The following is a 57,237-nucleotide window of genomic DNA, read 5'->3' as shown; positions in this document are numbered from 1 at the left end:
CGGATTCCGCCGATTCGGGCGGTTCGTCCTGATCGCGGGGTGCCATCGACTCCGGCCGCGCCGGCGGGCGGGTGCGCCCGGCTCGCGCGTATTCGAAGTGGTCCGCGTCGGCGTAGCGCCCGGATCGACCGGGAGAATTCCCAGGACTGGGGGTGTCGTCCCGCTCGGAATCGGCCCACGACGGGTCGGCGTGCTCCTCCTGTGCCCGCAGCTTGACCTCGAACCACCCGGCGGCCAGCGCCGCCGCTCCGAGAGCGGCCGCGATCGCCACCTCCATCCGGACATCGCCGAGCAGAGCGCTCTTGCTGCGCTCACAGGCGTGCAGGAACACCAGGCTGCCGAGTACCAGTCCCGTGACGCGGGCAAGGCGGAACCGCGTGCTTGTCCCTGGTGAGGGGGCAGACATCGTGGTGCGCTCCCGAACGTTCCGCTGGCGAATCAGAGGGATCGTAAGTGCACGGAGGGCGCGGCGTCAGTGCCAGTTCGAGACCGCCCCGATCGGCGGCGAACGCAGCGGACGCCGTGGGCCGGACAGGGGCGTTCGCCCGCGCGGCCGCGGGACGATCCGCCGCACTCGCGGCGACGCACCGAACCCGCGGGGCCGCACGGCGAGATCGGCGGTGCGGGCAAACCTCGGGCACCGGGAAATGCGCGCGAACCGGGGACGAGTCGATAACCTACGGATATCGCCGAACCGCTACTCGGCGGCGTGCGCAGTCGGGCCCGGGCAGGTCCCCGCACGCGACAGATACCATGACTGGTCGCCGGATGCGCTGCCTCGACCACGCAGAACGGGCAGAACACGGAAAGGTCGTCGAACTTGCACCTGAAGAGTCTGACGCTGAAGGGCTTCAAGTCCTTCGCGTCCGCGACGACGTTGCGATTGGAGCCCGGCATCACGTGCGTGGTGGGTCCGAACGGATCGGGCAAATCGAACGTCGTCGACGCGCTCACCTGGGTGATGGGCGAGCAGGGTGCGAAGGCGCTGCGCGGCGGCAAGATGCAGGACGTGATCTTCGCGGGCACGGCGGGCCGCGCCCCGCTCGGCCGCGCCGAAGTCACGCTGACCATCGACAACTCCGACGGCGCGCTGCCGATCGACTACGCCGAGGTGTCCATCACCCGGCGCATGTTCCGCGACGGCGCGGGCGAATACGAGATCAACGGCAATTCCTGCCGCCTGATGGACGTGCAGGAACTGCTCAGCGACTCCGGCATCGGGCGTGAGATGCACGTCATCGTGGGGCAGGGACAGCTGTCGGCCATCCTGGAGTCGCGTCCGGAGGACCGCCGCGCGTTCGTCGAAGAGGCCGCCGGTGTGCTCAAGCACCGCAAGCGCAAGGAAAAAGCGGTCCGCAAGCTGGAGGCCATGCAGGCCAATCTGGCCCGCCTGACCGACCTCACCACCGAACTGCGCCGCCAGCTCAAACCGCTCGGCAGGCAGGCCGAGGTGGCCCGCAGGGCACAGACCGTGCAGGCCGACCTGCGCGACGCCCGGCTGCGCTTGGCCGCCGACGACCTGGTCACCCGTCGCGAGGAATTGGCGAGCCAGCAGAGCAAGGAGGCGTACGCGCGCGAGCGGCAGATCACCGTGCACTCCGAGCTGGACGCCGCCAACGCGGCGCTGGCCCAGCAGGAATTCGAGCTCTCCCGGCTGACCCCGAGCGCAGAGGCCGCCGCCCAGATCTGGTTCCAGCTCTCCGCGCTGGCCGAGCGGGTCAACGCGACTATCCGCATCGCGGGCGACCGGGCGCGGCACCTGGACGCCGCCGCCCCGGTCGGCACCGGCCGCGACCCGGAGCAATTGGAGGCCGAGGCCGACCGCGTGGAGGCCGAGGAGGCCGAGCTGCGCGAGGCGGTCGAGATGGCCGCCGAGACATTGGAGGCCGCCCGGGACCAGCTCGCCGAACGCGAGCACGCCGCCAAGGCCGCCGAACAGGCGCATCTGGCCGCGGTGCGGGCGATCGCGGATCGGCGGGAAGGAGTGGCGCGGCTGTCGGGCAAGGTGGACACCTTGCGGGCCAGGGCGCAATCGGTGGACGCGGAGATCGCGCGCCTGTCCGTCGCCATCGCCGACGCCCGGCACCGCGGCGAGGCCGCGCAGGCCGAATTCGACACGGTGCAGGGCGAACTCGCCGAACTCGACGCGGGCGAGGCGGGGCTGGACGCCCAGCACGAGCACGCGGTGCAGGCTCTCGGACTGGCCGATCAGCGCGTCACCGAACTGCGCGAGCAGGACCGCGACGCGAGCAAGCGGGTGGCGTCGCTGAGTGCGCGGATCGAGGCGCTCGGGATGAACCTGGCCCGCCGCGACGGTGTGGCCTGGCTGGTGGAGCACCGCGAACAGGGATTGCTCGGTCCGCTGTCGGGCCTGCTGCGCGTGCACGGCGGCTACGAGGCGGCGGTCGCGGCCGCGCTCGGCCCACTGGCCGATGCCGTCGCGGCCGACACCGGTGAGTCCGCGCACGCCGCGATCCAGGCGCTCAAGGACGCCGACGGCGGCCGTGCGGCCGTGGTGTTCGGCATCGGAAGCGCCGAACGGCCGCAGCCGGGCGCGTTGCCCGAGGGGGCGCGCTGGCTGGTCGAGGTGGTGGAGTGCCCCGACACGGTCCGCGGCGCGATCACGGCGCTGACCGCGGGCATCGCCGTGGCCGACGATCTGCCCGCCGCCCGGGCGCTGGTCGCGGCGCGGCCCGACCTGCGCGTGGTCACCCGCGACGGTGACCTTGCCGGAAACGGCTGGTTGCTGGGCGGTTCGGATCGCGCGCCCAGTCAACTCGAGATCCAGGCCGACATCGACGCCGCCGCGGCGGAGCTGGTCGCGGCCCAGCGGCGCGCCGAGGAACTCGAGGCCGCGCTGTCCGGCGCGCTGGAGGAGCAGGCCGACCGCAAGGAGGCCGTCGACCAGGCGCTGCTCGCCCTGCACGAATCCGATCAGGCGCTGGTGGCGATCTACGAGCGGCTGGGCAGACTCGGCCAGACCGCCCGCACCGCGCACGCGGACAGCGAGCGGCTGCTCGGCCAGCGCGACGACGCCGAGGCGAGCCGGGAGGAGGCGCTGGCCTCGCTCGCCGAACTGGAGGATCGTCTGCGGCACGCGGAGCTCGAGCAGTCCGAGGTCGACGCCGACGGCGCGGGCGCGGCGGGCACCGAGTCCGCGGGCCGGGCACGGGAGGAGGCCGCGGCCGCGCTGGCCGAGGCGCGGGCGATGGAGGTCGAGGCCCGGCTCGCCGTGCGCACGGCCGAGGAACGGGCGGAATCGGTACGCGGCAAGGCGGATTCGCTGCGTCGCGCGGCGCGCGCCGAGCGGGAGACCCGGGCTCGTGCCGAGCGCGCCCAGGCCGCGCGCAAGAAGGCGGCGGAGGTGGCCGCCGCGGTCGCCGAATCCGGTGCGAGGATCGCCGCCGAGCTGGAGCGAGTCGTCGCGGAGGCGGGTGCCCGCCGGGACGAGTTGGTGCGCAGGCGCTCGGAGTGCGCGGCACAGGTCGAGCAGGTGAAGGAGCGGGTGCGCGCGCTCACCGCGCAGTTGTCCCAGCTCACCGACGCGGTACATCGGGACGAGGTCGCCAAGGCGCAGGCAGCGCTGCGCATCGAGCAGTTGGAGGCGACGATCGCTGAGCAGTTCGGCATCGCGCTGGAGGATCTGATCGCCGAGTACGGTCCGGACGTGCCGCTGCCGCCCTCGGCGCTGGAGTTGCAGGAGTACGAGCAGGCCAAGGAGCGGGGCGAACAGGTCAGCGAGCCGGCCCCGATGCCCTACGACCGGCAGACCCAGGAGCGGCGCGCCAAGCGCGCGGAGAAGGATCTGGCGACCCTGGGCAAGGTGAATCCGCTCGCGCTGGAGGAGTTCGCGGCGCTGGAGGAACGCTACAACTTCCTGGCCACCCAGCTCGAGGACGTCAAGAGCGCGCGCAAGGACCTCCTGGACGTGGTCGCCGAAGTCGACGCCCGCATCCTGCAGGTGTTCACCGAGGCCTACGCCGACGTCGAGCGCGAGTTCGTCGAGGTGTTCGCGAAGCTGTTCCCCGGCGGCGAGGGCAGGTTGCTGCTCACCGACCCCTCGGACATGCTCACCACCGGCATCGAGGTGGAGGCCCGTCCGCCCGGCAAGAAGGTCAAGCGGCTGTCGCTGCTGTCCGGCGGCGAGAAGTCGCTGACCGCGGTCGCGTTGCTGGTGGCCATCTTCCGTGCCCGCCCGTCGCCGTTCTACGTGATGGACGAGGTCGAAGCGGCCTTGGACGACACCAATCTGCGCCGCCTGATCGGCCTGTTCGAACAGCTGCGGGAGAAGAGCCAGCTGATCGTCATCACCCACCAGAAGCCGACGATGGAGATCGCCGACGCGCTCTACGGTGTCAGCATGCGCGGCGACGGCATCACCCAGGTGATCTCCCAGCGGCTGCGTGGGGAGAACCTGGCCCCGGTGGGCGCGGCGGGCTGAGCCCCTCCCGTAAGGCGCGCTTTCGATCCGCGGAAGGGGCCGCCCCGCGGCGGATCACCGATCCGCGGATGCCTTTTCGCTGTCCAGCAGCGCTTTGATCTGAGCCGCACCGGTTTCGGCGAGCCAGGTGTCGAACGTTCGCAGGCCGGGATGGATCGCGCGGATCTCCTCGACATCCGCCCGCCAGCCGCCGGTGTGGCGCAGCAGGCGCCAGGTGTTGCCGATCTCCGAGCCGAGTGCGTCCGCGTCGGCTTCGCTGACCTCGTGGTAGCGGACCGGGTGGCCGGTGGCCGCGCTGATCGCCGCGGCGGCGGCCGACGGGGTGAGCGCGTCGCCCGCGAGCTCGAGGACGCGGCCGTGGAATCGCTCCGGTTCGGCGAAGGCCCGAGCGGCGATATCGCCGATATCCGCGAGGGCGATGACTTTCATCGGCCCTTCGGCCGGGAAGAGATGCCGATGTACGCCGTCGAGGATGCCGTCGACAGGTGACGTGCGCAGCAGGTAGTTCTCCATGAAGCGCACCGGGCGCAGCAGGGTGTAGCGGGCGCCGCTGGCGATGACGGCGTCCTCGATGCGCTTCTTGCCCGTCGTGCCCCACGAGGCGTCCTCGCCCATCGACGCGATGCCGGTGAACACGATCTGCCGGACACCGGCCTCGCGCGCCGCGTCCACGACCGCTTGCCCGCGCGCGGCCTCCAAGTCGACATCCCAGCCTTGTGCGCCATACGCGGCCGGTGGGACCAGGAACAGCCCGGTGACACCGGACAGCGCCGTGGGCAGGCTCGGCGGGGAGTCGAAGTCGCCGACGACGAGTTCCGCGCCCGCCGCGGCCAATTCCTGTGCGGCGGGCGCCTGCGCGTCGCGGACCAGCGCGCGCACCGCCGTGCCGTCCGCCAGCAGCCTGCGGGCGGTCACGCCGCCCTGCTTGCCGGTGGCTCCGGTGACCAGGATGAGGTTGTGCCGAGGGGACATGCGCCGCCTTCTCTGCTCGATAGAATCGGGTCGGACGACCCGGATTCGGACGATACGGGTGGCTCGACCCGATTGACCAGGTCGCTCAGTGGAAGGCCGTAACGAAATGACCCGACCGATCGCCCCCGACGGGCTGTCGCGCGCCGACGCCCGGCGCAATCGCGCCCTCGTGCTGGCCGCCGCGCAGCGCGCCTTCGCCGAGCGGGGCGCCTCGGTCTCCCTCGCCGAGGTCGCTCGCCGGGCGGGCGTCGGCGCCGGCACCGTCTACCGGCATTTCCCGACGAAAGCCGATCTGCTGGAAGCGGTGATGCAGCAGCGCATCGACCGATTGGCGAAACTCGCCGCCGACCATCTCGGCGCCCCGGACCCCGGCGCCGCGTTCTTCGACTTCTGCACCGCGGTGATCGCCACGACGCCGGGCAACAAGGCGCTGTGCGACATGGTGCAGTCCGACGACGGCTGGCCGCGTGCGCTGCTGCGGAGCGCGGGCGCGCGTTTCCATCGCGCGCTGGAGGCCCTGCTGGTCGCGGCTCAGCGCGACGGAGCGGTCCGCGCCGACATCGAACTCGACGACGTGCTGGCGATCTTCACCGGATGCGTTGCGATTCAACAGCTCCGGAAGTCGCAGGGGAGTGTGGACCGCACTGCGGCGATCGTGCTGGACGCGTTGCGCGCGCGGCCGGGTGACCGGAGAGTGACGAAACGGGAGATCGAAGCGGGAAACCGTAACGAATCGGCAGACCGTAACGAAACCGAGGCCGAGCGCTGCCCCGTCTGTCACGCGGCGGTGCACCGGTCGGGGACGGGCCGCCGGGCCAGGTATTGCTCGGCCGCGTGCCGGCAGAAGGCCCATCGCCGGCGTGTCGCGGCGGCCTCCTGACAAAACGGCGCATTTGTGCCAACTCGTTCTCCTTTGCGCCACGAGGCGATCGGAGGAGACCGAGTGGGTCGCGGGCGGGCCGATGGTCCGAACGGCGCGCGCCGCGGGTGGAAGCGGGGCTACCGGTAGCTCAGAGCAGGTCGCTGACGTCGTCGGGCACGTCGACGGCGTACTTGCGCAGGATGTCCATCGAGATCACTTCCAGGGCGTTCTCGTGTGTGGCCGCCAGTACGACGGGTGCGGCGACGCCGTCCTCGTGCGCGTGCAGCCAGCGCACCGCCACCACGCACCAGCGATCGCCCGGCTGCAGGCCGGGGAAGTTGTTCTCCGGGCGCGGCGTGCTCAGATCGTTGCCGATGGACGCTTGATGCTCCAGGAACTCTGCCGTGACGACGGTGCACACGGTGTGGCTGCCCAGATCCTCCGGCCCGGTACTGCAGCAGCCGTCCCGGTAGAAGCCGGTGAGAGGATCGGTGCCGCACTCTTCCAGCGGCCCCCCAAGCACGTTTCGATCGGTCACGTCGCCGATCCTATTGTCCCTTCGCGAGAAGTTCCGCAGGACAAGAAATCTGGAGGGCTGTGTCGGTACCCGCCCGAGCCGGTCCATGGCGCCGCACGCGCGGTGTTCGCCGAGCTCTCGCGGTCGGCGCGGTGGCGCGACGCGCGCGCCGGGTGCGGCTCGGGGCCCATCCCGTGACGGTCGGTCTGCAAGGATGGTTCGCGTGAGTCCCGAAGTCTGGATCCTGATCGCCGCGGTCGCCGCACTGCTGCTCGTCGTGCTCGTCGCCGGTTTCGTCCGGTACAAGCGCGGTCGCGTGTCGCTGACTCCGCCCACGCAGGACAAGGAGGTGACCGACCGGTCCGGCGGCTACACCGCCTCCGGCGGGTTCAGCTTCAGCCGGGGCGGCACGGCGACCGAACCCCAACCGGTCGAGCGCACCGATACCGAAGGACAGCCGCACGTCGGCGACGACGCGGCGATCCCGCGCGACGCCCCCAAGCGCGGCATCACCAACGTTCCGCTGCCGGAGGCGGACATCGCCGAGGCGCCGCCCGCCTCCGGCGCCGCCCAGCCCACCACCGCGCCCGCCGAATCGGAGACGGCCGAGACCGCGCCGCCCGGCGAGGCGGTGCCCCCGGAGGGCCGGGTCGCCGACACCGCGCCGGAGACGGGCGACGAGACCGAAGTCGTGGACGGGACCGAAGTCGTGGACGGGACCGAAGTCGCGGACGGGACCGCCGAGCTGGACACCGCCGAGACCGGTACCGCCGAGACCGGGACTCCCGAGGTCGTCGCTCCCGAGGTCGTCGCTCCCGAGGTCGTCGCTCCCGACACGCCCGCGGGTGTGGAGGCTCCGGCCGCCCTGGAGGAGATCGAACCCACCGAGGGCCGTCTGGTCCGCCTGCGCGGACGGCTGTCCCGCTCGCAGAACGCGGTCGGCAAGAGCCTGCTCGGCCTGCTCGGCGGCGGCGACCTGGACGACGACTCGTGGGAAGAGGTCGAGGACACCCTCGTCCTCGCCGATCTCGGCACCGCGAGCACCACGGCCGTCGTGGCGCGGTTGCGCGCCGAGATGGCGGCGCGCAGCGTGCGCACCACCGACCAGGCTCGCGCCGTGCTGCGCGACGTGCTGATCGAGCAGTTGCGCCCGGAGCTGGACCGCTCGGTGCGCGCGCTGCCGCATCCGGATCACCCGTCGATCCTGCTGGTGGTCGGCGTGAACGGCACCGGGAAGACCACCACCACCGGCAAGCTGGCCCGCGTGCTCGTCGCCGATGGACGCCGCGTGCTGCTCGGGGCGGCGGACACCTTCCGCGCTGCGGCCGCCGACCAGTTGCAGACCTGGGGCGAGCGGGTCGGCGCCGACACCGTCCGTGGCCGCGAGGGCGCCGACCCGGCCGCCGTCGCGTTCGACGCGGTGGCCGCGGGCGTGGAGCGCGGCGTCGACGCGGTGCTCATCGATACGGCCGGTCGCCTGCACACCAAGACCGGTCTGATGGACGAGCTGGGCAAGGTCAAGCGCGTCGTGGAGAAGAAGGCGGCCGTCGACGAGGTCCTGTTGGTGCTGGACGCGACGGTCGGCCAGAACGGGCTGACCCAGGCCAGGGTGTTCGCCGAAGTGGTCGATATCACCGGCGTGGTGCTGACCAAGCTGGACGGCACCGCCAAGGGCGGCATCGTCTTCCAGGTTCAGCACGAGCTGGGCGTGCCGGTGAAGCTGGTCGGGCTCGGGGAGGGCGCCGACGACCTGGCCCCGTTCGAGCCGGCCGCGTTCGTGGACGCCCTTCTGGGCTGACCGTTCGGCTCTCGGCGGCGCTGTCGAAAGCGATTGCCCTCCGAGAGATTCCGCTGTTCGCCGGGCGGGTGGTCGCTGATCGCGCGCCCGTTCGCGGTGCGAGCGGGATCACACCCTGGAAATTTGCCGCCTCCTCCTCAGCGGCCACGGACGTCCGGTTCACCGAAAGTCGTGCTCACAGCGTCGGCAAACACATGGTGCACGTGACGAAACCTGGTGGCAACACAGGTGCGCCATCCGTTCACGTAGGTGAAACACGACAGCTCTACAGATGAAACACCGAGTGAGGACCCTTCTGTTCAGGTCCATTTGCCGGAATCGGCTGGGCCCGAGATGAGGAGGACATTAAGGTGGCTTTTCCACTTACCGGTGCACCGGATACCGGTGACACCGCATGGCTGCTGATGAGTTCGGCGCTGGTGTTGCTGATGACGCCGGGCCTGGCTTTTTTCTACGGTGGCATGGTCCGGTCGAAGAACGTGCTCAACATGATCATGATGAGCGTCAGCGCGATGGGTCTGGTCGGCGTTCTATGGTCGCTGTACGGATACTCGATGGCTTTCGGCGACAACAAATTCGGCCTGATCGGTGACCCGACACAGTTCTTCGGCCTCAAGGGCCTGATCGGGGGCAACTCCGTCGCCGAGGTCAAGGACGCGGCGGGCGTCGTCACCACCGAAGCGGTGAACATCCCGCTCGCGGGCACGATTCCGGCGACCGTCTTCGTCGCCTTCCAGCTGATGTTCGCCATCATCACGGTTGCCCTCATCTCGGGCGCGGTCGCCGACCGCATGAAGTTCGGCGCCTGGCTGCTTTTCGCGGGCATCTGGGCCACGGTGGTCTACTTCCCGGTCGCGCACTGGGTGTTCGACTTCGACGTGAAGGACGCCGACGGCAACGTCGTGCACGAGGGTGGCTGGATCGCCAACAAGCTGCTCGCGGTCGACTTCGCCGGCGGCACGGCGGTGCACATCAACGCCGGTGCGGCCGGTCTGGCCCTGGTGCTGGTGCTCGGCAAGCGCAAGGGTTGGCCGACCACCCCGTTCCGTCCGCACAACCTGCCGTTCGTCATGCTCGGCGCCGGTCTGCTGTGGTTCGGCTGGTTCGGCTTCAACGCCGGTTCCGCGGTGACCTCCGGTGGCCTGGCCGGTTCGACCTTCGTCGTCACCGCGATCGCGACCTGCGCCGCCATGCTGGCCTGGCTGCTGGTGGAGAAGATCCGCGACGGCAAGCCCACCTCGCTGGGCGCGGCCTCGGGCATCGTGGCCGGTCTGGTCGCGATCACCCCGGCGTGTTCCTCGGTGAACGTGCTCGGCGCGCTGGTCGTCGGCGCGGTCGCCGGCGCGCTGTGCGCGCTCGCGGTCGGCCTGAAGTTCAAGTTCGGTTTCGACGACTCGCTCGACGTGGTCGGCGTGCACCTGGTCGGCGGCATCGTCGGCACCCTGCTGGTCGGTTTCGTCGCCGCGCCCGAGGCGGGTGCGGGCAAGACCGGTCTGTTCTACGGCGGCGGATTCGACCAGCTCTGGCGTCAAGCGGTGGGTGCCGGTGTGGTACTTGCCTTCTCCTTCATCGCGACGCTGATCATTGCCTATATCGTGAAGTTCACCATTGGGCTGCGCGTGAGCGAGGAAGCAGAGTCGGTGGGCTTGGACGAGTCCGAGCACGCGGAAACCGCCTACGACTTCGCCGCTCTGGGTAGCACGGCACGTTCGGCCGTCAAGGAGGCATGACGAACATGAAACTGATCACCGCAATCGTCAAACCGTTCACGCTCGAGGACGTCAAGTCCGGGCTCGAGCAGGCGGGTGTGTTGGGCATGACCGTCAGCGAAGTCCAGGGGTACGGCCGGCAGAAGGGCCACACCGAGGTGTACCGCGGCGCCGAGTACTCGGTCGACTTCGTGCCCAAGGTCCGTGTCGAGGTCGTCGTGGACGACGCGTCGGTCGACAAGGTGGTGGAGGTCATCGTGGAGGCTTCCCGCACCGGCAAGATCGGCGACGGCAAGGTCTGGGTCACCCCGGTGGAGTCGATCATCCGCGTGCGGACCGGCGAACGCGGCACCGACGCGCTGTAACGAAAATCGAGTCGAGCGGCGGCCCCGCTCCCACCGGAGCTCCCGGTCGGGGCGGGGCCGCGCGCATGAATGGGCGGTGGGTTGTGGCTAGTCGGTACGAGCAGGACGGTGACCCGAAGGGCGCCGGAGAAGGCAAGGGAAAGGTGTCCAACGGGGCTGCCGACCTGGTCCGGGCGCGCACCCAGCTGCTCGACGGCGGCCTGCCGCGCAATCCTCGGCTGGACGCCCGATCGCTGCGCCAAGCCCTGGTGGACCTCTACGAACTCTGGCTGACGAGCAAGGGCGCCGAACTCGGCATCGCCCCCGACAGCGGATTGGCCGTGGTGGCCGTCGGCGGTCTGGGCCGCGGCGAGATGCTGCCGTTCTCCGATCTGGATCTGGTGCTGCTGCACGACGACGTCGACCCGGCTCGGGTGGCCGAGGTCGCCGACCAGCTCTGGTATCCGCTGTGGGACGCGCACATCAAACTCGACCACAGCGTGCGGACCGTGCCGCAGGCGCTGCGGGTGGCCGCCGACGATCTCATCGCCGCGCTCGGCATGCTCGAGGCCAGGCATATCGTCGGCGACCAGGAATTGAGCAATCTGCTGATCGGCGGCGTGCGCCGGGAGTGGCGCACCGGAATCCGCTCCCGCTTCGACGAGCTCATCGCCCAGGCCCAGGCTCGATGGGAGCGTAACGGCGAGATCGCCCACCGCGCCGAGCCGGACCTGAAGAACGGGCGCGGCGGCCTGCGCGACATCCAGTTGCTGGACGCGCTTGCCATCGCCCAGCTGACCGACGCCATGCCCGGGCTCGGGCCCGACGTGCCGGGCGGCGGATTGAAGCAGGCGCACCGGCGCCTGCTGGACGTGCGCACCGAGCTGCATCGCGTCGCGGGCCGTTCCCGCGACCAGTTGCGCGCGCAGGACGCCGACGAGATCGGCGCCGCGCTGCGCATCGGCGACCGCTTCGATCTGGCGCGCACCTTGAGCGATTCGGCCCGCACGGTCAGCTACTCGGTGGACGTCGGCCTGCGCACCGCGGCCAACGCGCTGCCCCGGCGGGGACTGGCCCGCCTGCGCCGCATGCCGGTGCGCAGGCCGCTGGACGAAGGCGTGGTCGAGCATGCCGGTGAAGTCGTGCTGGCCAGGGACGCCCGTCCGCAGCGTGACCCCGGGCTCATCCTGCGCGTGGCGGCGGCCTCGGCGCAGACCGGCCTGCCGATGTCGGCCACCACGCTCAACCGGCTCTCCGAGGACGCGCCGGAGCTACGCGAGCCGTGGCCCAAGGACGCCCTCAACGACTTGCTGATCCTGCTGGGCGCGGGCCGCGGCACCATCGACGCGATCGAGGCGCTGGACCGGACCGGTCTGTGGGGCAGGCTGCTGCCGGAATGGGGCGCCGTGCGCGACCTGCCGCCGCGCGACGCCCTGCACACCTGGACCGTCGATCGCCATCTCATGGAGACGGTCGCCTACGCTTCCGCGCTGAGCACCCGGGTGGCCCGGCCCGACCTGCTCGCCCTCGGCGCGCTGCTGCACGACATCGGCAAGGGCCGCGCGGGCGACCACAGCGCCGTCGGCGCCGAACTCGCCATCCACATCGGCCGCCGCCTCGGGCTGTGGCCCTCGGACGTGCGGACCCTCAGCGCGATCGTCCGCCATCACCTGCTGCTGCCGGAGACCGCCACCCGCCGCGACCTGTCCGATCCGGAGACGGTGCGTTACGTCGTCGACGCGCTCGACGGCGATCCGCAGCTGCTGGAACTGCTGCACACCCTGGCCGAGGCGGATTCGCTGGCCACCGGTCCCGGCGTGTGGGGCGACTGGAAGGCTTCGCTGATCGGGGAGCTGGTCCGGCGCTGCCGAATGGTGATGGCGGGTGACCAGCTGCCGACGCCGGAGCCCATCGCCCCGGAACTGGTCGAGAAGGCAAGGGCGGGCGGAGTGCATGTCGACCTGAAGCCCGGTGAGAGCAAACACACGTACACGGTGACCGTCATCGCGCCCGACAACCCCGGGCTGCTCTCCGACGCCGCCGGTGTGCTCGCGCTGCATTCGCTGCGGGTGCTGTCGGCCGCGCTCGGCCTCGAAGGCGCGGCCGCCGTGGACACGTTCGTCGTCGCGCCCAAGTTCGGCGACCCGCCGGACCCGGGGCTGCTGCGGCAGGAATTGATCCGCGCCACGGCGGGCGATCTGGACGTGCCCGCGGCGCTGGCCAAACGCGAACGCGAGGCGAGCCCCATCGGCCGAAGCCGGTACGCGCAGGCCGTGCCACGGGTGATCTGGACCGACACCTCGGTGCCCGGACAGGTGATCCTGGAATTGCGCGCCGAGGACCGGATCGGAATGCTCAGCCGCCTGGCCGCGGAACTGGCCGGCTGTGGGGCCGACGTCCGCTGGGCCAAAGTGGTCACGATGGGGTCGGCGGTGGTCGACAGCTTCTGCCTCGAGCTGGGGTCAGAAGACGGTCCGGCGCGCCGGGAAGCGATCGAAAAGGCGCTCCTCGCGGTGGTTCCCAGAACTGCGCCGAAACCGCCTGAAGAGGGCGCGGAAACTTCAAAAAACAGCTATTAGCTGCGCATTATCCGGTGATCAATCTGTTGCGAGATATTTGCTGCATCCGAACGCCGCCCCGGCGACCTGCCCCTACGATCTAGATCGTCCGGGCTATCGCGAGCACGAGGGGAGCAGGTCGGTGGCAATCGAGGTCGTTTCGGCGTCGACGATGACGAGTGACGAGACCACGCACATGGCGCGCTGCGTCGGCGGCGACCGGTGGGTGGTCTCCTGGCTTCCGGGTCGCACCTTGACCGGGCAGCAGGCGGTGACCGCGATGCGGATCGCGTCCACGGTCGCCACCTCGCCCATCCCGAGCACGGCGGAGTGGGTCGCCCTCGACGACCTGGCCCTCGTGCTCGGCCTGACCGCCAACGAGGCGGTGTTCATGGTGGCCGAGGAGAACCACGACTACCGCAAAACGGTCAAACCACGCCGTCGCGTGCTCGACTAGCAGGCGCCGCTCCGCCCGAAGGACGCACCGCCTGCGCGAACACGCGGGCGATCCCATTACCCTGGGAGAGAATGTGACGTCCCCCGAGATCAGGAGCGCGATCGGTGTTCGAATCCCTGTCCGACCGGCTTACCGGTGCCCTCAAGGATCTGCGCGGCAAGGGGCGTCTGTCACCGGCCGACATCGACGCCACCTGCCGGGAGATCCGCCTCGCCCTGCTCGAGGCCGACGTCGCGCTGCCCGTGGTCCGCGGTTTCATCGGGCGGATCAAGGAGCGCGCCAAGGGCGCGGAGGTGTCCGCGGCGCTGAACCCGGCCCAGCAGGTCGTGAAGATCGTCAACGAGGAGCTCGTCGGCATCCTCGGCGGCGAGACCAGGCGGCTGAACCTGGCCAAGAACCCGCCGACGGTGGTCATGCTGGCCGGTCTGCAGGGTTCCGGTAAGACCACGCTCGCGGGCAAGCTGGCGAAACTGCTGAAGGGGCAAGGGCATCAGCCGCTGCTGGTGGCCTGCGACCTGCAGCGCCCCGGCGCCGTCACCCAGCTGCAAGTGGTCGGTGAGCGCGCGGGCGTGCCCGTCTACGCGCCGCACCCCGGTACGTCCGTCGGTGGCGGGGAGAACCCGCTGGGCATCTCGGCCGCCGATCCGGTGAACGTGGCGCGCGGCGGTGTCGAGGAAGCGCGGCAGAAGCAGTACGACGTCGTCATCGTGGACACCGCGGGCCGGCTCGGCATCGATGAGGAACTCATGCGGCAGGCCGCGGGCATCCGCGACGCCGTGCAGCCGGACGAGACCTTGTTCGTGCTCGACGCGATGATCGGCCAGGACGCGGTGAACACCGCCGAGGCATTCCGCGACGGCGTCGGCTTCACCGGCGTGGTGCTCACCAAGCTCGACGGCGACGCGCGCGGTGGCGCGGCGCTGAGCGTCCGCCAGGTCACCGGCGTCCCGATCCTGTACGCCTCCACCGGTGAGAAGCTCGAGGACTTCGACGTCTTCCACCCCGACCGCATGGCCAGCCGCATTCTCGGCATGGGTGACGTGCTCACCTTGATCGAGCAGGCCGAGCAGGTCTACGACGCCAAACAGGCCGAGGAGGCCGCCCGCAAGATCGGCAGCGGCGAACTCACCCTCGAGGACTTCCTCGACCAGATGCTGGCCATTCGCAAGATGGGCCCGATCGGCAATCTGCTGGGCATGCTGCCGGGCGCGGGCCAGATGAAGGACGTGCTCGCCCAGGTCGACGACAAGCAACTCGACCGCGTGCAGGCGATCATCCGCGGCATGACCCCGGCCGAGCGGGAGAACCCCAAGATCATCAACGCTTCGCGCCGCCTGCGCATCGCCAACGGTTCCGGTGTCCAGGTCTCCGAGGTCAACCAGCTCGTCGACCGGTTCTTCGAGGCCAAGAAGATGATGGCGATGATGGGCCGCCAGATGGGCCTGCCGGGCTCCCGCCGCGGCAACGCCAAGAAGGGCAAGAAGGGCAAGAAGGGGCGCGGCCCGACGCCGCCGAAGGTGCGCGGCGGCTTCCCGGGGATGGGCGGCATGCCGGGGATGCCCGCCGGAATGCCCGACCTGTCGAACATGCCCGCCGGTCTCGACCAGTTGCCGCCGGGTTTGGACGGCTTCGACCTGTCCAAACTGAAGTTCCCGAAGAAGTAGACGCTTCGAGCGCCGCGCATGTCTTTCGCGCGCGGCGCTGGTCTCGCCGCGCGGGCGCTCGATGCCGGTACCCCCGCCACCCTCCGCCCGAGCGCTCGATGCCCGGTCCACCGGCCGCCCTCCGCTCGCGCGGCGCGGCTGCTCGCCAGGTCGGCGCACCGCGGCGGTGAGGGACGAGCCTGTCGCACATGCGGATGACCGGTCCAGGACGTGCCAAGTAGGTTGGAGGCAGCCGAGCACGTCCAGGAGGTTGCAGTGCATCTGCGAGGTGTGGTTCTCCCTGAAGACGAGATGCGCGATCTCTGGGTACGGGATGGTCTGGTGTCCTTCGAGCCCGTGCCGGGAGCCGAAACGCTCTGTGACGCGGGGTGGATCGTGCCGGGACTGGTGGACGCGCACTGCCACGTCGGCATCCGGTACGGGGGCGGTCACGAGGACCGGGCGGGCGCCATCGCCCAAGCCGAGACCGAGCGCGACGCCGGTGCGCTGCTGCTGCGCGACGCGGGCTCGCCGATCGACACCCGCTTCATCGATGATCACGACGAACTCCCGCGCGTCATCCGCGCCGGCCGTCACATCGCGCGGCCGAAGCGCTACATCCGTGAGCTGGGCATCGAGCTCGACGACGAACGCGACCTGCCGGACATCGTGGCCGAGCAGGCCCGCCGCGGCGACGGCTGGGTCAAGATCGTCGGCGACTGGATCGACCGCTCCGTGGGCGACCTGCGCCCGCTGTGGAGCGACGCGATCCTGAAGGAGGCCATCGACGCCGCGCACGCCAACGGCGCCCGGGTCACCGCGCACGTCTTCGGCGAGGACGCGCTACCCGGCCTGATCGACGCCGGGATCGACTGCCTCGAGCACGGCACCGGCCTCACCGACGAGACCATCGAGATGATGGTCGAGCACGGCACCGCCTTGGTTCCCACCCTGGTCAATATCGACACCTTCCCGGATATCGCCGACAGCGCGGGCAAATTCCCCGTCTACGCCGCGCACATGCGTGATCTGCACCGGAGGGTGCGCGGCACGGTCGCCGCCGCGCACGAGGCGGGCGTGCCGATTTTCGCGGGCACCGACGCGGGCGGCTCCATCCGCCACGGGCGCATCGCCGACGAGATCGCCGCCCTCGGCGCCGCGGGCCTGTCCCGGCACGACGCGCTCGGCGCGGCTTCCTGGCGTGCTCGCGACTGGCTCGGGCGGCCCGGCATCGAAGCCGGCGCGCCCGCGGATTTCGTTGTCTACCAGCAGGACCCGCGCATCCACCCGGAAACCCTCAGCACGCCGTACGCCGTGGTCCTGCGCGGGCGCGTGTACGGCGAGCGTGGTCCGGTCACCGGACATAGATAACTCGTCATCGCGGCTCACGCGCGCGTTTGCGATCGCGGCGTAAGGTCGGGTTCCGTGACAATCCGCCTCGGATATCAAATGCCCAACTTCAGCTACGGCAAGTCGGTGCGCGAGCTGTTCCCCACAGTGGTCGCGCAGGCCAGAGAAGCCGAAGCCGCAGGTTTCGACACGGCCTTCGTCATGGACCACTTCTATCAACTGCCCGGCATCGGCACGCCCGACGAGCCGATGCTGGAGGCGTACACCGCGCTCTCCGGTCTGGCCGCGTCCACGGATCGAATCCAGTTGTCCGCCTTGGTGACCGGCAACACCTACCGCAACCCTGCCCTGCTCGCCAAGACCGTCACGACGCTCGACGTGGTCAGCGGCGGCCGCGCGGTGCTGGGGATCGGCGCCGGCTGGTTCGAGCTCGAGCACCAGTCCTACGGCTTCGAGTTCGGCACCTTCACCGACCGGTTCGAACGCCTCGAGGAGGCGCTGCAGATCGTGCGGCCGATGCTGCGCGGCGAGCGTCCCACCTTCCACGGTTCGCGGTACCGGGTGGAGAACGCCATGAACGAGCCGCGCCTGCGCGACGACCTGCCGATCCTGCTCGGCGGCAGCGGCGAGAAGAAGACCTTCGGCCTGGCCGCCCGCTTCGCCGACCACCTCAACATCATCTGCAACGCCTCCGAGCTGCCGCGCAAGATCGATGCTCTGCGCGAACGCTGCGCCGAGGCGGGCCGCGATCCGCAGACGCTGGAGACCAGCTACCTGTGCTTCGTGATGATGGACGAGGACGGTGACCTGGTGCGCAAGCAGCAGCGGGATTACCTCGGCCGCATGGGAATCGACCTTGCGGAACTGTCGGAGTCCGAGCGCGCGCAGAGCCCGGCCGACCGCCAGTTCGTCGGCACACCGGACGATGTTGCCGAACAGCTGCGGACCCGTGTTCTCGACCGGGGCGTCGACGGGCTCGTCGTCAACATGGTGTTCAACGGGCACGAGCCGGGCGCGGTCGAACTGGCCGGGCGCACCTTTGCTCCGCTGGTGGGCTGACGAGCGCGAACCGGGCGCGAATGCCATTGGCGCTGGTTACAATCGGCCGATGATGGCTCCTCCGTGGCGAGCGTCGTACGGTTTCGACGCGCCCTCGGTGTTGCTGTTGCTCGGAGTTCTCGCGGTCGGATATCTCGCCGCCGCCCTGGTGGTGGCGCTGTTCCAGCAGTCGCGTCCGAGTCTGCTGCTCCTGCTGATCGGAGTCGTGCTGGCCGCGCAGTTCGGGTTGTTCCTGCACGCCACCCGCCGTGGCAAGTTCCAAGTCTGGGCGGGCCTGCTCGACGACCTCGAACTGCGCGGGGACGAACGACTACTCGACATGGGGTGCGGGCGCGGCGCGGTACTGCTGGCGGCCGCGCGCCGGTTGCCCGCCGGCCGCGCGGTGGGCCTGGACCTGTGGTGCTCGGCCGACCACTGCGGCAACACTCCGGCCACGGCCGAGCAGAACGCGCTCGCCGAGAACGTCGCCGACCGGATCGAACTGCGCACCGGCGACATGACCCGCATGCCGTTTCCGGACGGCGCGTTCGACGTGGTCGTCTCCAGCTTGGCGATCCACACCATCAGAACCGCCGAGGGTCGTGCGGCCGCGGTGCGCGAGGCGTACCGTGTGCTGCGTCCGGGCGGCAGACTGGTCATCGTCGACATCGGCAAGACCCGCGAATATCGCGCCGTCCTGACCGCGAACGGGGCGACCGCCCTCACGCTGCGCCCCGTGGGCTGGCGGATGTGGTGGGGCGGCCCGTGGGTGCCCACCCGCGCGCTCACCGCCACCGCACCGGCCTAGGGGACGGACGCGATTTCTGGCGCGATCATCTCGTCTGGCAGAATGGACCACCGTCCTTCCGGACAAGTGTCAGCCCGTCTCCGGTTCCGTACCGCGCGGCGGTCACACACTCGAAAGCGCAAAACCGGGCTCGCAGACCATGCGGGTCGCCGAATTGCGTCGTGACCAATTAACGAAAGGCAGATCAGCAGTGGCTGTTCGCATCAAGCTCACCCGCCTGGGCAAGATCCGCAACCCGCAGTACCGCGTCGTCGTCGCGGACGCGCGCACCCGCCGGGACGGCCGGGCCATCGAGTCCATCGGCAAGTACCACCCGAAGGAAGAGCCCTCGCTCATCGAGATCGATTCCGAGCGCGCGCAGTACTGGCTGGGCGTCGGCGCACAGCCGACCGAGCCCGTCCTCCAGCTGCTGAAGATCACCGGCGACTGGCAGAAGTTCAAGGGCATCGAGGGCGCCGAGGGCACCCTGAAGGTCAAGCCGGCCAAGCCGTCGAAGCTGGACCTGTTCAACGCCGCGCTGGCCGCCGCCGACAACGAGCCGGTCGCCGAGGCGGTCACCCCCAAGAAGAAGGCCAAGAAGGACGCCGAAGAGGGCGCCGAGGCTGCCGAGGCCACCGAGTAATGAGCGGGCGTTTCCCGTCCACCCCGTACCTGTCGCGAGCCGTCCACAGACCGGCCCGGACGACGGGTGAGTCGCGTCTCGAGGTGATGGAGCAGTGAGTGCCGTCGTCGCCGATGCCGTCGAGCACTTGGTGCGCGGCATCGTCGCCAATCCCGACGACGTGCGCGTCGAGCTGATCACCGGCCGTCGCGGACGCACCGTCGAGGTACACGTGCATCCCGATGACCTGGGCAAGGTGATCGGCCGCGGCGGACGGACCGCGACCGCGCTGCGCACCCTCGTCGCCGGTATCGGCGGCCGGGGCATCCGGGTCGACGTGGTCGACACCGACCAGTAGATGGAACTCGTCGTCGGACGGGTCGCCAAGTCGCACGGCGTGCGCGGCGAACTCGTCGTCGAGGTACGCACCGACGAGCCCGAGGCGCGCTTCGCGCCCGGCGCCACGTTGCGGGGCCGGTTGCCGCGAGCGGCGGAGGTCCGCGAGTTCACCGTGGAGTCGGTCCGGGAGCACTCGGGCCGGCTTCTGGTGTTCCTGGCCGGTGTGGCCGACCGTACCGCCGCCGACGCGCTGCGCGGCATGCTGTTCCTGGTCGACAGCGCCGACCTCCCGCCCTCGGAGGACCCGGACGAGTTCTACGACCACGAGCTGGAGGGGTTGGAGGTCCGGCTCACCGACGGCACCGTCGTCGGATCCGTGCGCGAAGTGCTGCATTCCGCGGCCGGGGAGTTGCTCGAGGTGCGCGCCGCCGAGGACGGGCGGGAGATCCTGATCCCGTTCGTCACCGCCATCGTGCCCACCGTGTCGCTCGCCGAGGGCGTCATCGTGATCGATCCGCCCGAAGGTCTGCTCGACCCGGAATGAAGTGGTCGCGCACCCGATCGCGTGGCGCTCACTCGGCCGACGAGGTGCGGCCCGGCGGCGACAGGAGACATGCATGAAACTCGACGTCGTCACGATCTTCCCGGAGTATCTGGAGCCGCTGCGCACGGCGCTGCTCGGCAAGGCGATCGACAAGGGACTGATCTCGCTCACCGTGCACGACCTGCGCCGCTGGACGCACGACGTGCACAAGTCCGTCGACGACGCCCCCTACGGCGGCGGGCCGGGCATGGTCATGAAGCCCACCGTCTGGGGCGACGCGCTCGACGAGGTCTGTCCCGCCGAGGCGCTGCTGGTGGTGCCCACCCCGGCGGGTGTGCCGTTCACCCAGGCCACCGCCCACCGCTGGGCCGCCGAGGAGCATCTGGTCTTCGCCTGTGGCCGCTATGAGGGCATCGACCAGCGCGTCTTCGACGACGCGGCCCGTCGCGTGCGAGTCGAGGAGGTCAGCATCGGCGACTACGTGCTGATCGGCGGCGAGGCGGCGGTGCTGGTGATGACCGAGGCGGTGGTCCGGCTGCTGCCGGGTGTCCTCGGCAATCAGCTCTCCCATCAGGAGGATTCGTTCTCCGACGGGTTGCTCGAAGGCCCCAGCTACACCCGTCCGGTCTCCTGGCGCGGCCTCGATGTGCCGCCCATCCTGCTGTCCGGCGACCACGCGAAGGTGGCCGCTTGGCGGCGCGAGCAATCCCTCGCCCGCACCCGGGAACGCCGCCCGGACCTGCTCGCGGACCCGGACATGCCGCAGGGGCCCGGCCGGTAGACCGGGATGCCTGCTCGGCGCGCCCAGGACGAATCCTCGGGCGTTGCTCACGACCCCGGTTCGGAGTCGGTGCCGCGGAGCGCTGCCCGACCGGGGCGGTCGCCGCAGCGTTGCGCCGGTCCGGATCGCGGTCCACGCAAGCCTGCGTCGAGTAGCGCCGGGAGCCCACTTCGCTGAGCGAATGCCGCCTGACACTCGCTCCGCGCTGCTCGATTCGGCGATCCGGCTGCTGGACGCGGGCGGTGTCGAGGCGGTGACCCTCCGCGAGGTCGGCCGCGGCGCGGGCGTGTCGCACAACGCCCCCTATAAGCACTTCGCCGACAAGGAGGCGCTGCTCGCCGCGATCGCCGCGCGCGAACTCACCGAGCGCGCCGCGATTCTCGCCGGGCTCTCGCACAGTCAACCGACTCCTGTCGCGCTGCTTCGCGAGGTTCTGCACACCTATATCGCCTGGGCGCTGACCTATCCTGTCCGCTTCAGGCTGGTCTTCGGACCGTGGACGGTCGACTCTCCGGAACTGGGCGAGGCCGCCGACGCCGCGCAGGACGCGTTGATCGACGTCGTCGCCCGCTGCCAGGCCGCTGGCGAGCTTCCCTCAGGCGACCCCGTCCGCCTGGCGGCCCTCCTGCGCGCATGGGCCCACGGCGCCGCCGACCTGTCCGCGGCGGGCCACCTCGCCGCGGACGGCAAAGGCCATGCCGATGCCACCGACCTGGTGGACGACCTGCCGGCCTATCTCCGTCCTGCGGCGTGACGGGGAAGGCTGCCGAGGCGCCACTTCCGGTGCGTTGAGGACTCGTCCTCAGGGCAGCAAGCCGTGGCGGCGGGCCGCTACCACCGCCTCGTGCCTGGAGTGGGCGTCGAGTTTGACCATCGCGTTGCGCAGGTAGCTCTTGACGGTTTCCGGGCCGAGTGAGAGGCGTTGCGCCGCTTCTTGATTGGTGCAGCCCAAGGCGATCTGGGCGAGCACGTCGAGTTCGCGGCGGGACAGGCGCGGGCTGTCGGGGTGCGGTTCGCCGGCCAGGACCCGGGTGAGTCGTTCGCACACCGCGTGCAAGCGTCCGCGCAACCGGTCGTCCTCCGCGGAACGCGCCATGCCGCGCAGCTCGGCGTGGATATCGCGCAGCTCCTCGGTGACGGCCGGGGCGGCCGGGGCCGACGGGGCGGCCAGCTCCAGCATGCGCACGCGACGGTCGACCTCGTCGCGGATGGCGATCTCGGAGGCCAAGCGGCGTCCGGCCTGGACGACGAGATCGGCGGTGCGGTCGCCCAGCGGGCTGACGCCCCTGGTCGCGGCGTAGAGCACCGCGCGTGCGCGCTGGTCCACCACCACGGGGACGGCGAGCACGGAGCGGATGCCCTCACCGGAGACCGGCCCGTCGTAGTCGTGGGTGATCGAGGAAGCGCGGCGATAGTCGGAGACCGCGGCGGGCCGTCCGGATTCCATCACCCGGCCTCCCAGCCCCGAAGTCCGCGCGACGGCCAAGCCGCGCAGGCCGTTGGTCAGCGTGCCGACGAATTCCGACAGCAACAAGGCGTCACCGTGCACTTCGCCGCCGAAGGCCACCGGCACACCCGCGGTGCTCGCCACCCAGCGGATCTCGGCGCGCAGGGCGTCGCTGTCGCGGGGGCGCAGCAGAGCGGTGTGGGTCACGAGACTCACCCCTTTTCGGGGGTAGTGGACAGCGGGATGTGACCCACATCCTATTGCACACCCGGGTTGCGCTGGATCACAGAACGAGGAGAACCGAAGATGGGCACCGATCCGAATCAGCGGGTGCGCGAACTGCTGGACTGTTACGACCGCGGTGACGCGTCGGCCGCCGACCTGCTGTGCGATCGGCATCCCGCCGACCGGGTCGCCTTCACGATCGTCGAGGCCGACCTGTCCTCGACCGACCTCACCTACGGCGAACTGCGCGAACGCTCCGCCCGCTGCGCCGCCGCGCTCGCCGAACTCGGCGTCGAACCCGGCCACCGGGTCGCGACGCTGATGGCGAAGTCGGCCGACCTGGTGGTCGCTCTGCTCGGCATCTGGCGCCGCGGCGCGGTGCATGTTCCGCTGTTCACCGCGTTCGCACCACCCGCCATCGCCCTGCGGTTGAACGCGAGCCGGGCCTCGGTCGTCATCGCCGACGCCGACCAGGCGCCGAAGCTGGCGCCAGGGCCGGATCTGCCCGCGGACCCGCCCTGGCGCTTGATCGTCGCCGGCGCCGAGGCCCCCGGGGCGGCCGTGGCGATGGACGAACTGCTCGACGCCCATTCGGCCACCCACCCGAGCGCCCGTCCCGTCGCGGTGGGCGGCGACGGACTGCTCGTCCAGCTGTTCACCAGCGGCACCACGGGCACGCCCAAAGGCGTCCCGATTCCGCTGCGCGCGCTCGCGTCCTTCCACGCCTACCAGGAACTCGCGCTGGACGTGCGGCCCGCCGACGTCTTCTGGAACGCCGCCGATCCGGGCTGGGCCTACGGGCTCTACTACGCCATCCTCGCCCCGCTGGCCACCGGCGTCCGCAGCATCCTGCTGCACGCGCCGTTCTCCGCCGCGCTGACCTGGCAGGTGCTGGACACCTTCGGCGTCACCAACTTCGCCGCCGCCCCGACGGTCTATCGCGCGCTGCGCTCCGACAGCGCCACCCCGCCCGTGCATTCCAGGTTGCGCCGCGCCTCCTCGGCAGGGGAGCCGCTGACCCCCGAGGTCGTCGCTTGGTCCGTCGAGTACCTGGGCGTCGCGGTGCGCGACCACTACGGCCAGACCGAGCACGGCATGGTGATCTGCAACGCCTGGCACGAAGACCTCGACACGGAGACTCCCGCCGGATCGATGGGCCGTGCGTTACCGGGCTGGACCTGCGCCGTGCTCGCCGACGACGCCGACGTCGCCGCTCCCACCGGCGAAGTGGGCCGAGTCGCGATCGACACCGAACGCAGCCCGCTGCTGTGGTTCCTCGGCTACCTCGACGCACCGGAGCGCACCGCGCAGCGGTACACCGCCGACGGTCGCTGGTACCTGACCGGGGACGCGGGATCGCAGGACGAGAACGGCTTCTTCCGCTTCTCCGCCCGCGACGACGACGTGATCATCATGGCGGGCTACCGCATCGGCCCGTTCGAGGTGGAGAGCGTGCTGGTGCTGCACGAGCAGGTCGCGGAGGCGGCGGTGGTGGGCGTGCCGGACGAACTGCGCGGCGAAGTGCTGGAGGCGTTCGTCGTGCTGCGCGACGGCCCGACGGGAAGTCCCGGCCTGGAAGCCGAGTTGCAGTGCCTGGTGAAGAAGAAGTTCGCCGCACACGCCTACCCGCGCAGGGTCCACTTCGTACCCAACCTGCCGAAGACGCCCAGCGGCAAGGTGCAGCGATTCGTGCTGCGGCAGGGCGGTGCGCGATGACGTCGGTCGCGCGGCCGCCCGTGCCCAGCTACGCCTGCGGGGTGTCCGACATCCCGCTGCTCGGTGACACCATCGGCGGCAATCTCGATCGGACGGTGGCTGCGTTCCCGCAGCGAGAAGCGCTGGTGGATTGCCCGACCGCACGTCGCTGGACGTATCGGGAACTCGGCGCGGCGGTCGATGCCCTGGCCTGCGGCCTGGCCGGACAAGGCATCGGCAAAGGGGACCGGGTCGGCATCTGGGCGCCGAACTGCGCGGAATGGTTCGTGCTGCAATACGCCACGGCGAAGATCGGCGCGATCCTGGTCACCGTCAATCCGGCCTACCGCACCAGCGAACTGGAGTACGTGCTGCGCCAGGCGGGCGTCCGGTTGCTCGTCGCGGCCGAGCGGTTCAAGTCCTCGGACTATGTCGCGATGATCGAGCGGGTCCGGCCGAAGTGCCCGGGACTGGCGCAGGTGCTCGTGCTGGGCACACCCGAGTGGGAGGCGCTGGCCCGCACCGAGATCGACCCCGCCCGGCTCGCCGCGCTCGGCGCGCGACTGTCCGCCGACGACCCGATCAACATCCAGTACACCTCCGGCACCACGGGTTTCCCCAAGGGCGCCACGCTCAGCCACCACAACATCCTGAACAACGGCTATTTCGTCGGCGAGCTGTGCGGATATACCGAGCAGGACCGGATCTGCGTGCCGACCCCCTTTTATCACTGTTTCGGCATGGTCATGGGCAATCTCGCGAGCACGAGCCACGGTGCGGCCGTCGTGATCCCCGCGCCGTCGTTCGATCCGAGAGCGACCTTGGCCGCGGTCGAGGCCGAGCGATGCACCTCCCTCTACGGCGTGCCCACCATGTTCATCGACATGCTCGCCGAACTGGATGCGGCCACCGTGGAGCTGTCCACGCTGCGCACCGGCATCATGGCGGGTTCACCCTGTCCGGTCGAGGTGATGAAGCGGGTGATCGACCGGATGGGCATGCGCGAGGTGTGCATCTGCTACGGCATGACCGAGACGTCTCCGGTCAGCACCCAGACCCGCCGTGACGACGGCATCGACCGGCGTACCGCCACGGTCGGCCGGGTCGGGCCGCATCTGGAGGTCAAGATCGTCGATCCCGCAACGGGACTGACGGTGCCGCGCGGGGAACCGGGCGAGCTGTGCACCCGCGGCTACTCGGTGATGCTCGGCTACTGGGACGATCCGGAAAAGACCGCCGAGGTCGTCGACGCCGCCCGCTGGATGCACACCGGCGACATCGGCGTGATGGACGACGAGGGATACCTGGCCGTCACCGGCCGGATCAAGGACATGGTCATCCGCGGCGGCGAGAACATCTACCCCCGCGAGATCGAGGAATTCCTCTACACCCATCCCGACATCCTGGACGCGCAGGTGATCGGGGTGCCCGATCCGAAGTACGGCGAGGAGCTGATGGCCTGGGTCCGGATGCGGGAGGGCGCAACGCCGTTGGACGCGACGGCGGTGCGCGAGTTCGCCACCGGCAAGCTGGCGCACTTCAAGATCCCGCGCTACGTGCACGTGGTCGAGCAGTTCCCGATGACGGTCACCGGCAAGATCCGCAAGGCCGAGATGCGGCAGCTGTCGCGGCGGCTGCTCGGGCTGGGCGACAGCTGAGGTTCGGAGGTTCACCTGGGTGTGGATCGCCTGTCAGGCGGCGACGGTAGTGTCTCGGTCGTGACGACAGCGCCCGAGACTGCCAGTGCAGAGTCCACACCCGCCGTGCCACGCTCCGACGCCGCGGGCCCAGCCAGCGTGAACCGGCGCATCGCCGAGGAACTCGCGGTGCGCGAGACCCAGGTGCGCGCTGCTGTCGAGCTCCTCGACGGTGGCTCGACGGTGCCGTTCATCGCCCGGTACCGCAAGGAGGTCACCGGCGGGCTGGACGACGCGCAGTTGCGCGTGCTCGACGAGCGTCTGCACTACCTGCGCGAGCTGGACGAGCGCCGGGCCGCGATCATCGAATCCATCCGGGGCCAGGGCAAACTCGACGACGCCCTGCACCGGCAGATCCTGCTCGCCGAGACCAAGGCCCGGCTCGAGGACATCTACCTGCCGTACAAGCCGAAGCGGCGCACCAAGGCGCAGATCGCGCGCGAGGCCGGGCACGAGCCGGTGGCCGACGCCCTGATCGAGGATCCGAACACCGATCCGGCGCAGTACACCGCCGAGCAGCTCGACGGCGCGCGCGCCATCCTGGTCGAACGCTTCGCCGAGGACGCCGACCTGGTCGGCGAGCTGCGTGAGCTGATGTGGAACCGCGGACAGGTCACCTCGACCGTGCGGGCGGGCAAGGAGGAGGCCGGCGCGAAATTCGCCGACTACTTCGATTTCAGCGAGCCGTTCGACAAGCTGCCCTCCCACCGCATCCTCGCGCTGCTGCGGGGCGAGAAGGAGGAGGTGCTCACGCTGCACCTCGAGCCGGACACCGAGGAACCGCAGCCGGGCGAGTGCACCGTCTACGAGGGCCGCATCGCCGCCCGTTTCGGCATCGCCGACCGGGGCAGGCCCGCCGACTCCTGGCTGCTGGACACCGTGCGCTGGGCCTGGCGGACCAAGCTGCAGGTCAGCCTCGGCATCGACACCAGGATGCGGCTGCGCCAGGCGGCGGAGAAGGACGCGGTCGACGTGTTCGCCGCGAACCTGCGCGACCTGTTGCTGGCCGCGCCCGCGGGCACCCGCGCCACGATGGGCCTGGATCCCGGCTACCGCACCGGCGTGAAGGTCGCGGTGGTCGACGCCACCGGCAAAGTGGTCGCCACCGAGGTGATCTACCCGCACAAACCGCAGGGCCAGACGGAGAAATCACTGGCCGTGCTGGGCGCGCTGGTCGCACGATTCGGCGTGGAGCTCATCGCCATCGGCAACGGCACCGCCTCGCGCGAGACCGACGCACTCGCCGCCGAACTGATCGCCCGCATCCCGGAGAACAAGCCGACCAAGATCGTGGTGTCCGAGGCGGGCGCCTCGGTGTACTCCGCATCGGCTTACGCCTCCCAAGAGCTGCCCGAACTCGACGTGTCGCTGCGCGGCGCGGTGTCCATCGCGCGGCGGCTGCAGGACCCGCTGGCCGAGCTGGTGAAGATCGACCCGAAGTCCATCGGTGTCGGCCAGTACCAGCACGACGTGTCCGAATCGCTGCTGGCCCGCTCGCTGGGCGCGGTGGTCGAGGACGCGGTGAACGCGGTCGGCGTCGACGTGAACACGGCCTCGGTGCCGCTGCTGTCGCGGGTGTCCGGCATCGCCGGTTCGGTGGCGGAGAGCATTGTGGCGCACCGGGACCAGAACGGCCCGTTCCGCAGCAGGACCGCGCTGCTGGACGTGCCGCGCCTGGGCCCGAAGGCGTTCGAGCAGTGCGCGGGCTTCCTGCGTATTCGCGGCGGCGACGATCCGCTGGACACCTCCGCGGTGCACCCCGAGGCGTATCCGGTGGTGCGGCGCATCCTGGAATCGACCGGTCGCGGTATCGCGGAGGTCATCGGGAACACCACGGTGCTGCGCTCGCTGCGCGCCGGGGATTTCACCGACGAGCGTTTCGGTGTCCCCACCGTCAGCGACATCATCGCCGAGTTGGAGAAGCCGGGCCGTGACCCGCGCCCGGAGTTCAAGACCGCGGAGTTCGCCGCGGGTGTGGAGAAGGTCGCCGACCTGAAGCCCGGCATGGTGCTCGAGGGCGTGGTGACCAATGTGGCGGCGTTCGGCGCGTTCGTCGACGTGGGCGTGCACCAGGACGGCTTGGTGCACGTCTCGGCCATGTCGCACAACTTCGTCAAGGACCCGCGCGAAGTGGTGAAGTCCGGCGACGTGGTCAAGGTGAAGGTGCTCGAGGTGGACGTGGCCCGCCAGCGCATCGGCTTGACCCTGCGCCTGGACGACGAGCCCGGCGCGCCCGCCAAGGGCGGCGACAACCGGCAGCGCGGCCAGGGCGGCCAAGGCGGCCGGTCCGGGGGCGGCGGCGAGCAGCGGCAGCGGCAGAATGGTCAGAAAGGTCAGCAGGGCCAAGGCCGCAATCAAGCACAGAACCGCGGCGGCAATCAGCGCCGCAACGCGCCCGCGCCGAGCGGCGCGATGGCGGACGCGTTGCGCAGGGCGGGCTTCGGCCAGTAGTCCGGCGCGCGGGAGGGAGTAGCGGCCATGCGACGGTGGCTCCACGAGGACGTGATCGCCCAAGGGCGGCTGCCGTTGCTGTGCTTCCTGCTCGGGTTCATCGTCGGGTTCCTGTTCATCCGCGTCAGCGTGCGGCTGATCCGCGCGCGGGTGCGCTGGTGGCCGGGCAACCTGCGGGCCGGTGACACCCACGTCCATCACATGGTCTTCGGGGTGATCCTGGTGCTCGTCTCGGGCATCGGCATGGTCACGGAGTACCAGAGCACCGACACGACCACGGCCAGTGTCCTCGCGGCCGCCTTCGGCGTCGGCGCGGCACTGGTCCTGGACGAATTCGCGCTGATCTTCTACCTGCGCGACGTGTACTGGGAGGAACAGGGACGCACGTCGGTGGACGCGGTGTTCGTCGCCCTCGCGGTGACGGGGTTGCTGCTGCTTGGCTTCCACCCGCTGTGGCTGCTGGACATCAACGACTTCCGGCGCGACCCGAGCGTCGAGGTCCGTCTCTTCGTCGTCGTGTTCTCCGTGGTCAACCTGGCGCTGGCCGCCATCGTCATCGCCAAGGGCAAGATCTGGACCGGCCTGTTCGGCATGTTCTTCCTGCCGCTGCTGGTCGTCGGCGCGCTGCGACTGAGCCGCCCGGGTGCGCCCTGGGCACGCTGGCGTTACGGCGATCGCAGGCGCCTGATGTACCGGGCCATCGTCCGAGAACGGCGCTATCGCCGACCGGTCATCCGCGCGAAGATCTTCGTGCAGGATCTGGTCGCCGGCAAACCGGACGTCGAACATGTCCGCACCGCGGCGGAGGCGGAACTCACCCGCACGGTGGTGCCCGCGCCGCCCGCGCCGCACCGGCCCCATTCGCTGTGGCATTCCGATCACGGTCCGCTGCACGCGCCCAGCCCGCCGCCCGAACAGGACGCCATCTCCGGCGAACGGAACCACTGAGGGGCCGATTTCTTCCGCAGCGCGCCGATCTGGCACAATGCACAGGTTGCCCTGGGTGATTGTCGACCCGGCGCACCCCATTGATCGGAGCATGAACCGGCCGAGCACGTCCAGTGCCGCCAGGGTCCTCTGTTCGCGCGAAACCATAAGGATGGAAATGAACACCCTTGACTTCGTCGACGAGAAGTCGCTGCGCAGCGACGTCCCCGACTTCCGGCCGGGCGACACGCTGAACGTGCACGTGAAGGTCATCGAGGGCTCGAAGGAGCGCATCCAGGTCTTCAAGGGCGTCGTGATCCGTCGCCAGGGTGGCGGCATCCGGGAGACCTTCACGGTCCGCAAGGTGTCGTTCGGTGTCGGCGTGGAGCGCACCTTCCCGGTGCACAGCCCGAACATCGACCACATCGATGTCGTGACCCGCGGTGACGTCCGCCGCGCCAAGCTGTACTACCTGCGCGATCTGCGCGGCAAGGCCGCCAAGATCAAGGAAAAGCGCTGAGCTAGCCTCTCGGCACACAGATTTTCCCCAGCCCGGCATCGGACCTCGGTTTCGCTGCCGGGCTAATCTGTTCGGCGTGGCAGACGAAAGTGGGTCGGTGTCGGTGTCCGAATCGGGCGACGAGAAAACGCGGGCCGGTCGCGCGAAGCGGCGGGCGAAGAAGAAGCAGCGGCCGTTCTGGCAGGAATTGCCGATCCTCATCGTGATCGCGGCGGTGATCGCCGCGCTGATGGTCACCTTCGTCGGCCGGCCGTACGTGATTCCGTCGGAGTCGATGGAGACCACGTTGCACGGGTGCGCCGGATGCACCGGCGACCGCATCTACGTGCAGAAGCTGAGCTACTACTGGAGCGACCCACAGCCGGGCGACGTGGTCGTGTTCGTCGGCCCGCCCTCGTGGAACACCCACTACAAGTCCATCCGCTCGGACAATGCCGCCATCCGCGGCGTGCAGAACTTCTTCTCTTTCTTCGGCCTGGTGCCGCCGGACGAGAACGATCTGGTGAAACGAGTTATCGCGGTCGGCGGTCAGACCGTGGAGTGCTGCGATCCGCAGGGCCGGGTGATCGTGGACGGCAAGCCGCTGGACGAGCCGTACGCGCGCTACCTCGCCCCGTACGTGCCGGGCCAGCCCTACAACTCCACCGGCGGCCGTGAGTTCAAGCCCGTGAAGGTTCCCGAGGGGCATCTGTGGGTGATGGGCGACAACCGCAACCAGTCCGCCGACTCCCGCGCGCACATCAACGACGAACTGCAGGGCACCATCCCGGTGGACAACATCCGCGGCAAGGCGGTGTTCAAGATCTGGCCGCCGGGCCGGATCGGTCCGGTGCACACGGAGAATCCCCAGCGGAACTGATCACGCGGGGCGCGGGATAATCGGACGGTGGGGCAAGGGCGAGTGCCGGTGGGTAATGGTTGGCCGCCGCGCGTGGTGATGCGCAGGGCCGGAGGGTTGCGCACACTCGAGGCGGCGTTGATCCGCAGTGGTCTCGGGCCGGTCGCCGGAGTAGACGAGGCGGGCCGGGGGCCGTGCGCGGGACCGCTGGTCGTGGCGGCGTGTCTGCTCGCCCCGAAGGCCTACGACAAGCTGGCCGGTCTCGACGACTCCAAGAAACTCACCGAGGCCACCCGCGAGGAGCTCTACCCGGTGATCATCCGGCTCGCGCTGGCCTACCAGGTCGTCGTCATACCGGCCTGGGAGATCGACTCGATCGGCATCCATGTCGCCAACATCGAGGGCATGCGCCGCGCTGTAGCCGGGCTCGGCCAGGAGCCCGGTTACGTGCTGACCGACGGGTTCCGCGTTCCCGGCATTCCCGTGCCTTCGCTGCCCGTGATCGGCGGCGACGGGGCCGCGGCCTGCATCGCCGCGGCCAGCATCCTGGCCAAGGTCACCAGGGACCGCATCATGGTCGAACTGGACCAGCGGTTCCCCGGCTACGGCTTCGCCGCGCACAAGGGCTACAACACGCCCGAGCACACCGCCGCGCTGCACCGCCTGGGACCGAGCAGTGAGCACCGTCGCTCCTGGCGCAATGTCCGCGAGGCCGCCGGGTTGCGGCCGGTCGCGGCGGCGGCGGACACCGCGGACGCGGTGCTGGCCGAGGGCCTGGACGAGGCGCTGTCCGAGCAGTTTCCGAACGGGCGTACGGCTGGCCGAGTGGCTACCGACGCAGCGCATGCGCGATGATGTCATCACACGACGCGATGCGGCGAGAAGGAGGACGTCCCACCCGATGAGTGCCGAGGACCTCGAGAAGTACGAAACCGAGATGGAGCTCTCGCTGTATCGCGAGTACAAGGACATCGTCGGTCAGTTTTCGTACGTGGTGGAGACCGAGCGCCGCTTCTACCTGGCCAATTCCGTGGAGCTGCGGCCGCAGAACGCGGACGGTGAGGTGTACTTCGAGGTGCGGATGAGCGATGCGTGGGTGTGGGACATGTATCGCCCGGCGCGCTTCGTCAAGCACGTCCGGGTCATCACCTTCAAGGACGTCAACATCGAGGAGCTGGAGAAGCCCGACCTGCGGCTGCCGGAGTAGCGGCCGGAAAGTTCTGCACAGCGGCCCGGTTGTCCACAGGTTTCCTGTTCTCCCAGGTCGGCGGCGCTGACCTGATTCGGAGTCGGTGCACGCTGACCGGGTGACGGACAAACAGGCGCTCGGCGCGCACGGGGAGGAACTGGCGGCGGAATTCCTGCGCGCCGCGGGGATGGAGATCGTCGCGAGGAACTGGCGTTGCCGATACGGCGAGCTGGACCTGATCGCACGCGACGGGGACGTGACCGCGTTCGTGGAGGTCAAGACCCGTTCCGGCCTCGGTTACGGCACACCGGCCGAGTCGGTCACCTTCGCCAAACAGCAGCGTATTCGCCGTCTGGCGCTGCTGTGGCTGGCCGAGCAGGACGGTCCGTGGCGGCGCATCAGGTTCGACGTGGTGTCGGTGCTGGCGGTGCGAGGTCGCGCGCCGGTCATCGACCATCTCGAGGCGGTGTTCTGAATGGCCCTCGGACGGGCGCACTCCGTCGCGGTCACCGGCGTCGACGGTTTGCTCGTCGAGATCGAAGCCGATATCGGGCAGGGTCTGCCCTCGGTCCACCTGGTCGGGCTGCCCGACACCGCGTTGCAGGAATCTCGCGACCGGATCCGTTCGGCGGTGGCGAACTCGGGGGAGAAGTGGCCCGACGGCCGGGTGGTGCTCGCGCTGTCGCCCGCGACCTTGCCGAAACTGGGCAGTGTCTACGACTTGGCGCTGGCGGTCGCGGTACTCGAGGCGTCGGGGTCGGTTCCCTCCGAGCGGCTCGCGAAGACGGTGCTGCTCGGCGAACTGGCGCTGGACGGGCGGGTGCGCCGGGTGCGAGGCGTCCTGCCCGCCGTGATCGCGGCGCGCAAGGCCGGTTGGTCGACTGTCGTGGTACCGGCGGCGACCATGGCCGAGGCCGGGCTGGTCGAGGGTATCGAGGTCTTCGGGGCGCGCAATTTGCGTGGGGTCGTGGCGTGGCTGCGCGGCGAAGGCTCGCTCGACGAGCCGGACAACGCCCTGCCGGACACCGTGCGGCAAGGCGGCGATCTGAGCGAGGTGGTGGGGCAGGAAGAAGCGCGCTGGGCCTTGGAGGTGGCCGCCGCGGGCGGCCACCACCTGCTGCTCACCGGCCCGCCCGGTATCGGGAAAACGATGCTGGCACAACGGCTTCCAGGACTGCTGCCACCGCTCACCGAGACCGAGGCGCTGGAGGTGACCGCGATCCACTCGATGGCGGGCACGCTCGCCGGTGACCAGCCGCTGATCACCGTGCCGCCGTTCGTCGCGCCGCACCATTCGACCTCCGTCACCGCGATGATCGGTGGCGGGTCGGGGACTGCCCGGCCCGGCGCGGTCAGCCGGGCCCACCGTGGCGTGCTGTTCCTCGACGAATGCGCCGAACTCGGCACGAAGGTGCTGGAAGCGATGCGAACACCGTTGGAAGAGGGCGAAGTACGCATTGCCCGGCGCGACGGTGTGGCGCGGTACCCGGCGCGCTTCCAGTTGGTGCTCGCCGCGAATCCATGCCCGTGCGCCCCGGCCCGCGACGTCGACTGCATCTGCGCGCCGCTGGCTCGCCGCCGCTACCTCGGCAAATTGTCCGGACCGCTGATCGACCGGATCGACATCTGGGTACGGATGCACGGGCAGTCCGGCGCGGCGTTCAGCACCGACGCCGCCGAGAGCAGTGAAGTGGTGCGGGGCCGGGTCGCGCTCGCGCGGCACGCCGCCGCCGAGCGCTGGCGCGAGTACGGGTGGCTCACCAACGCCGAGGTCCCCGGTCACATCCTGCGCCAGGGGTTCCGGCTACCCCGCGAGTCCCTGGCTCCCGTCGAGACGGCGTTGCGTCTCGGCCGCATGTCCGCGCGCGGCGCGGACCGCGCCATCCGGGTCGCGTGGACCATCTGCGATCTACGCGGCGGCGAACTACCCGCGGCCCAGGATGTCCTGGCCGCGTTGAACTTCCGTCAGAGGGGTGCGCAATGAGCGCGCCGGTGCCGACCGAGGGTGCGGCGAATGTGCCCACGGTGGACCTGCCCACCGCGGTGAGCGGATCTGCGGCCGCCCACGTGCCTGCGGTGGTGGACGCATGTGTGCCTGTGTCTGCGGTGGAAGGCGTGCCTGTAGCCGCGAATCGGGTCGCGATGGATGTGCCTGCGGCCGTCAGCGTGCCTGTGGCGATGAACGTGCCAGAGCGCGTGTCGGTGGTGGACGTGCCCGTGGTGGATGTGTCCGTGGTACCGACAGCTGCGCTGAGTGAATCTGCGGCCGCCGATGTGCCTGCCGTGGCGGACGTGCCTGTGGCGAAGGGTATGCCTGCGGCGGCGAATGTGCCCACCGTGGATGTGCCTGCGGTGGACGCGCCCGCCGCATCAGCTGCCCCGGAGATACGAGCGGCCGTCCACGTGCCTGCCGTGGTCGACATGTGGGCGGTCGAGGACGCGCCTGTGGAGGTGAAGGTGCCTGTGGCGGTGGACATGCGAGCGGCGGGTGGCGTGCGGGCGGCGGATCTCACTGCGGGCGTCGACGCGCTTGGGACCGGGTCGCCGTCCGGTGCAGGCGATTCCCGGCGGCTCGCGTGGGTGTACTTGTCGCGGGTGGTGCAGGGGCCGTGCGCGCCGCTGTCGGCGCTCATCGAGTCGGTCGGGGTGGTCGAGGCGGCGCGTGCCGTGCGGGAGTGCGCGCTGCCCGAACCGCTGCGCGGGCCGACGGCGCAGCGGCGGGAGATCGATGTGGCGGCGCGGGATCTGGAGACGATCGAGCGGATCGGCGGACGGGTGGTGACGCCGGACGATCCGGAGTGGCCCGCATGGCGCATGCTCGGTCTCGCGCAGCTCGAGCCAGGACGGGATCGCGACGGAGCCGTTCCGCTCGTGCTGTGGGCGCGCGGCCCCCGCTCGCTGCTGGAATCCAGCGAGCGTGCCATCGCGGTGGTGGGATCGCGGTGCAGCACCGGGTACGGAAACCGGGTGACGGGGGAGATCGCGGGCGATCTCGCCGCGCAGGGGTGGACCATCGTGTCCGGTGCGGCATTCGGGATCGATGGTATGGCGCACCGGGCGGCGCTGGCGGTGGAAGGTCCGACGATCGCCGTGCTGGCCTGTGGCATCGACCGGCCCTACCCGGCGCAGCACGAGCGCCTATTGGCGGACATCGCCGAATCCGGCTTGGTGGTCAGCGAGTACCCGCCCGGCGTCACCGCGCAGAAGCACCAGTTCCTAGCCCGGAACCGCTTGATCGCAGCTCTGGCCGACGGTGTGCTCGTCATCGAGGCGGGGCTGCGCAGCGGCGCACGCAACACCGTCAAATGGGCACGCCGCCTCGGCCGTCCGGCCCTGGCCGTGCCGGGCCCGGTCATCTCGGCCGCGTCGGTCGGCTGCCACCGCATGATCCGTGACGGGGAAGCCCTTTTGGTGACCCGTGCCGAGGAAGTCGTCGACGAGGCGGGGCCGTTGCGATTGTCGCTTCCCGCGGCGGGGGCGGGCGGTAGCCCAGAGGATCAGCTGACCGGTGACGAGGCGCTGACCTTCGCCGCCCTGCCGAGAGTGGGATCGCGGTTGCCTCTCGAGGTGTCCCGGCAGTGTGGCTTGTCCCTACCGGTGGTACGTGCGGCATTGGCCGCCCTCGAATTGGCCGGCCTGGTGGCCAGTGACGAAAGTGGCTGGCACCGAACGGCACGGCGCCGGTGAGCATTCGGCGCGGTGGCTTGCCATCCGGGGTGCGGGCCGGGACGGTGGAAGGATGGCGGAACTGCCCGAAGATCTGGAAGCGCTGCTGGTGGAATACGGCAGGCATCTGCGGCTCGGGCGCAACCGCTCGGAGCACACGGTGCGGGCGTATCTGGGAGACGCTCGGTCGCTGCTGGAGCACCTGTACACGCGGTCGGCGGATTCGGCCATCCGCGAGCTGGACCTGCTGCTTTTACGGTCGTGGCTGGCTCAGCAAGCGGCCGCGGGCGCGGCGCGAACGACTGTGGCGCGGCGGGCGTCCTCGGCACGCACCTTCACCGCTTGGCTCACCCGCACCGGCCGATTGCCCACCGATCCGGGGCTGCGGCTGGGTTCACCGAAAGCACATCGTGTCCTTCCCGCCGTGCTCGGGCGCCAGCAGGCGCTGGGGGCCATGGACGCGGCGGAATCCGGCGCCGCCCAGCGTGACCCGATGGCGCTGCGGGATCGGGCGATCGTGGAACTGCTGTACGCCACCGGCATCCGGGTCAGTGAGTTGTGCGGGCTCGACATCGACGACGTGGACCGTGAGCGGCGGGTGGTGCGCGTGCTCGGCAAAGGCAACAAGGAACGATCGGCGCCGTTCGGCGCCCCCGCCGACGAGGCGGTCGCCAACTGGCTCAGCCACGGGCGTCCTGCCTTCGCCACCGTCGAATCCGGCCGAGCGCTGCTGCTCGGCCGCCGCGGCAGGCGGCTCGATCAGCGTCAGGCCAGAACCGTGGTGCACGACGTCGTCTCGGCCATCCCGGGCGCCCCCGACATGGGTCCCCACGGCTTGCGGCACACCGCCGCGACCCACCTCCTCGAGGGTGGCGCCGACCTGCGTGTGGTCCAGGAACTTCTCGGCCACGCCAGCATGGCCACCACCCAGCTCTACACCCACGTCTCCATCGACCGCCTCAAGAAAGTGCACGACCAGGCACATCCCCGTGCCTGACACGGCTCACGCGGCGCGGTCATCAATCGGCCAGGCGCCGATCGACCGGGCGTAGATCCCGGCGCCAGGCACGGTGCACGACCGCGGAATCATCGCTGCCGCCCGGACGGTCTTGTAGCCGCCGTGGAGGCGAGTGAGGCATGTGCAGGTGGCGTGTCCGGGGTGAGATGTGTGCAGGCGGGCGTGTCCGGCGTGAGGTGTGTGCAGGTGGCGTGTCCGGGGTGAGGTGTGCAGGCGGGCGTGTCCGAGGTGAGGCGTGGGCACGAGGCGTGTCCCGGGTGAGGTTTGTGCAGGGCTGCGGAACGGCGGCTGCACCATGGCGAGGGCAAATAGTGGGGCGGTGTCGGTGGCGTCGGCGTTGGTGTCGGTGGCCCCTGTAGGCGTCGAGTCGCGGAGTTACGGCCGTTGTCCTCAATCCCGGCGCAACGCCGAGACGTGCGCCAGGGGGCTTCAATTTCCGCAAGTAGGCAGCGGTGCGGAAACCGTCGGACAAGCGCCGCCGGAAACGCACTAGCTCACGGACTCATGTAATGGCGCACCTGAGCGTCGTGTCCATCCGTGGTGCGCCAGCCGCCGGGCCCGGTGTGCACGTGCCGCCATCCGAGTCGCTCGTACATCGCGATCGCCGCCGCGCTGTCGGACGTCACCGTGAGAACCGCGCGCCGCCCGCGGTCTGTGGCCATGCCTACGGCCGCCGTCAGCAGGCGCGTACCCGCTCCCGCTCGCCGCGCGGCCGGGACGACATACAACCGGATCACCGAGACGACAGCCTCCGTACCGGCCGATTCGCGAACCCCCTCCGGTGTTCCGCTGCTCGCACCCAGTCCGACGTGTCCGACCACGCTGCCGTCGCGGACGGCGACGACGGCCGCGAGGAGCTTGGGGGGCGAGAGCCATGCCGCCGGGTCCGTCGGCCAGGTTTCCGGATAGTGGTCGACCTCGTGGACTATTCGCAGGGCGGCAGCGCAGGCGTCGAGGTCGACGCTGGTTCGCGGTCGGATGAGGACGCTCATCCGACGATCCTGTACCGACGCCTCGTCAAGGGCGCGCACTTGATCCTCCGCCCGCCCCGGTCAGGCACCGAAGTAGGCGAAACCGCGTGTGATCGCCGCCGAGGAAGCGCACTCTGAAGGTAGCGAATCGGTGCCCGCAGTTCATGACGTACTTCGATGGGAAAGACGGACGATGTCTACGTCCACCGGACCACAGGCCCTGCGTCGCGGAACCTACCCATTGGCAGGACAGTCCGCGTGGCGGCGGTCGGCCGCAATTTCTACCACCACCCGGCCCGTCGGCGGGGAAACGGTGCGCGAGATTTCCCTGGATGGCGGAGTGTCGACCGTGACCATAGGACGCTCCGCCGCAGCCGATATCGTCTTGACCGACGCGACTGTATCCCGCCTGCACGCGATTATCGAGCGGGTGTGCGGATGTTGGGTGATCGTCGACGACGGACTGTCGAAGAATGGCACATTCGTCAATGGCGAACGTGTCGGCGGGCGGCGAAAACTCCACTCCGGCGACACTGTTCGCGTGGGTCGATCGGTATTCGTGTTCAGGGCCGCGGCACCCTCCGACGAGGAAATGACGCTTGCTCATTCGCCGCTGCTCAACCGGAATTCGCTGACGCCGGCCCAGCATATGGTTCTCGAGGCGCTGTGCCGCCCGTACGACGCGCGAAACGCGTATTCGTATCCCGCGTCCAACGGTGAGATCGCCGAAGATCTGTGCCTGAGCATTTCGACGGTCAAGACGCATATGCGGGCGCTTTTCCGTATATTCCAGGTCGAAGCCTTACCGCCGAACCAGAAGCGATTGTTCCTGGTCGAGCGCGCCATCGAATTCGGTGTCGTCACCGACCAGGAAAGGTAAGGCTCCGGCTGGATGGTGGAAGGCTGTCCGGTCAGATCGGCTGGAAGCCGGCCCCGGCGCCACCGCGCGCGTTCGCGTCGGCGACCACCGCGTTGATGTCCGTCCCGAGCTGCGGTCCGAGGCAGGGGACGACGAGGTAGCCGTTGACCATGCCGACGAGCGTGGTCCCCACGACGACCGGCCCGCCCGAATCACCTTCGACGACACACGTCCCGGTCCAGGTCGCATTGCCGGCCGTGAACACGTCGCCGAAAGCGGGCCCGCAGGTCCGGCCGGTTGTCCTGCCTTCTTTGCAGACGACGTCGGGGTAGCGGGCGGGTCCGCCCAGGCCGGTGATCGTCGTTCCGCCCACTTGGTTCACGGGGACGACCTTCCCCGGATCGAACACGATCACGGCGTAATCCAAGCCGCTGTTGGCGTAGTCGACAGTGCCGACGACACCGGCGTCGCGATTGCTTTCTGCGACGACCGTGGCGTTCGCTTCACCGCAATGAGCCGCGGTGAACCCGACCAGCCGACCGCCGGAGTCACGCCCGATCGTGGTGAGGGTGCAGATGTTCTGACCGCCGACGACGATGCCCGAGCCGCCGCCCAGAACGGACGGAGTCTCGGCGTGTGCGGCCCCGGGTGCCCCGAACAGCGCCGTGCCGGCGGCAAGTGCCGCGGCAGCGCTTACGAGTTTCCTGAACTTGGCCATCCGGTAATTCAACCGCACTTATCCGCACCGCATGTTCGATTTGCAGAAGTTCCCCGACCGGGTGCGTCGATGGAACGGCGACATATTCGGTCCGCTCCATCGACGGAGAACCCGGTCGGGGTATGTACGAGACACTCGCGACGCAGCCCGAGGCGCGCCGCATCACGTTCTGGCCCTCAGCTTCTTCTAGGGAGCGTGGTCAGGCGGCGCAGACGAATACGGCGACCGCGTTGACGACCGGAGGAAGGAGCAGCAAGGGAGCGCAGAAAATGCCCAGCGGCCAAATCAGGCCCAGCGTCGCGGGCTCGACCTGTGCCGGGATCGGTGTGGAATTATCCGTCACGGGTCCCGGGGTTACGTCCGGGGCAGCGGAAGCAAAACCTGAACCGAGTGCGATGATCGGTGCGAGCGCTACCGCCGCTGCCGTTGCGCGCATTTTGTTCGTGGTCATGATGTCTCCAGGGGATAGGTTGCTTCACTAGCCCTCGTTGCTTGAAGGCCGTTGTCTGTGAACACTTTCAACTCTGCTCGGAGCATGCGCGCGAGACCATCAGCCCCCGGGTTGGAATCATTCATACCGGGGATCCGAGAAGGACTGCTGTCGCGTCCCGGAACCCCGTAACCGCCGGGTCGGCGGCGCCGCGACGGATGCGATGACCACTCCCGCGCCCGTCACGGCCCCGACGACACGATCACCCGTTCGCGACCGGGACGGTTTCCGGCTGCTCGGCCGCCTGCGGCCGCCGCGCGCAGCAGGATCGCGCCGAGCAGGGCGGCGGCGATGCTGAACCCCGCGCTGATCCACGCGCCGGCGGACATGGCGGCGGTGAAGGCGTCCTTGGCCGGCTCCAGGTAGCCGAGCTGGAAGGCGGCTCCGATGGATTCGCGGGCCGCGTCAGGGGCGTCGGCGGGCATGTTCGAGGTGAACACCCCGGCCAGCACACTGCCGAGGACGGCGATGCTGATCGCCATGCCCACCTGCTGCAGCGTGTCGTTCATCGCGGAGCCGACACCGGCGTGCTGCAGCGGGATGGCGCTCATGATGGCCGCGTACGCGGCCGGTCCCGCCAAGCCGCCGCCCACGCCCATCACCAGCATGCTGACCAGGATCCACAGGTATCCGCCTGCGACGGCGAGGATGCCGAAAGCCGCGCCCATGACGAGCAGGCCGGACACGATCAGCGTCTTGTTGCTCAACGTCTTGCCGAGCGTCGCGCCGAGCCCGTTGCACACCGCGGCGGCCAGGGCGTACGGCAGCAGCGCCAGTCCGGCCTTCATCGGGCCGTAGCCCAGGACGAACTGCAGGTACTGCGTCAGCATGAGCATGACCGCGCCCATGCCGAAGACCATCAGCAGCAGGGTCAGACAGGTGCCGGTGAAGTCGCGGCTGCGGAACACCGCGAGCGGCAGCATCGGATGTGCCGATCGGCTCTCCCACACGACGAAGGCGGCTGCCGCGACGACGGCCAGCGCGATCACGCCGACGTTCCACTCCCGCTCGATGATCACGTAGACCGTCGCGCTCAGCGCTACCACGGACAGGACCACCCCGACGAGGTCGAGCGGCCGTTGCTCGCCGGTGGTCTCGGGCATCAGCACGACCGCCGCCGCGATCGCGAGCACGGCGACCGGGACGTTGAGCAGGAACACCGACCCCCACCAGTAGTGCTGGAGCAGAAAGCCGCCCAGCGTCGGCCCGGCGACGATGCCGACCATGGAGACCGTCGACCACGCCGCCATCGCAGTTCGCCGCTCGTCCTCGGCGAAGGTGGTCATCAGGATCGACAGTGTCGAGGGCATCAGCAGTGAACCGCCGACGCCCATCGCGGCGCGCGCGGCCACGACCTGCCACGGCTCGGTCGCCAGCACGGCGGCCAGCGATGCCACGCCGAACACCGCCAGTCCGGTGATCAGCGCTCGACGCCTGCCGAAGCGGTCGGAGAGGCTTCCCGCGGTGAGCAGCAGCCCGGCGAAGACCAGCACGTAGGCGTCCAGAATCCACTGCACGTCCGACGGCGTGGCGCCGAGCTCGGTGATCAGCGACGGGATCGCCAGATTGAGCACGGTGCTGTCGAGCATGAGCACGAGCAAGGACAGACAGAGGACCCCCAGAATCCACCAGCGGCGGGGGTCTCGTACAACGTTCGATTCCACTCGCACAGTGTACGAAAAACTCGAACAGTGTTCGAGCAATTATAAGATCGTGTTGTGACCAAGCAGTTCGACTCGGTATGGACCAAACAGCCGCGCCAGCCCAAGTCCGCGGGGCTGCATCGCGAGCAGATCATCGGCGCGGCCGTGGAACTCCTCGACGCCGAGGGGCTGGAGTCGCTGAGTATGCGCAAACTCGGCGCGAAGCTCGGTGCGGGCGCGACGAGCCTGTACTGGCACGTCGCGAACAAGGACGAACTGCTGGAGTTGGTGCTCGACCAGTTCTGGGGCCTGGTGCGGACTCCGGAACCCGAACAGGCATCCTGGCGCGAACTGCTGACCACCTTCGCCTACAGCTTCCGCGCGAGCATCCGGGAGCATCCCTGGATGGCGACGCTGGTGGGGCGATTGCCCAGTATCGGCCCGAACTCGCTGCGTCTGAACGATCGGCTGCGCCGCGCATTCGTCCAGGCCGGATTCCAGGGCATCGACATCTACTTGGCCAGCGGAACAGTGCTGTGTTTCGTCCTCGGTCAGGTGTTGCCCGAGATCGCCTGGGACTCGGCGTACAAGGGAGCCGAGATCGACACCGACGGCATGCTGCGCGTGATGACCGAACTGGCCGGCGACTACCCCGAAATGCTCGCGGACTACCAGGCGGCCGTGCCGACGGATCCGGAAGTCGCGCGCGCGATGGCCTTCGACTTCGGCCTGCTGTGCGTCCTCGACGGCTTGGAGGCCCGCCTGCGGGGCGCGGAGCGATCCCAGGAGTCGTCCCAGGCTCGCAATCAGGGGGAGTGAATGGTCGTAACTGAAACAAGTTCCCCTGGTGTGAATATCTGATGGTGAACCTTATTGTGTCGCTAAACTGATACGCGTTATATGGACGCGTAACCCGGTGGGTGTCGCTCCCCGGGCAACGCGGCGCACGGGCGCCGATGCGTAGAAAGGCGTCGACGTGAGCACGCATACCGTTCTCGGCCGCGAGGTGCGAATGCCGGTCCGTATCCGGCTCGCGCGCGCGTTCATGGCCACCTACCTGGTGCCCGCCGCGGCGGCCCAACGTCTCATCGACTACTCCGGCCTGCGGATTCTTCGGTTGCCCGCCGGGCGGGCCATGTGCACGCTGGTCTTCGTCGACTACGTCGACGGTGATCTCGGCCCGTACAACGAGTTCGGCGTCTCGTTCATGGTGCGCCACCACACCGCGGGCGCGGCCTCCCGATTCGGCGATCTGCGTGCGCTGCGGACCGGGCAGGCCGGCGTATTGATCCACCGGCTGCCGGTCGACGGCGACTTCACCCTGGCCGCCGGGCGCGGTATCTGGGGATTCCCCAAGGAACTCGCCGATTTCGCCGTTGACCACAGCGGCCGCACGCGCAGCGGTGCGCTGCACCAGAACGGTCGGCTCATCGCCGACCTCACGCTGCGGCCAGGATTCGCGACCCCGAACGGCCGCGCCGCCGCGTCCTCGTTCGACGCCTACTCCCACATCGACGGCGTCACGCGCTGCACGCGCTGGCAGATGCAGTCCTCCGGCATGCGAGCGCGAATCGGCGGTGCCCAGTTGCGATTGGGCGATCACGAGATCGCCGCGGAACTTCGGTCGCTGGGTCTGCCGCGCCGGGCGCTGATGTCCTCGTCCGTCTCGCGGCTGGCCATGACATTCGAGGACGCCATCGCTATCTGACGGCGCTATCGCCCGCGCATAACCACCCGGTCACGGGCGGGTGGGAATGTGGGACGGTCCCGGAGCCTGCGGCTACGCTTATGTAGCGGATCGTTTGCCAGCCAGCAGCGACGGAGTGATGCGCGTGATCGTCCCCGACCGGACCCGTTCCGCCGCCGAGCACTGCGAACCGGCTCGATCACGCGATTCCGGATCGCGAACACGAGCCGTTCGATGGTCGATGCGTCTGTCGCGAACCTGGTTGCCGAACCATCTACGCATGGTCTGGCTTCCGCTCAGCTATCGGGGCAACGTGACCGTGCAGGTGCCCGCCCGCGCTGAGCGTCAGTCGCGTCCACGAACACGAAACGGGTTCTCGCGGTCGGTGACGGCCCGCCGCGAGTTTCCGCGATCCGCACTAGCGTGGTGTGTCGTGACAACCGTGCAGTCCGGCGTCAACCCCCGCGACGAAACGAGTGATCGTGTGAGCCTCCGTCCTCGGGCGGTCGCGCGGCGCCTACCGATCCGAGCCGAGGCGGCGTGACGCTGCCGAATCCCGAAGCCGAATCCGACGAGGGCGAACAGGAGCTCGACTACCGCTTCACGCTCGCGAACGAGCGCACCTTCCTCGCCTGGATGCGGACGGCGCTGGGGCTGCTGGCAGGCGGTGTCGCGGTGCACACCTTGGTGCAATCGTTCCGTATCGCGGGACTGCGGCGCGCGATCGCGCTCAGCTGCCTGCTGCTGGCGTCGGTCGTCGCGATCGGCGCGTACGCGCACTGGCGGCGTGTCGGCGTGGCCATGCGGCGCGGCGATCCGCTGCCGGACACGGTGCTGGTACCGGTCCTGTCGGCGGGCATCGCGATCGTCTCGGTGCTGGCGGCGGTGGCGGTGCTGCTGCGGTGAGCGCGCCCCATCTGGCCGCCGAACGCACCGCCCTGGCGTGGCGGCGCACCGCCGCGGCCGCGATGGTCGTCGGCACGCTGCTGCTACACCAGGCGCTCGAAAGCGGGTGGCGTGCGGCCGCGGCCGCGCCGATCGGCGCCGCGATCGCGATGGCGGCGCTTGCCGTGGCCTGCTACCTGCGCAACCGCGGTCTGCGCCGAGGCCGCTTCGCCCATGGTGGCCGCATCGTCGCCGCGACGTCCGCGGCGGTGGTCGTGGTGGCGGTGACCGCCGCGGTCGCCGGTTCCCTCGAACCGCTGCCCTGAACGGGCGGCGGCCCAGCAAGGTTGGTCGAGACGACAGGAGGACGACAATGAGCACAGCGAGCGAGCCGAGCGGCTTCATCGTCGCGGAAAACCAGCGTGCGGCCGCCGCACTGCCATTCGCCGACACGACCGACATGACCGACGCCGAGCGCGGGTTCATCGCCGCGCTGGCTCCGGGCGTGGTCACCTCCGAAGACGGAACCGTCGTGTGGGACAACGACTCCTACGCGTTCCTGCGGGAACCCTGCCCCGCCTCGGTCCATCCGAGCCTGTGGCGGCAGTCCGGCCTCGCGGTGCGCCAGGGATTGTTCGAGGTCAGCGCGGGCATCTATCAGATCCGCGGTCTCGACATCTCCAATATGACACTGGTCGAGGGCGACACCGGCGTCTTGGTGATCGATCCGCTGATCTCGGCCGAGACCGCGGCGGCCGGGCTCGCGCTCTACCGCGCCCACCGTGGCGACCGTCCGGTGACCGGGCTGATCTACACGCATTCACACGCCGACCACTTCGGCGGGGCGTACGGGGTGACCACCATCGAGGCGGTCGAGGAGGGGCGCTGTCCGGTGCTCGCGCCGGCCGGTTTCGTCGAACATGCGGTGGCCGAGAACATCTACGCGGGCACGGCGATGGCCCGCCGCGCCGGGTATATGTACGGCGCGGTGCTGCCACGCGGTCCACTCGGGGCGGTGGGCTCCGGGCTCGGCCAGACCACCTCGGTCGGCACGGTCACCCTGATTCCCCCGACCGTCGACATCACCGCGACCGGCCAGGAGGAGACGATCGACGGGATACGGATGATCTTCCAGCTCACGCCCGGCACCGAAGCGCCCGCGGAGATGAACTTCTACTTCCCGGATCGCCGCGCGCTGTGCATGGCGGAGAACGCGACCCACACCCTGCACAATGTGCTCACTCTGCGGGGTGCCTTGGTGCGCGACGCTCACATCTGGGCGAAATATCTCACCGAGGCGATCAACCTGTTCGCTCACGAATCCGACGTCGTCTTCGCCTCGCATCACTGGCCGACCTGGGGCACCGCGCGCTTGGTGGAATACCTTGCGCTGCAACGCGACCTGTACGGATACCTGCACGACCAGACCGTGCGCCTGCTGAACCAGGGCTATGTGGGCGCGGAGATCGCCGAACTGGTGACGCTCCCGCCCGCGCTCGAGCACGCCTGGCACGCGCGGGGGTACTACGGTTCGGTCAGCCACAACGTGAAAGCCATCTACCAGCGCTATATGGGCTGGTTCGACGGCAATCCGGCGCATCTGTGGGAGCACCCGCCGGTCGAGGCCGCGCGACGGCACGTGGATTTCATGGGCGGTGCGGACGAAGTGCTGCGCAAAGCGCAGGTCTCCTTCGACGCCGGGGACTACCGCTGGGTGGCGCAGGTACTCAACTATGTGATCTTCGCGGATCCGGACAACGATGCCGCGAAAGCATTGCAGGCCAGCACATTCGAGCAGCTCGGCTATGGATCGGAGAACGCGACCTGGCGCAACTTCTATCTCAGCGGGGCCTACGAATTGCGCTACGGCTCGTTCGGCACGCCGACCAAGTCCGAATCGTCCACCATGGTCGCGGCGCTGAGCATCGATCAGATCTTCGACGCCTTGGCGTTGCGCGTCGACGGCCCCAAAGCATGGGACCACCGGCTCGTGACGGACTGGGTCCTCACCGACCTGGACCGCACGCACCGGCTCGAACTGCGCAACGGCCGCCTCACGCACTTCGACGTCGGCCCCGGAATGCGCCTGCCGCAACCCGACGCCTCGTTCACGTTGGCCAAGACCACGCTGATCCGGGTGTTGCTGGCCGGCGACGATTTCGGCGTCGCGGCGGCCGCGGGCGACATCGTCATCGAGGGCGACGTCACCAAGCTCGCCGAACTGGTCGACATCTTCGACGTTCCCGACCCCGATTTCCCGATCGTCACACCGTAGGCATCGCATGCACGCCGAAGTGCACGTACTGAGCGACTTGCCGTAGGCCGTGCGACAGGGCTGTCGTGCGCGCCGTCGATGTTCAGGCGGATGTCGGCAATGCCGCGATGTATCTGCCCGCGACGAAGCGCTGGATGACCCGCACTGCTGGTCCGCCGAGCCGGGTGTACCAGGTCGCGGGGCGGGAGAACGCGACGATCAGTCCGTACACCGTCTCGTCGGCGGGGTCGTACTCGACGGCGAACAGCTCTTCCCCGGACGCCGGATGTCCGGGCAGGGTGCCGTACGCGAAGCCCCGCCGGTCGGGTTCGTCGAGGACGTACACCACCCGGCACGGTGCGGTGATCCCGATCGGGCCGAACCCGAGCCGCACCGTGATGGCGGTGCCGGGCTCGGCTACCGGGGTGTCGGCGGAGCGGAAGATTCCGGTGCCTTTCTGAATCCGGTAGGCCGCGATCTCCGCGCCCGCGTGTTCGAACAGCGCGCGGCCCCGGCCGATCCGCCGCCGCAGCCGGAATCCGTGATATCCCTCCGGCAGTACTCCCCGGGTCGCGCCGACCTCGGAATACGTGAACGACCGCCCTGACCCATCCGCCATGCACCCGATGATCGCCCCACCGCGTACGCTCGCGCCACCGCCAGCTGCCGACACGCCGGTCCCGATCGTCGAGGCGTCTGCGAAGACCCGGACGGCCGCACTTCCGCTGCCGGATTCATTGGTGTACCGGTTTGAGCCGCAGGGGAGTGAGCTGCAGGAGTCCGAGGGGATCGAGATACTCCCGGTCGCGGCGACCGTCCTCGGCGCGGGCTCCCCAGTGCAGGCATGCCGTGGCGCATCCCGGGTGCCCGGCCTCCAGTGTGCCGATCCGGGTGCCGCGCCCGACCCGTCTGCCCACGGGCACCTCCGCTCGAACGGGCTCGTACGTGGTGCGCACGCCGCCGGGGTGGTCGATGGACACGACCGGCTTGCCTGCCACGGTTCCGGCGAACACGACGATTCCTGCTCCGGCGGCGAGCACGGCCTGCCCCTGCGCGCCGGCCAGATCGACCCCGCGATGCCCCGGCAGCCAGTTCTGCGCGGGTTTGTCGAAGCGCTGCACGACCGAGGGGCGTGGTTGCAGCGGCCAGCCGAACCGCCCCTCGGGTGCGGCGGTCGCCACCGGCTCCATCGCGACGATCGCGGTGATGCCGAGGCCCAGCATCCAGAACAGCTGCCGAGGCATCCGCCCGGCGAACGAACTGGTCATTCGGGCTGCGGCGCAAAATCGGGCTATGACCCGCACAGGGGCATGGGCGGTGAGCACAGGTCGTCATCGGAGGCCGGATTGGTGTTCTCTCGATCGTCCTCACCGGCGTCGCGACCGGATTGCCGGAAGGGAACCGGCGCGCGCCGCAGGAGTTGGGAGAGGGACGGCAGGCATACCGACCCCGTGCACGCCCCGGGGTCGGACTTCACGGCAGGCGTCCCGGCCACGGCCGGCGGTGCGGCAACCACACCGAGCACGAAGAACAGCGGAACGAGGAAGGTCATCGTCGTAGAGATCGGTTTCATGCCTCCACCCTCCTGCGATTCCGGGGTCACCTGCGGCTCGGCTCGCGGAATGGGGATAAAGCCGTCGTCTGTGAAAAGTCGCCGTTCCGCCTGGTCGAGCCGCTCCGACCGGCTCGATTTAGGTCTGCGTGCCCGGAGGTCGTAAACTGATCGGGCGGTCCGTGCCTGCATGGACCGACTTCGCGCGCCACCCGTGCTTGTTCGTAGCGGCGCTGTTCGAATCGGGCTCGAATCATCCGGGTTCGCGGCAGCGTGTTCGGAGCAGGGAATCGCCGGCTGGTCCCCACCTCGTGGTCGGGTCCGGCGATTCGGCGGCGCCAGGGCAGTGGATCGCCGATTCGCTGCGTCAACCGGCAACGAAAGAGAGATACGGGAGCCATGGCTGTCGTAACCATGAAGCAGCTGCTCGACAGCGGCGCGCACTTCGGACACCAGACCCGGCGCTGGAACCCGAAGATGAAGCGGTTCATCTTCACCGACCGCAACGGCATCTACATCATCGACCTGCAGCAGACGCTGACCTACATCGACAAGGCCTACGAGTTCGTCAAGGAGACCGTCGCCCACGGTGGCACCGTCCTCTTCGTCGGCACCAAGAAGCAGGCCCAGGAGTCGATCGCGGCCGAGGCGACTCGCGTCGGGATGCCGTACGTCAACCAGCGCTGGCTGGGCGGCATGCTCACCAACTTCTCCACCGTGCACAAGCGCCTGCAGCGCCTCAAGGAGCTCGAGGCCATGGAGCAGACCGGTGGCTTCGAGGGTCGCACCAAGAAGGAAATCCTCATGCTGACGCGTGAGATGAACAAGCTGGAGCGCACCCTCGGCGGCATCCGCGACATGCAGAAGGTGCCCTCGGCCATCTGGGTCGTCGACACCAACAAGGAGCACATCGCCGTCGGCGAGGCGCGCAAGCTGAACATCCCGGTCATCGCGATCCTGGACACCAACTGCGACCCCGACCTGGTCGATTACCCGATCCCGGGCAACGACGACGCGATCCGCTCCGCCGCTCTGCTGACCAAGGTCGTCGCCTCCGCGGTGGCCGAGGGTGTGCAGGCCCGCGCCGGTGTGGCGGCGGGCGACGAGAAGCCCGAGGCGGGCGCGGGCGAGCCGCTGGCGGAGTGGGAGCAGGAGCTGCTCGCGCAGGCCGCCCCCGGCGCCGAGGCCGCCGAGAGCTCGGCCGAGGCCTGAGGCTCGTCCTGACCACCGCGGCGTGAGCGACGGGCGAGGAGGCGGTAGCCTGCGTAACTGCGTAGGGCCCGCGAACGCCGCAGATCGGGCACAGTTTCGGCGGCGATCACGAGTGAGTTCCATCGTGGTCGCCGCTGCCAACACTCACACTTCTCCAAAGGAGGCTCGCCGAGAATGGCGAACTACACCGCTGCCGATGTGAAGCGGCTCCGGGAGCTGACCGGCTCCGGCATGATGGACTGCAAGAACGCGCTGGCCGAGACCGACGGTGACTTCGACAAGGCCGTCGAACTGCTGCGCATCAAGGGCGCGAAGGACGTCGGCAAGCGTGCCGAGCGCACCACCGCCGAAGGCCTGGTCGCCGCCAAGGACGGCGTCATGGTCGAGATCAACTCCGAGACCGACTTCGTCGCGAAGAACGCTGAGTTCCAGCAGCTCGCCGAGCAGGTCGTCGCCGCGGCGGCGGCCGCGAAGCCCGGCGACCTGGAGTCGCTGAAGGCATTGGACCTGGGCGGCAAGACCGTCGACGAGGCCGTGCAGGCACTCGCCGCGAAGATCGGCGAGAAGCTCGAGCTGCGTCGCGTCATCTCGCTGGACGGCCCGGTCGCCACCTACCTGCACAAGCGTGCCTCGGACCTGCCGCCCGCCGTGGGCGTGCTGGTCGAGTACACCGGTGAGGGCGACGCCGCGGCCGAGGCCGCTCGCGCCGCCGCCATGCAGGTCGCCGCGCTCAAGGCCAAGTACGTGACCCGCGACGAGGTTCCGGCCGACATCGTGGAGAACGAGCGCCGCATCGCCGAGCAGACCGCTCGCGAGGAGGGCAAGCCCGAGGCCGCGCTGCCGAAGATCACCGAAGGCCGCGTCAACGGCTTCTTCAAGGACGTCGTACTGCTGGAGCAGCCGTCGGTCACCGACTCGAAGAAGACCGTCAAGGCACTGCTGGACGAGGCCGGTGTCACCGTCACCCGCTTCGCCCGCTTCGAGGTCGGCGCCAACTGAGGCGCCGCACCCCCAGCGTGCAGGCCCCCCGCCGACCGAACGAACGCCGGTTGACGGGGGGCCTTCTGCTGCCGCTCGAACCGAATAGGGCAGGATGGATGCCGCTCTGCCTTGCTCTATGTCACAGGCGCCTGCCGTGAGCTACGAATCGCCGGAAGAACCACAATCCCTCGCCGAAGGAGACTGGAGACCCATGACGGACCCGGGGACCGACCGCCCAGGATATCGCCGGGTACTGCTGAAACTCGGCGGCGAGATGTTCGGTGGAGGCAAGGTCGGTCTCGACCCGGATGTCGTGCAGACGGTCGCCGAGCAGATCGCCGAGGTGGTCGCCACCGGCGTCCAGGTGGCCGTGGTGATCGGCGGCGGCAACTTCTTCCGCGGCGCCGAGCTCGAGGAACGCGGGATGGAACGCGCCCGCAGCGACTACATGGGCATGCTCGGCACGGTGATGAACAGCCTTGCGCTGCAAGACTTCCTGCAGCAGCAAGGCGTGGACACCCGGGTGCAGACCGCGATCACCATGGGCCAGGTGGCCGAGCCCTATCTCCCGTTGCGCGCCAAACGGCACCTGGAGAAGGGCCGCGTGGTCATCTTCGGCGCGGGCATGGGCATGCCGTACTTCTCCACCGACACCACCGCCGCACAGCGCGCGCTGGAGATCGGCGCGGACGTGGTGTTGATGGCCAAGGCGGTCGACGGGGTGTTCACCGCCGACCCGCGCGTCGACGAGACCGCGACCATGTACTCCGAGATCACCCACAAAGAGGTCATCGAGCGCGACCTCAAGGTCGCCGACGCGACCGCCTTCAGCTTGTGCATGGACAATCAGATGCCGATTCTGGTGTTCAATTTGTTGACCAAGGGCAATATCGCCCGCGCGGTCGCCGGTGAGAAGATCGGCACACTGGTTCGGTCCTGATACCCGTGGACCGCGGATCATGACATGACGACGCTGTGGAGGAAACGGTCGTGATTGAAGAAGCGCTCTTCGACGCCGAGGAGAAGATGGAGAAGGCCGTCTCGGTGGCGAAGGACGATCTCGGAACCATTCGTACCGGTCGGGCGACTCCGGGGATGTTCGCCCGGGTCGTCATCGACTACTACGGGTCGCCGACCCCGATCACCCAGGTGTCCAGCATCACGGTGCCGGAACCGCGCATGGTCGTGATCAAGCCCTATGAGGCGGCTCAGCTCGGGGCGATCGAAACCGCGATCCGCAACTCGGACCTCGGCGTCAACCCGACCAACAACGGTGACATCATCCGGGTCTCGGTGCCGCAGTTGACCGAGGAGCGTCGCCGTGACCTCGCCAGGCAGGCGAAAGGCAAGGGCGAGGACGCCAAGATCGCCATCCGCAATGTCCGCCGCAAGACGATGGACGAACTGTCGCGCATCCAGAAGGATGGCGAGGCGGGGGAGGACGAGGTCGGGCGCGCCGAGAAGGAGCTCGACAAGACCACCGCCAAGTATGTCGGCCAGGTCGATGAACTGGTGAAGCACAAGGAAGCCGAACTGCTCGAGGTCTGACGCGGATCGGTCGGCAGGCGGGACGGGCCCGGAGGAGGCCGGGTCATCGCGAGTGCCGCCGACAATCAAGCGGAGGGCCCGCCCGGGCGGGGGACGAACGGAACGACGAGTTGAGCGACGGGACAATCGTGGCCGAGAATGCCGCCGCGACCGGTGCGGCAGAGGAGCCGCCGGTGAACGGGACAGCCGATGCGATGCAGCAGCGCGCGCGCGATGCTGGTGCGTCCGGTTACGAACCGTTGAGCGGCCCCGCGGTGGCCGGGTCCGACGCGCCGCCCGCCCACACCGCTCCCGCGTCGGGTGGTTCGCGCGCGGGCCGCAATCTGCCTGCCGCGCTGACCGTCGGATTCGGACTCGGCCTCTCGCTGATCGCGATCCTGCTGTTCGTGCCGAAAGTCTTCATCGGCGTCGCGGCGGCCGGTGTCGGCGTGGCGACGTGGGAGGTCGCCAAACGGCTGCGTGAAGCCGACGTGCTCGTCCCGCGCGTTCCGCTGATCGCGGGCGGCCAGGCGGTCTTCTGGCTCGGCTGGCCCTACGGCGCCAGCGGTGTCGCGGGTGCGTTCGCCGCCACCACGCTGATCTGCATGGTCTGGCGGTTGTTCGATCACGGTCTGCGGACCGCGCCGCGAAACTTCCTGCGCGACACCGCCATCACCGTGTTCACGCTGGCCTGGATTCCGCTGCTCGCTTCGTTCGCCACATTGCTGCTGCTCGAGTCGGACGGCAACCTGCGGGTGCTCACTTTCATGATCCTGGTGGTGTGCTCCGATGTCGGCGGTTACGTGGCCGGCGTGCTGTTCGGCAAGCATCCGATGGTGCCCTCGATCAGCCCGAAGAAGTCGTGGGAGGGTTTCTGCGGCTCGCTGGTGTTCAGCGTGATCGGCGGTCTGCTCACGGTGACGCTGCTGCTGGAGGCCAACTCGATGATCGGCGTCGTGCTCGGCGTCGGCCTGGTGCTGGTGGCCACCTGCGGGGATCTGATCGAATCGCAGATCAAGCGCGAACTCGGGATCAAGGACATGGGCACGCTGCTGCCGGGTCACGGCGGCATCATGGACCGCCTCGACTCCATGCTTCCCTCGGCGTTCGTCTCCTGGCTGGTGCTCTCGACGCTGATCTGATGGCGTGCGTCAGCTCTTCTTGGCGGCGCGGCGCAATTGCAGGATGCGGACGCCGCCCACCGACGCCATGACGAGTGCGCCGCCGATCATCGACAGCAGCACGGTGACGCCGAGCGGCAACGCGAACTCCCAGAAGAAGAAGTGCACTTGGACCTGCTCGAGGTTCTGCACGATGAAGATCAACAGCAGGACCAGGATCAAGACGCCGGCGACGAGCCCGGTCCAGGCATAACCGGTGCGCGTCGACAGCGACTTGTTCGGCACCGGCGTCTTCGGTGCAGGCTCCTTCGGCACCGGCGCGGTGGGGGCGCCGGGCTGCGGCGCCCGCCCGCCGTGCGACAGATCCGGATCCGGTTCCCGAGGGTGTTCGGCATGCGTGGACATGGTTCGATCATGGCCGACCGCTATCACCGCCGCAGGCATTTGCCCATGACGAACCGGGCATGTCGGACCGTCCGCAGGTAGTCGAATGCGCGGCCGGTTCCCGCGGATGGGAGAATGGAGCAACTATGACCGTCTCCCTCCCCTTGGTTTTCGATGCTCCGCGCCGTGGCATGCCCCCGCGCCATCTCGCCGACCTCGACGCCGAGGGCAGGCGCGCGGCCGTCGAGGAACTGGGTCTGCCGAAGTTCCGGGCCGATCAGATCGCCCGCCAGTACTACGCGCGTCTGCAGGCCGATCCCGCGCAGATGACGGATCTGCCCGCCACGGTGCGGGACAAGATCGGCGCGGCGCTGTTCCCGCCGCTGCTGAGCGTCGTCAAACACGTGGCGTGCGACGAGGGGGAGACCCGCAAGACCCTGTGGCGAGCGGGCGACGGCACGCTGCTGGAAAGCGTGCTGATGCGCTACCCCGACCGCGCGACGCTGTGCATCTCCAGCCAGGCGGGTTGCGGTATGGCATGTCCGTTCTGCGCCACCGGGCAGGGCGGGCTGAACCGCAACCTGTCCACCGCCGAGATCGTCGACCAGGTGCGCGCCGCGGCCGCCGCGCTGCGGGACGGGGAAGTGGCGGGCGGGCCGGGCAGGCTGTCCAACATCGTCTTCATGGGCATGGGCGAGCCCCTGGCCAACTACAAGCGAGTGGTCGCCGCGGTCCGCCGGATCACCTCGCCCGCGCCGGACGGTCTCGGCATCTCGCAGCGCAATGTCGTCGTCTCGACCGTCGGCCTGGCTCCGGCCATCCGCAAGCTGGCCGACGAGGGATTGTCGGTCACGCTCGCGGTCTCGCTGCACACGCCCGACGACGAACTGCGCGACACCCTGGTGCCGGTAAACAATCGCTGGCCGGTCGCCGATGTGCTCGACGCGGCGCGCTACTACGCCGACCGGACCGGTCGCCGTGTCTCGGTCGAATACGCGCTCATCCGCGACATCAACGACCACCCGTGGCGCGCGGACATGCTGGGCGAGAAGCTGCACAAGGCGCTCGGCTCCCGCGTGCACGTCAACGTCATCCCGCTCAACCCCACCCCGGGCTCCAAGTGGGACGCCAGTCCCAAGCCGGTCGAGCAGGAGTTCGTCCGCCGCGTCAACGCCAAGGGCGTGCCCTGCACGGTGCGCGATACCCGCGGTCAGGAGATCGCAGCCGCCTGCGGGCAGTTGGCCGCGGAGAACTGAGAACGCTACCCGCGGTTCTTCGCCGGGCGGTTGGTAGCGGCGCGGCGTTCGGCTTCCTGAGCCTTGATCCGGGCGTTCTCCGCGCGCACCGCCGCGAGGTTCTCGCGTTCGCGGACGAGCCATTCCGGCGGGTCGGCCAGCAGCGTGCCGATCTCGTCGGCGGTCAGGGCGTCGGAGACCTCGGCGCGGGCCAAGCCGGTGTTGGAGACGCCGAGCTTGCGTGCCACCACATCGCGGGGAAACGGGCCGGTGCGGCGCAGCTCGGTGAGCCATTCGGGGGGATTCTCGCGCAGCGCGTCGAGTTGGGCGCGGGATATCGGCGCGTTGCGGAACTCCTCGGGCGCTGCCGGAAGGTAGATGCCGAGCTTGTTCGCCGCGGTCAGTGGCTTCATCATCTGCGGGTTCTTGTCCGGGCTCACCCGCACAGCTTACTGGGCGGCGCGGGATGCCCCGACCGCGCGGTGGCATACGCTTCCACGAATGAGCCGGTTGGAGTCGATCGATGTGGTGCGCCTGCGCTGGTTCGTCGCGGTCGCGCAAGAACTGCACTTCGCGCGCGCAGCGAAGTCGCTGCACATCTCACGGCAGAAGCTGAGCCACACGGTCATCGACTTGGAGAACGAATTGGGCACGAAGCTTTTCGTGCCCGGGGCACAACCGACCCAGCTCACCGAGGACGGGCGTGCGGTGCTCGAGCAGGCACGCGAGATGCTCACCAGGGCGGACTCGGCGGCCGAGAAGCAGCCGGAAGTTCCCGCGGGCCTGCGCGTGGGGTTCGTGCCGGGCGTCACCGTGTCGAAGTGGACCCGGATCTGGGGTGAGCGGTTCCCGCAGACCCCGCTCGAGGTGATCGCGCTGGCGCAGGCGGACCAAGAAGCGGCATTGCGCGAGGAACGGGTCGACATGTGCTTCGTCCGGCTGCCGATCGACCGCGAAGGCATGAGCGCTATTCCGCTCTACCGGGAGGTCCCGGTCGTGGTGGTGCAGAAGGAACACCCGCTGGCGGTATACGACGAGGTGCGCATGGCCGACCTGGCCGACGAGCGCCTACAGGATGCCTCGGACCTCGACACGGTCGCCGACGCCCTGGAACTCGTGGCGGCGGCCGGAGGCGCGGCGATCGTGCCGCACTCGCTGGCCCGCCTGCACCACCGTCGCGACCTGGTGTACCGGCCGATGCTCGACGTCCCCGACACGGAGGTGGCGCTGGCCTGGCCGGTAGGTCACACGACCGACCTGGTCGAGGATTTCATCGGCGTCGTGCGGGGACGTTCCGAGCGCAGTTCACGCGCTCCGGCTCGCGCCGAGGATCACGAGCCGCGGAAAAAGAGGACCGCGGTCGAGCGGGCGAGCGGTCGTCCGGCTCCGGCGAAGAAGAAGCCCGCCCGGCGGCGCGGGCGCTAGCCGGTCCGGCGGCGGCGCGAATCGCGGCCGATCCGCGCCGCCCGTTCGTCAGCCCTTGCAGACCCGGTTCAGTTCGTCGGTCGCCGGGTCCATGCTCGCGACCTTGTCGTCGGTGAGAGCGCGGGCGTAGGCGGAGATGGCGTCCTTCTCCGGACCCTCGGCCTCGATGGCCGAGAGTTCGGCGGCCAAGGACTGCTGCACGGTCGGGTCCAGGTTCCCGCCCGACTTGTCGATCGCGGCGTTGATCGCGTCGATGGCCGCGCCGCACGCCGGTGACTGGGCGTGCGCGGGGGATGCGGGCAGCAACAGCAGCGAACCGAACGCGCTCGCGGCGATCAGGGCGGCTGAACAGGTCTTGATCATTGCGTCCTAAAGGTTGTGCGAACAGAAACCGAGGTCCGCGACCTGGCTGGGACGCGGACCCGGACGCACACGGTACCGGGCTGCTGCCGCCCGGTACAGGACGAATGAGATTGTGCGAGTGGACTTTCCGGAAAGGAGACTAGCGCGGCTTGCGCTGCAGCACCGAGTCGCGGATCAGGATGCCCGCGATGAGGGCGGCGAAGCCGACCAGGAAGATGTCCTCGACCTTGCCGCTGTGGTTGCCGATCAGCATGGCCAGCAGGATCAGCGCGACGATCCAGCCCGCGATCCGGAAGGTGCGCCGCGACTCGCCGCTCCAACCCCAGGCGGCGGAGGGAACTTCGGCGGGATCCACGCGAGTGACGACGCGCTCGGTGTCGGCGTGTTCGAGTTCCGTGGCGGCCACGATCGCTCCTTAGCTGTTACTTGTACCGCGATTCCGGTACGCACTCGGTGAGCTGCTGCCGCATATCGTGACATACGACGGTGTGTCGTTGTAAGTCGGCCCGCGCCCGTCGGACGCGTCCGGCCGGGTAGGAGACAATGATGTCGTGTCCGACATCGTGAGAGTCCTGCTGCTGGGCAGCACCGGATCCATTGGCACCCAGGCGCTCGAGGTGATCGCCGCCAATCCCGACCGCTTCGAGGTGGTCGGACTCGCCGCGCGCGGCGGCAACACCGAGCTGCTCGCCGCCCAGATGACCGCCACGGGCACGCGCAATGTCGCCGTCGCCGATCCGGCCGCGGCTCAGCGGTTGGACCTGCCGCTGGGCGGCCCGGGAGCGGTGACCGAGCTGGTGCGCCGCACCGAGGCGGACGTCGTGCTCAACGCTCTGGTCGGCTCGCTGGGGCTGGAGCCGACGCTGGCCACCCTCCAGTCGGGCACCCGGCTCGCCCTGGCCAACAAGGAATCGTTGGTCGCGGGCGGTTCCCTGGTCACCCGCGCCGCCGCTGCGGGGCAGATCGTCCCGGTCGACTCGGAGCATTCCGCGCTGGCGCAGTGCCTGCGCGGCGGTCGCGCCGACGAGGTCGACCGGCTGGTGCTGACCGCCTCGGGCGGCCCGTTCCGCGGCTGGACCGCCGAGATGCTGGATTCGGTGGAGCCCGCCGAGGCCAAAGCGCATCCCACCTGGTCGATGGGCCTGATGAACACCTTGAACTCGGCCTCGCTGGTGAACAAGGGCCTCGAACTGATCGAGACGCACCTGCTGTTCGGGATTCCCTACGACCGCATCGACGTCACCGTGCACCCGCAGTCGATCGTGCATTCCATGGTCACCTTCACCGACGGTTCCACCCTCGCCCAGGCCAGCCCGCCGGACATGAGACTGCCCATCGCGCTGGCCCTCGGCTGGCCGGACCGGGTGCCCGGCGCCGCCGCCGCCTGCGATTTCGGCACCGCGTCCACTTGGACGTTCGAGCCGGTCGACAACGACGTCTTCCCGGCCGTCGAGCTGGCCCGCGCCGCCGGTCAGGCCGGTGGCAGCGTCACCGC

Annotated in this window: 57 protein-coding genes (1 of these 57 only partly in view); 42 read left to right on the top strand and 15 right to left on the bottom strand. The window is 69.4% G+C overall.

From position 1 onward, the window contains the following. Positions 1-406: the beginning of a hypothetical protein gene (locus ON27_RS18740; RefSeq protein WP_157227232.1), read on the bottom strand. 1,229 nt of this gene lie to the left of the window's left edge; the window shows 406 of its 1,635 coding nt (coding positions 1-406); the start codon lies at positions 404-406; its stop codon lies beyond the left edge, outside the window. Between the two features lie 414 nt (positions 407-820). Here ON27_RS18740 and smc point away from each other — a divergent pair, with 414 nt between their 5' ends. Then, positions 821-4,441 (top strand): chromosome segregation protein SMC, encoded by a 3,621-nt coding sequence (gene smc / locus ON27_RS18735; RefSeq protein WP_043728882.1) that lies wholly within the window; start codon positions 821-823, stop codon positions 4,439-4,441. Positions 4,442-4,495: 54 nt separating this feature from the next. On the opposite strand, the gene ON27_RS18730 is transcribed toward smc, so the two are convergent. Further along, on the bottom strand, positions 4,496-5,413 hold the full coding sequence (locus ON27_RS18730) for an NmrA family NAD(P)-binding protein (RefSeq protein WP_043728877.1): 918 nt from the start codon (positions 5,411-5,413) through the stop codon (positions 4,496-4,498). A gap of 106 nt (positions 5,414-5,519) precedes the next feature. Between ON27_RS18730 and ON27_RS18725 the strand changes: the two genes are divergently transcribed. Further along, on the top strand, positions 5,520-6,293 hold the full coding sequence (locus tag ON27_RS18725) for a TetR/AcrR family transcriptional regulator (protein ID WP_043728876.1): 774 nt from the start codon (positions 5,520-5,522) through the stop codon (positions 6,291-6,293). 130 nt (positions 6,294-6,423) lie between these two features. Here the strand turns inward: ON27_RS18725 and ON27_RS18720 are convergent, their stop codons facing one another. Continuing rightward, positions 6,424-6,813 (bottom strand): DUF2237 family protein, encoded by a 390-nt coding sequence (locus tag ON27_RS18720; RefSeq protein ID WP_019048221.1) that lies wholly within the window; start codon positions 6,811-6,813, stop codon positions 6,424-6,426. Between the two features lie 202 nt (positions 6,814-7,015). Here ON27_RS18720 and ftsY point away from each other — a divergent pair, with 202 nt between their 5' ends. From ftsY to ON27_RS18650, 14 genes are all read left to right on the top strand, one after another. Beyond that, entirely contained in the window at positions 7,016-8,590 is a 1,575-nt protein-coding gene (gene ftsY / locus ON27_RS18715) for a signal recognition particle-docking protein FtsY (RefSeq protein ID WP_043728965.1), read from the top strand. A gap of 350 nt (positions 8,591-8,940) precedes the next feature. After that, positions 8,941-10,320: an ammonium transporter gene (locus tag ON27_RS18710; RefSeq protein WP_043728874.1), complete on the top strand. Its 1,380-nt coding sequence runs from the start codon at positions 8,941-8,943 to the stop codon at positions 10,318-10,320. Between the two features lie 5 nt (positions 10,321-10,325). Beyond that, the gene (locus tag ON27_RS18705) at positions 10,326-10,664 is read left to right on the top strand and encodes a P-II family nitrogen regulator (protein WP_040868325.1); all 339 of its coding nucleotides are present in this window, start codon (positions 10,326-10,328) and stop codon (positions 10,662-10,664) included. A gap of 65 nt (positions 10,665-10,729) precedes the next feature. After that, complete coding sequence (locus tag ON27_RS18700) at positions 10,730-13,222, top strand: [protein-PII] uridylyltransferase (protein ID WP_083887657.1); 2,493 nt, start codon at positions 10,730-10,732, stop codon at positions 13,220-13,222. A 121-nt stretch (positions 13,223-13,343) separates the two neighbouring features. Continuing rightward, the gene (locus ON27_RS18695) at positions 13,344-13,658 is read left to right on the top strand and encodes a hypothetical protein (RefSeq protein WP_043728960.1); all 315 of its coding nucleotides are present in this window, start codon (positions 13,344-13,346) and stop codon (positions 13,656-13,658) included. Positions 13,659-13,762: 104 nt separating this feature from the next. Then, the gene (gene ffh / locus ON27_RS18690) at positions 13,763-15,322 is read left to right on the top strand and encodes a signal recognition particle protein (RefSeq protein WP_043728866.1); all 1,560 of its coding nucleotides are present in this window, start codon (positions 13,763-13,765) and stop codon (positions 15,320-15,322) included. A gap of 291 nt (positions 15,323-15,613) precedes the next feature. Beyond that, positions 15,614-16,672, top strand: a complete 1,059-nt coding sequence (locus ON27_RS18685) for an amidohydrolase family protein (RefSeq protein WP_051046752.1) — start codon at positions 15,614-15,616, stop codon at positions 16,670-16,672. Between the two features lie 54 nt (positions 16,673-16,726). Then, positions 16,727-17,710 (top strand): LLM class F420-dependent oxidoreductase, encoded by a 984-nt coding sequence (locus ON27_RS18680; protein WP_043728863.1) that lies wholly within the window; start codon positions 16,727-16,729, stop codon positions 17,708-17,710. Positions 17,711-17,759: 49 nt separating this feature from the next. Next, complete coding sequence (locus tag ON27_RS18675; protein WP_043728858.1) at positions 17,760-18,497, top strand: class I SAM-dependent methyltransferase; 738 nt, start codon at positions 17,760-17,762, stop codon at positions 18,495-18,497. Positions 18,498-18,687: 190 nt separating this feature from the next. Beyond that, positions 18,688-19,119: a 30S ribosomal protein S16 gene (gene rpsP, locus ON27_RS18670; RefSeq protein WP_043728855.1), complete on the top strand. Its 432-nt coding sequence runs from the start codon at positions 18,688-18,690 to the stop codon at positions 19,117-19,119. A gap of 94 nt (positions 19,120-19,213) precedes the next feature. Beyond that, a complete protein-coding gene (locus ON27_RS18665) occupies positions 19,214-19,456 on the top strand; it encodes an RNA-binding protein (protein WP_011210690.1) in 243 nt (80 codons plus the stop codon). After that, positions 19,457-19,981, top strand: coding sequence for a ribosome maturation factor RimM (gene rimM, locus ON27_RS18660; protein WP_043728853.1), 525 nt, complete (start codon positions 19,457-19,459; stop codon positions 19,979-19,981). Between the two features lie 73 nt (positions 19,982-20,054). Then, on the top strand, positions 20,055-20,762 hold the full coding sequence (gene trmD / locus ON27_RS18655; protein WP_043728957.1) for a tRNA (guanosine(37)-N1)-methyltransferase TrmD: 708 nt from the start codon (positions 20,055-20,057) through the stop codon (positions 20,760-20,762). Positions 20,763-20,943: 181 nt separating this feature from the next. Next, positions 20,944-21,516 carry a TetR/AcrR family transcriptional regulator gene (locus tag ON27_RS18650; RefSeq protein WP_043728849.1) on the top strand — a complete coding sequence of 191 codons (573 nt, stop codon included), beginning with the start codon at positions 20,944-20,946 and terminating at the stop codon, positions 21,514-21,516. A gap of 48 nt (positions 21,517-21,564) precedes the next feature. Here the strand turns inward: ON27_RS18650 and ON27_RS18645 are convergent, their stop codons facing one another. After that, a complete protein-coding gene (locus ON27_RS18645) occupies positions 21,565-22,416 on the bottom strand; it encodes a LuxR C-terminal-related transcriptional regulator (RefSeq protein WP_043728847.1) in 852 nt (283 codons plus the stop codon). Between the two features lie 99 nt (positions 22,417-22,515). On the opposite strand from ON27_RS18645, the gene ON27_RS18640 reads away from it, so the two are divergent. The 12 genes from ON27_RS18640 to ON27_RS18585 all read left to right on the top strand — a co-directional run bounded on the left by ON27_RS18640 (position 22,516) and on the right by ON27_RS18585 (position 36,414). Next, on the top strand, positions 22,516-24,150 hold the full coding sequence (locus tag ON27_RS18640) for an AMP-binding protein (protein WP_043728845.1): 1,635 nt from the start codon (positions 22,516-22,518) through the stop codon (positions 24,148-24,150). Then, positions 24,147-25,787 (top strand): AMP-binding protein, encoded by a 1,641-nt coding sequence (locus ON27_RS18635; protein WP_043728842.1) that lies wholly within the window; start codon positions 24,147-24,149, stop codon positions 25,785-25,787. The genes ON27_RS18640 and ON27_RS18635 overlap by 4 nt, the downstream gene beginning before the upstream one ends. A 105-nt stretch (positions 25,788-25,892) precedes the next feature. Next, a complete protein-coding gene (locus tag ON27_RS18630; protein ID WP_043728956.1) occupies positions 25,893-28,277 on the top strand; it encodes a Tex family protein in 2,385 nt (794 codons plus the stop codon). 27 nt (positions 28,278-28,304) lie between these two features. Further along, positions 28,305-29,225 carry a hypothetical protein gene (locus tag ON27_RS18625; protein ID WP_043728840.1) on the top strand — a complete coding sequence of 307 codons (921 nt, stop codon included), beginning with the start codon at positions 28,305-28,307 and terminating at the stop codon, positions 29,223-29,225. A 157-nt stretch (positions 29,226-29,382) separates the two neighbouring features. Then, positions 29,383-29,724 (top strand): 50S ribosomal protein L19, encoded by a 342-nt coding sequence (gene rplS, locus ON27_RS18620; RefSeq protein ID WP_011210681.1) that lies wholly within the window; start codon positions 29,383-29,385, stop codon positions 29,722-29,724. Between the two features lie 76 nt (positions 29,725-29,800). Then, positions 29,801-30,583, top strand: a complete 783-nt coding sequence (gene lepB / locus ON27_RS18615; RefSeq protein ID WP_043728837.1) for a signal peptidase I — start codon at positions 29,801-29,803, stop codon at positions 30,581-30,583. A 48-nt stretch (positions 30,584-30,631) separates the two neighbouring features. Continuing rightward, the gene (locus ON27_RS18610; RefSeq protein WP_086007509.1) at positions 30,632-31,417 is read left to right on the top strand and encodes a ribonuclease HII; all 786 of its coding nucleotides are present in this window, start codon (positions 30,632-30,634) and stop codon (positions 31,415-31,417) included. 46 nt (positions 31,418-31,463) lie between these two features. Beyond that, the gene (locus ON27_RS18605; protein WP_011210678.1) at positions 31,464-31,769 is read left to right on the top strand and encodes a DUF2469 domain-containing protein; all 306 of its coding nucleotides are present in this window, start codon (positions 31,464-31,466) and stop codon (positions 31,767-31,769) included. Between the two features lie 100 nt (positions 31,770-31,869). After that, complete coding sequence (locus ON27_RS18600; protein WP_043728835.1) at positions 31,870-32,226, top strand: YraN family protein; 357 nt, start codon at positions 31,870-31,872, stop codon at positions 32,224-32,226. Beyond that, positions 32,227-33,735: a YifB family Mg chelatase-like AAA ATPase gene (locus ON27_RS18595; RefSeq protein WP_043728832.1), complete on the top strand. Its 1,509-nt coding sequence runs from the start codon at positions 32,227-32,229 to the stop codon at positions 33,733-33,735. It abuts the gene before it with no gap. A 491-nt stretch (positions 33,736-34,226) separates the two neighbouring features. After that, entirely contained in the window at positions 34,227-35,438 is a 1,212-nt protein-coding gene (gene dprA / locus ON27_RS18590; RefSeq protein ID WP_083887659.1) for a DNA-processing protein DprA, read from the top strand. 52 nt (positions 35,439-35,490) lie between these two features. Beyond that, the gene (locus tag ON27_RS18585) at positions 35,491-36,414 is read left to right on the top strand and encodes a tyrosine-type recombinase/integrase (protein ID WP_051046751.1); all 924 of its coding nucleotides are present in this window, start codon (positions 35,491-35,493) and stop codon (positions 36,412-36,414) included. A gap of 515 nt (positions 36,415-36,929) precedes the next feature. On the opposite strand, the gene ON27_RS18580 is transcribed toward ON27_RS18585, so the two are convergent. Next, positions 36,930-37,427: a GNAT family N-acetyltransferase gene (locus ON27_RS18580; protein ID WP_051046748.1), complete on the bottom strand. Its 498-nt coding sequence runs from the start codon at positions 37,425-37,427 to the stop codon at positions 36,930-36,932. A 172-nt stretch (positions 37,428-37,599) separates the two neighbouring features. Here ON27_RS18580 and ON27_RS18575 point away from each other — a divergent pair, with 172 nt between their 5' ends. Further along, a complete protein-coding gene (locus ON27_RS18575; RefSeq protein WP_083887655.1) occupies positions 37,600-38,286 on the top strand; it encodes an FHA domain-containing protein in 687 nt (228 codons plus the stop codon). Between the two features lie 31 nt (positions 38,287-38,317). Here ON27_RS18575 and ON27_RS18570 read toward each other — a convergent pair whose 3' ends face one another. From ON27_RS18570 to ON27_RS18565, 3 genes are all read right to left on the bottom strand, one after another. After that, positions 38,318-38,983, bottom strand: coding sequence for a chymotrypsin family serine protease (locus ON27_RS18570; protein ID WP_043728829.1), 666 nt, complete (start codon positions 38,981-38,983; stop codon positions 38,318-38,320). A gap of 199 nt (positions 38,984-39,182) precedes the next feature. Then, entirely contained in the window at positions 39,183-39,434 is a 252-nt protein-coding gene (locus ON27_RS42930) for a hypothetical protein (protein ID WP_157227231.1), read from the bottom strand. 221 nt (positions 39,435-39,655) lie between these two features. Continuing rightward, positions 39,656-41,137 (bottom strand): MFS transporter, encoded by a 1,482-nt coding sequence (locus ON27_RS18565; protein WP_157227230.1) that lies wholly within the window; start codon positions 41,135-41,137, stop codon positions 39,656-39,658. A 54-nt stretch (positions 41,138-41,191) separates the two neighbouring features. Between ON27_RS18565 and ON27_RS18560 the strand changes: the two genes are divergently transcribed. The 5 genes from ON27_RS18560 (at position 41,192) to ON27_RS18540 (ending at position 45,963) form a co-directional block, all read left to right on the top strand. Beyond that, entirely contained in the window at positions 41,192-41,935 is a 744-nt protein-coding gene (locus tag ON27_RS18560) for a TetR/AcrR family transcriptional regulator C-terminal domain-containing protein (RefSeq protein ID WP_043728825.1), read from the top strand. 157 nt (positions 41,936-42,092) lie between these two features. Next, entirely contained in the window at positions 42,093-42,824 is a 732-nt protein-coding gene (locus ON27_RS18555) for an acetoacetate decarboxylase family protein (RefSeq protein ID WP_043728820.1), read from the top strand. Positions 42,825-43,343: 519 nt separating this feature from the next. Further along, positions 43,344-43,709, top strand: coding sequence for a YidH family protein (locus tag ON27_RS18550; protein WP_043728817.1), 366 nt, complete (start codon positions 43,344-43,346; stop codon positions 43,707-43,709). Next, positions 43,706-44,014, top strand: coding sequence for a DUF202 domain-containing protein (locus ON27_RS18545; RefSeq protein WP_043728813.1), 309 nt, complete (start codon positions 43,706-43,708; stop codon positions 44,012-44,014). Before ON27_RS18550 ends, ON27_RS18545 begins: the two co-directional genes overlap by 4 nt. Before the next feature lie 47 nt (positions 44,015-44,061). Beyond that, the gene (locus ON27_RS18540; protein WP_043728809.1) at positions 44,062-45,963 is read left to right on the top strand and encodes an alkyl/aryl-sulfatase; all 1,902 of its coding nucleotides are present in this window, start codon (positions 44,062-44,064) and stop codon (positions 45,961-45,963) included. Positions 45,964-46,045: 82 nt separating this feature from the next. Here ON27_RS18540 and ON27_RS18535 read toward each other — a convergent pair whose 3' ends face one another. The 3 genes from ON27_RS18535 to ON27_RS18525 all read right to left on the bottom strand — a co-directional run bounded on the left by ON27_RS18535 (position 46,046) and on the right by ON27_RS18525 (position 47,515). Beyond that, on the bottom strand, positions 46,046-46,561 hold the full coding sequence (locus tag ON27_RS18535; protein ID WP_043728806.1) for a DUF1990 domain-containing protein: 516 nt from the start codon (positions 46,559-46,561) through the stop codon (positions 46,046-46,048). 115 nt (positions 46,562-46,676) lie between these two features. Beyond that, the gene (locus tag ON27_RS18530) at positions 46,677-47,165 is read right to left on the bottom strand and encodes a M23 family metallopeptidase (RefSeq protein ID WP_043728943.1); all 489 of its coding nucleotides are present in this window, start codon (positions 47,163-47,165) and stop codon (positions 46,677-46,679) included. A gap of 68 nt (positions 47,166-47,233) precedes the next feature. Next, on the bottom strand, positions 47,234-47,515 hold the full coding sequence (locus ON27_RS18525) for a hypothetical protein (RefSeq protein WP_157227229.1): 282 nt from the start codon (positions 47,513-47,515) through the stop codon (positions 47,234-47,236). Positions 47,516-47,893: 378 nt separating this feature from the next. On the opposite strand from ON27_RS18525, the gene rpsB reads away from it, so the two are divergent. The 5 genes from rpsB (at position 47,894) to ON27_RS18500 (ending at position 52,356) form a co-directional block, all read left to right on the top strand. Further along, entirely contained in the window at positions 47,894-48,706 is an 813-nt protein-coding gene (gene rpsB / locus ON27_RS18520) for a 30S ribosomal protein S2 (RefSeq protein WP_043728801.1), read from the top strand. A gap of 174 nt (positions 48,707-48,880) precedes the next feature. Then, positions 48,881-49,705: a translation elongation factor Ts gene (gene tsf / locus ON27_RS18515; RefSeq protein WP_043728799.1), complete on the top strand. Its 825-nt coding sequence runs from the start codon at positions 48,881-48,883 to the stop codon at positions 49,703-49,705. Positions 49,706-49,898: 193 nt separating this feature from the next. Continuing rightward, positions 49,899-50,627, top strand: a complete 729-nt coding sequence (gene pyrH, locus ON27_RS18510) for a UMP kinase (RefSeq protein WP_040780648.1) — start codon at positions 49,899-49,901, stop codon at positions 50,625-50,627. 50 nt (positions 50,628-50,677) lie between these two features. Continuing rightward, complete coding sequence (gene frr, locus ON27_RS18505; protein WP_043728940.1) at positions 50,678-51,235, top strand: ribosome recycling factor; 558 nt, start codon at positions 50,678-50,680, stop codon at positions 51,233-51,235. Between the two features lie 194 nt (positions 51,236-51,429). Continuing rightward, complete coding sequence (locus ON27_RS18500) at positions 51,430-52,356, top strand: phosphatidate cytidylyltransferase (protein WP_373282770.1); 927 nt, start codon at positions 51,430-51,432, stop codon at positions 52,354-52,356. 9 nt (positions 52,357-52,365) lie between these two features. On the opposite strand, the gene ON27_RS18495 is transcribed toward ON27_RS18500, so the two are convergent. Then, complete coding sequence (locus ON27_RS18495) at positions 52,366-52,740, bottom strand: LapA family protein (RefSeq protein WP_043728795.1); 375 nt, start codon at positions 52,738-52,740, stop codon at positions 52,366-52,368. Between the two features lie 125 nt (positions 52,741-52,865). Here ON27_RS18495 and rlmN point away from each other — a divergent pair, with 125 nt between their 5' ends. Then, positions 52,866-53,975, top strand: coding sequence for a dual-specificity RNA methyltransferase RlmN (rlmN, locus tag ON27_RS18490; protein ID WP_043728792.1), 1,110 nt, complete (start codon positions 52,866-52,868; stop codon positions 53,973-53,975). Positions 53,976-53,980: 5 nt separating this feature from the next. Here rlmN and ON27_RS18485 read toward each other — a convergent pair whose 3' ends face one another. Continuing rightward, positions 53,981-54,394: a DUF5997 family protein gene (locus ON27_RS18485; protein WP_043728935.1), complete on the bottom strand. Its 414-nt coding sequence runs from the start codon at positions 54,392-54,394 to the stop codon at positions 53,981-53,983. A 61-nt stretch (positions 54,395-54,455) separates the two neighbouring features. On the opposite strand from ON27_RS18485, the gene ON27_RS18480 reads away from it, so the two are divergent. Beyond that, positions 54,456-55,379: a LysR family transcriptional regulator gene (locus tag ON27_RS18480; protein ID WP_043728790.1), complete on the top strand. Its 924-nt coding sequence runs from the start codon at positions 54,456-54,458 to the stop codon at positions 55,377-55,379. A gap of 48 nt (positions 55,380-55,427) precedes the next feature. Here the strand turns inward: ON27_RS18480 and ON27_RS18475 are convergent, their stop codons facing one another. Further along, a complete protein-coding gene (locus ON27_RS18475) occupies positions 55,428-55,742 on the bottom strand; it encodes a hypothetical protein (RefSeq protein ID WP_043728787.1) in 315 nt (104 codons plus the stop codon). A 139-nt stretch (positions 55,743-55,881) separates the two neighbouring features. After that, on the bottom strand, positions 55,882-56,148 hold the full coding sequence (locus ON27_RS18470; protein WP_043728783.1) for a DUF2631 domain-containing protein: 267 nt from the start codon (positions 56,146-56,148) through the stop codon (positions 55,882-55,884). 145 nt (positions 56,149-56,293) lie between these two features. Between ON27_RS18470 and dxr the strand changes: the two genes are divergently transcribed. After that, the coding region (dxr, locus tag ON27_RS18465) for a 1-deoxy-D-xylulose-5-phosphate reductoisomerase (protein ID WP_043728780.1) at positions 56,294-57,237 on the top strand (944 nt) is incomplete at its 3' end.

It is taken from the genome of Nocardia asiatica NBRC 100129, assembly GCF_000308415.1.
In the GTDB taxonomy this organism is placed as follows: domain Bacteria; phylum Actinomycetota; class Actinomycetes; order Mycobacteriales; family Mycobacteriaceae; genus Nocardia; species Nocardia asiatica.
Note: the sequence above shows the minus strand (reverse complement) of the source record. Positions and strands in the feature narration are given on the sequence as shown.

Bases quoted from the DNA above. Each gene is read 5' to 3' on its own strand.
- ON27_RS18730 (WP_043728877.1), bottom strand. From the start codon at position 5,413: ATGTCCCCTCGGCACAACCTCATCCTGGTCACCGGAGCCACCGGCAAG.
- ON27_RS18725 (WP_043728876.1), top strand. From the start codon at position 5,520: ATGACCCGACCGATCGCCCCCGACGGGCTGTCGCGCGCCGACGCCCGG.
- ON27_RS18705 (WP_040868325.1), top strand. From the start codon at position 10,326: ATGAAACTGATCACCGCAATCGTCAAACCGTTCACGCTCGAGGACGTC.
- ON27_RS18700 (WP_083887657.1), top strand. From the start codon at position 10,730: ATGAATGGGCGGTGGGTTGTGGCTAGTCGGTACGAGCAGGACGGTGAC.
- ON27_RS18685 (WP_051046752.1), top strand. From the start codon at position 15,614: ATGCGCGATCTCTGGGTACGGGATGGTCTGGTGTCCTTCGAGCCCGTG.
- ON27_RS18675 (WP_043728858.1), top strand. From the start codon at position 17,760: ATGATGGCTCCTCCGTGGCGAGCGTCGTACGGTTTCGACGCGCCCTCG.
- rimM (WP_043728853.1), top strand. From the start codon at position 19,457: ATGGAACTCGTCGTCGGACGGGTCGCCAAGTCGCACGGCGTGCGCGGC.
- trmD (WP_043728957.1), top strand. From the start codon at position 20,055: ATGAAACTCGACGTCGTCACGATCTTCCCGGAGTATCTGGAGCCGCTG.
- ON27_RS18650 (WP_043728849.1), top strand. From the start codon at position 20,944: ATGCCGCCTGACACTCGCTCCGCGCTGCTCGATTCGGCGATCCGGCTG.
- ON27_RS18640 (WP_043728845.1), top strand. From the start codon at position 22,516: ATGGGCACCGATCCGAATCAGCGGGTGCGCGAACTGCTGGACTGTTAC.
- ON27_RS18635 (WP_043728842.1), top strand. From the start codon at position 24,147: ATGACGTCGGTCGCGCGGCCGCCCGTGCCCAGCTACGCCTGCGGGGTG.
- ON27_RS18625 (WP_043728840.1), top strand. From the start codon at position 28,305: ATGCGACGGTGGCTCCACGAGGACGTGATCGCCCAAGGGCGGCTGCCG.
- rplS (WP_011210681.1), top strand. From the start codon at position 29,383: ATGAACACCCTTGACTTCGTCGACGAGAAGTCGCTGCGCAGCGACGTC.
- ON27_RS18605 (WP_011210678.1), top strand. From the start codon at position 31,464: ATGAGTGCCGAGGACCTCGAGAAGTACGAAACCGAGATGGAGCTCTCG.
- ON27_RS18595 (WP_043728832.1), top strand. From the start codon at position 32,227: ATGGCCCTCGGACGGGCGCACTCCGTCGCGGTCACCGGCGTCGACGGT.
- dprA (WP_083887659.1), top strand. From the start codon at position 34,227: ATGCGAGCGGCGGGTGGCGTGCGGGCGGCGGATCTCACTGCGGGCGTC.
- ON27_RS18585 (WP_051046751.1), top strand. From the start codon at position 35,491: ATGGCGGAACTGCCCGAAGATCTGGAAGCGCTGCTGGTGGAATACGGC.
- ON27_RS18580 (WP_051046748.1), bottom strand. From the start codon at position 37,427: ATGAGCGTCCTCATCCGACCGCGAACCAGCGTCGACCTCGACGCCTGC.
- ON27_RS18575 (WP_083887655.1), top strand. From the start codon at position 37,600: ATGTCTACGTCCACCGGACCACAGGCCCTGCGTCGCGGAACCTACCCA.
- ON27_RS18570 (WP_043728829.1), bottom strand. From the start codon at position 38,983: ATGGCCAAGTTCAGGAAACTCGTAAGCGCTGCCGCGGCACTTGCCGCC.
- ON27_RS42930 (WP_157227231.1), bottom strand. From the start codon at position 39,434: ATGACCACGAACAAAATGCGCGCAACGGCAGCGGCGGTAGCGCTCGCA.
- ON27_RS18540 (WP_043728809.1), top strand. From the start codon at position 44,062: ATGAGCACAGCGAGCGAGCCGAGCGGCTTCATCGTCGCGGAAAACCAG.
- ON27_RS18535 (WP_043728806.1), bottom strand. From the start codon at position 46,561: ATGGCGGATGGGTCAGGGCGGTCGTTCACGTATTCCGAGGTCGGCGCG.
- ON27_RS18530 (WP_043728943.1), bottom strand. From the start codon at position 47,165: ATGCTGGGCCTCGGCATCACCGCGATCGTCGCGATGGAGCCGGTGGCG.
- ON27_RS18525 (WP_157227229.1), bottom strand. From the start codon at position 47,515: ATGAAACCGATCTCTACGACGATGACCTTCCTCGTTCCGCTGTTCTTC.
- rpsB (WP_043728801.1), top strand. From the start codon at position 47,894: ATGGCTGTCGTAACCATGAAGCAGCTGCTCGACAGCGGCGCGCACTTC.
- tsf (WP_043728799.1), top strand. From the start codon at position 48,881: ATGGCGAACTACACCGCTGCCGATGTGAAGCGGCTCCGGGAGCTGACC.
- pyrH (WP_040780648.1), top strand. From the start codon at position 49,899: ATGACGGACCCGGGGACCGACCGCCCAGGATATCGCCGGGTACTGCTG.
- ON27_RS18500 (WP_373282770.1), top strand. From the start codon at position 51,430: ATGCAGCAGCGCGCGCGCGATGCTGGTGCGTCCGGTTACGAACCGTTG.
- ON27_RS18495 (WP_043728795.1), bottom strand. From the start codon at position 52,740: ATGTCCACGCATGCCGAACACCCTCGGGAACCGGATCCGGATCTGTCG.
- rlmN (WP_043728792.1), top strand. From the start codon at position 52,866: ATGACCGTCTCCCTCCCCTTGGTTTTCGATGCTCCGCGCCGTGGCATG.
- ON27_RS18480 (WP_043728790.1), top strand. From the start codon at position 54,456: ATGAGCCGGTTGGAGTCGATCGATGTGGTGCGCCTGCGCTGGTTCGTC.
- ON27_RS18475 (WP_043728787.1), bottom strand. From the start codon at position 55,742: ATGATCAAGACCTGTTCAGCCGCCCTGATCGCCGCGAGCGCGTTCGGT.